The sequence below is a fragment of the Novosphingobium nitrogenifigens DSM 19370 genome, assembly GCF_000192575.1.
GTDB classification, from domain to species: Bacteria; Pseudomonadota; Alphaproteobacteria; order Sphingomonadales; family Sphingomonadaceae; genus Novosphingobium; species Novosphingobium nitrogenifigens.
This window is the reverse complement of record NZ_GL876926.1, coordinates 285056-342726: the sequence shown is the minus strand read 5'-3', so window position 1 is coordinate 342726 and position 57671 is coordinate 285056. Positions and strand designations below refer to the sequence as shown.

Below are 57671 nucleotides of genomic sequence, written 5' to 3'. Positions count from 1 at the left end.
TCGCCGCTCCGGCCAAGTTCGTGCATGATGAGGAAGGACGCCGGGGCATGGCGATTTCCTCGCTCATCAGCCAGGGCTGCATCGTCTCGGGCGCCTTTGCCAAGCGCAGTCTATTGTTCACCGGGGTCAAGATGGGATCCTATTCCCGCGCCGAGGAAACGGTCGTGCTGCCCTATTGCAACATCGGCCGCCACGCCCGTCTCAAGCGGGTCATTCTCGATTCCGGCGTGCGCATTCCCGAAGGCCTTGTCGTGGGCGAAGACCCCGAACTCGACGCCCGCCGGTTCCGGCGCACCGAAAACGGCGTGTGCCTGATTACCAAGCCGATGATCGACCGCGTCATCGAACTGGGGCTCTAGGCCGTCAACAAGAGACACGTTGCTGCTATGACGATCCGCGTTCTTTCCATCGCTTCCGAAGCCGTTCCATTGATCAAGACGGGGGGGCTCGCGGATGTCGTCGGCGCGCTCCCCGATGCACTTGCGCCCCATGGGGTCGAAACCACGACATTCCTGCCCGGCTATCCTTCGGTGATCGGCGCGCTCGGGGGAGCCAGGATGATCCACGAATGGCCCTCGCTGATGGGAGGACCTGCACGCCTGTTGCAGGGAAAGCTCGGGGACCATCCGCTGCTCGTGCTCGACGCGCCATCGCTGTTCCAGCGCGACGGCGGCCCCTATGTCGATGCGGGCGGGCGTGACTGGGACGACAACTGGCGCCGTTTTGCCGCATTCGGACGCGCGGCTGCCGACGTTGCCAGCAGCGGCGTGCCCCATTTGTCCTTCGACATTGCCCATGCCCACGACTGGCAGGCGGCAATGGCCCCGGCTTATCTGCGCTTCGCTCCGGCAGGTCCGCCGCCGCCGTCGATCATGACCATTCACAATATGGCTTTTCAGGGCCACTATCCGGCGTCGATCTTTCCCGCGCTCGGCCTGCCCGACGATGCATGGTCGATCAACGGCGTCGAATATCACGGCGGCGTCGGTTTCCTGAAAGCGGGGCTGGACGCGGCCTGGGCGATTACCACGGTCAGCCCGACTTATGCCCGCGAAATCCGCCAGACCGAATTCGGCATGGGTCTGGAAGGCCTGATCCGCAGTCGCGCGGACCATGTGCGCGGGATCGTCAACGGGATCGATACCACGGCGTGGAACCCCGCCGCCGACCCGGCCCTCGCCAGCCCCTTTACTGTCCGCACGCTCGGCAAGCGGGCGCCCAACAAGACAGCCCTGGAAAACGAATTCCATCTCGATCCGGGCGATGGTCCACTGTTCGTGGTGGTGAGCCGCCTCACCTGGCAAAAGGGCATGGATGTCCTGCTCGGGCTGATCGACCATCTCGTCGCGCTCGGCGCGCGGCTGGCACTGCTCGGCTCGGGCGACAAGGGGCTCGAGGGCGGCTTCCTTGCCGCTGCCCAGCGCCATCCCCGCCGGGTCGGCGTGCGCATCGGCTATGACGAGGCGCTTTCGCACCGGATGCAGGCCGGGGGCGATGCCATCCTGATCCCGAGCCGCTTCGAACCTTGCGGCCTCACTCAGCTTTACGGGCTTGCCTATGGCTGCGTTCCGGTGGTCAGCCGCACCGGCGGCCTCGCCGACACGGTGATCGACGCCAATCTTGCTGCGCTTTCGGCAGGCGTTGCCACCGGCGTCCAGTTCAACGCCGTCACGCACGATGCCCTTGCCGAAGCTCTCGAACGCACGGTCACGCTCCATCGCGACGCCCGCACCTGGCAACAGATCCAGCGCGCGGGAATGAAGACCGACTTTTCCTGGGCCCGCAGCGGCAAGGCCTATGCGGACCTCTACGCCCACCTTCTGGAGGCTCGATGATCGTCACCGTTCCCACCACGCCCTTCGCCGGACAAAAGCCCGGAACTTCGGGTTTGCGCAAGAAGGTCAAGGTTTTCGCGCAGGCCAACTACGCGGAAAACTTCATCCAGTCGGTCTTCGACGTGGTCCGTCCCGAACCCGGCGCCATACTGGTGATCGGGGGCGATGGTCGCTATCACAACCGCACCGTAATCCAGCAGGCGATCCGCATTGCCGCCGCCAACGGCTATGGCCGCGTGCTGGTCGGCAAGGGCGGCATTCTCTCGACCCCGGCGGCCAGCCACGTCATCCGCAAATATGGCGCGAGCGGCGGTCTGGTCCTGTCGGCGAGCCACAATCCGGGCGGCCCGGACGAGGATTTCGGGATCAAGTACAACATCGCCAACGGCGGCCCTGCGCCCGAGGGGATCACCGACGCGATCTATGCCCGGACACAGGGGATCGACCGCTGGCTGACGGTCGAAACGCCCGATGTCGATCTCGACGCGATCGGCGAAACCGCCGTCGGGACGATGACGGTCGCGGTGATCGATCCGGTCGCCGACTATGCCGACCTCATGGAAACGCTGTTCGACTTCGCCGCGATCCGGCAGGCCGTTGCAGATGGCCTCACCGCGACGTTCGACGCGATGAGCGCGGTGACCGGACCCTATGCCATCGAGATCCTTGAAAAGCGGCTCGGCTTTCCGGCGGGAACCGTCCGCAACGGTATCCCGCTCGAGGATTTCGGCGGCCACCATCCCGACCCCAACATGGTCCATGCCAAGGAGCTGTTCGACACCATGTTCGGCCCCGACGCACCCGATTTCGGGGCCGCTTCGGACGGCGACGGCGACCGCAACCTGATCGTTGGCAAGGCGCGCTTCGTGACGCCTTCGGACAGCCTCGCCATGCTCGCGGCCAATGCGCACCTTGCCCCCGGCTATGCCGCAGGCCTCAAGGGCATTGCCCGTTCGATGCCGACCAGCGCCGCCGCCGATCGCGTTGCCCAGGCGCTCGGCATTCCGCTTTACGAAACCCCGACCGGCTGGAAATTCTTCGGCAACCTGCTCGACGCAGGCATGGCGACGATCTGCGGCGAGGAAAGCGCGGGAACGGGATCGGATCACGTCCGGGAAAAGGACGGGCTCTGGGCCGTGCTGCTCTGGCTCAACATCCTTGCCGTCCGCAAGATCAGCGTGGATGCGCTGGCCCGCGAACACTGGGCTCTCTACGGTCGCAACTACTACGCGCGCCACGATTACGAAGCGCTGCCGACCGAGGCGGCCGACGCGCTGATGAGCGAGCTTTCGGCAAGCCTTTCCACGCTGCCCGGCAAGGCATTCGGCCCGTTGACGGTCGCGGTTGCGGACAGCTTTTCCTATCTCGATCCGGTCGATGGTTCGACCAGCGCCAATCAGGGCCTGCGCGTCCTCTTCGAAGGCGGTTCACGCATCGTGTTCCGCCTGTCGGGCACCGGGACAGAAGGGGCGACCCTGCGCGTCTATCTCGAACGCTTCGAACCGGCCGGCGGTGAACTCGACCGCGAAACGCCCGACATGCTGTCCGATCTGATCGCGGCAGCCGATGCCATTGCCGGGATCGTCCGCCACACCGGCCGCAACGAACCCAGCGTGATCACGTGATCGCCCGGGCGGTCCCGGCCTCGACGCAGTTCCGCGTGCGCGCGCCGCGCGCGGAAGGCGTCTGGTTGTGCCTCTTCGACGGAAACATCGAAGAGCGCGTGGACATGGTCCGCGATGGCGATGACTGGGTCGCGGACTTGCCCGTCGACATGGTCGGCATGTCCTATGGCTATCGTGCCCGGGGACCATGGGCACCCGAACAGGGGCTGTGGTTCGATCCGGCCAAATTGCTGGTCGATCCGCGCGCCATCGAACTCGACCGTCCGTTCCGGCAGGACCACCGGCTTGCCGTCCATGGCGCCGATACCGCCGATCTGGTCCCGCGCGCCATCGTTCAGGGCACCTTGCCGGTGGTGCCCCCTGCCCCGCCGCTGTTCGAACGAGGCGGGTTGATCTACGAAGTCAACGTCAAGGCGTTCACACACCTTCACCCCGACATTCCCCCGGCCCGGCGCGGAACCATCGCCGCCCTCGCCCACCCGGCAATACTCGCGCATTTGCGCAAGTTGCGCGTCAATGCGGTGGAACTCATGCCGATCATCGCATGGATCGACGAACGGCACCTGCCCCCGCTCGGCCTTTCCAACGCATGGGGCTACAATCCGGTCGTGCCGATGGCGCTCGACCCGCGCCTGTGCCCGGGCGGCATGGCCGAACTGGCCGGGACCGTGGCGGCTCTGCGGGCCGAAGGGATCGGGGTCATTCTCGATCTCGTGTTCAATCATACCGGCGAAAGCGACGTTCACGGCGGCATGCTGTCGCTGCGCGGGCTCGACAACGGGGCCTATGCCCATGCCCCCGACGGCACGCTGATCAACGACACCGGCTGCGGCAACACGCTCGATTTCGGCAATCGCGCGGTTCGCGAGCTGACTCTCGACACGCTGCGCCACTTCGTCCGTCATGCCGGGGTCGACGGGTTCCGCTTTGACCTCGGCACGGTCATGGCGCGTTCGCCCGGCTTCATGGCCGATGCGCCGATCTTTGCCGAAATCGCGGCCGATCCGCTGCTGCGCGACCGCGTCCTCATCGCCGAACCGTGGGACATCGGCCCCGGCGGCTATCAGCTCGGGAAATTTCCGGAAAACTGGCTGGAATGGAACGACTGCTGGCGTGACGACGTGCGCCGGTTCTGGCGCGGGGACGTGGGTACCGGCATCGGTCCGCTGGCGACACGTATCGCCGGGTCCGCCGACATTTTCGGCCCCTGCACGACGCGTCCGTGCCGTTCGGTCAATTTCCTTGCCGCCCATGACGGCTTCACGCTTGCCGACACGCTCGCCTACGAACGGCGCAACAATTACGCCAATGGCGAAGACAATCGCGACGGCCATGGAGAGAACCACAGCTGGAACAACGGCGTCGAAGGCCCGAGCACGGACCCCATGGTGCACGAGCGACGGAGCGCCTTTGCCCGCGCCATGCTGGGAACGCTGTTCGTCTCGACCGGAACGATCATGCTGACCGCCGGTGACGAATTCGGCCGTAGCCAGCACGGCAACAACAATGCCTATGCGCAGGACAATCCGCTGACCTGGATCGACTGGACCGCGCGCGACATCGATCTGGAAGACCATGTCGCGGACCTGGCGCAATGGCGTGCATCACACCACGGCGCGCGCGCCTGTTTCCCCGAAGACGGCCGCTGGCTGACCATGGACGGAACGCCGATGACAACCGCCGACTGGGATGCACCGGGAGCCTCGATCATTGTCTGGCGTGCGGCCGACGGCACTGGTTTCGCCGTCGATCGCAAAGGCCCCCGGGTGTTCCCGCTCAGGCCGGAGGATACCATCCTTCCGTCGCGATCCCCGAACTAGCCGCCGGCCCATCCGCCACGATCAGGTCGCCGGGCACGGCCGAGGGGACAAGCTGCCGCAGGAGAGCGAGACCGAAAGGCCAGTCGCCAAGGCCCGAATGCGCATTCACATGCCCGACGGCGCCTGCGTCAGCAAACCGGGCACCCCACCGGCGGGCAAGGCGTCGCGCCTGTCCGACCGTGATATAGGGATCGTCCCGGCTCGACACCACGATCGAGGGAAACGGCAGTTCGGACGGTGGCAAAGGTGCAAAACGCGTGAGACGCCGATCGACCGGGCGTTCCTCCACATCGGGCGGCGCGACCAGCAGTGCGCCCAGCACCGGCATGTCTACACCCGCGTCGGCACGCAGGTGGCTGCGGAAGCCTGCCTCGTATTCGGCCCACCATGCGGTGACATGGCAGCCCAGCGAATGGGCGACGATGACCACCGGACGCGATGCGCGACCGATCGCGAGGGCCAGCTTGTTGACCCAGGTATTGCGATGGGGATCGTCCCACAGCCCGAGATCCACGCGACGCGCGCCGGGCAGCCGTTCTTCCCAGATCGTCTGCCAATGGCCGGGCCCGCTGTTGTTGAGGCCCGGCACGATCAGGATATCGACTTCGGGCACGGCTGCCGCCTCTCCGGGGACGGCAGACTGCAATTCGGTTTCATTGCGGTTCATGTCGACCATGGCATTCCTCCACAGCGAGAATGGCTTTCTCGTCGACTCGGGGAATATCCCTCGAATGGACGCAGCTTATCTCAACTTTTAAGATAGACAATAAGGCGAGCGATGATCCGTGCTCGCTGTGCGCCGTCCGGCTGATACGCTTTCACAGATTTTCGTTGCAAAATGACACCGGTTGCGACAGTCCGCCGTCCGGTACATCACGACATGACGAGAACAGCCTCTTCTTCCGTTCCCGACCGGCGCCTGCTGGTGGCGATTCACGACGTATCGCCCCGTTCCGAAGCCGCCGTCGATGCGCTCGCCGCCCGGCTTGAGCGGCACCTGGGCGGTCCCAACTTTGCCATGCTGGTCATTCCCGACCACTGGCGACAGGCCCCCATTGCCGGGAACACCGCTTTTCACGCACGCCTGCGCAACTGGGCCGACATGGGGATCGAAATGTTCCTCCACGGCTGGTGCCATCGCGACGAAACGCCCGCCGCCCACGGCCTTGCCGGGTTCAAGGGCAAGCACATGACGGCCGGTGAAGGCGAATTCCTCAACCTGCCCCATGCGCAAGCGCTTGCCCGCATGCGCGAGGGCAAATCCATGCTCGAGGACATTCTCGGACGCCCCGTCGCAGGCTTCATCGCCCCGGCCTGGCTATACGGCGAAGGTGCCCTCGCCGCGCTCGACGAAGTCGGTTTCGCCCTTGCCGAAGATCACATGAAAGTGTGGCAACCGCGCACGGGTCGGGTTCTTTCGCGCGGGCCGGTCGTCACCTGGGCCAGCCGCAGTCCCGGGCGCATCCGGTCTTCGCTGTGGTTCTCGGCGCTTGCGCGCCATGCCCTGCCGATCCTGCCGACCCTGCGCGTTGCGGTCCATCCCGGCGACACCACTGTTCCCGCGCTGCTGTCCTCGATCGACGCGACGCTTGCGCGCTTTGTCCAAAGCCATCGGCCCTCGCGCTATGCGAGCCTGCTCGCCTGATGCGCGCCCCTTTCGTTCGATACGACACTCGCCCTGTCGCGAGCCGCGCGCGGTGCGCCGCGGGGAATAACTCCGCTCCCGACTGGACCGGCGCCCTCTTCGCCCCTAAGGGCCGCGACGGGGGACCGGCTCGTGCGAACGGACAGCCAGATGGAGCGACAGAAAACACCATGACCAAACCGAGCCCGATCTTGCCGGATCGCGGAGCGACGGCGGTGATCTGTCGCGCCTTTCAGGGAGGACGTCCGCAATGACCGATCCCGACGTTATCCCGGCAGCCCTGCCGCGCGAAGCTCGCGCTGCCGGATTTCGCCGCTGGGGTGCCCTGCTCGGCCCCGCGATCTCGCTCGCCATTTTCGGCGAAGTGCTGTGGCAGGTCCGTGCGCTCGACTGGCACACGCTCGTCGCCTACATTCCAGATTCTCCGTTGGTGTGGGTCATTCTGGTCATCAGCTACCTTTCCGGCCCGGTCGGTGACTGGGTGATTTTCCGCAAGCTGTGGAAGATCCCGGTCGAGGGCCTGTTCCCGCTGATCAAGAAGATGATCGGGAACCAGCTGCTGCTGAGCTATGTCGGCGAAGTCTATTTCTACGACTGGGCCCGCCGCCATGTAAAAATGGAAGGCTCGCCCTTCGGCGCGGTCAAGGACGTCGCGATCCTGTCGGCCATCGCCGGCTATGCCATGACACTCATCATGCTGGTCGTCGCATGGCCCTATGTCGCCCGCTATGGCTTTGGCATCCACGGCGGCATGCTGGTCGGCTCGATCGGCATCATGCTGGCAACCGGCCTTGCAATCACGGTATTCCGCAACCGCCTGCTCAGCCTGCCGCGTGCAGACCTGTTCTATGTCTTCATGGTTCACATGGCCCGCCTGACCGTCAACACGGTGCTGACGGGCGTGCTGTGGAGCCTGATGCTGCCCGGCGTGCCGCTGTCCTCGTGGCTGATCCTGTCGACCGGACGGCTGCTGATCACCCGTCTCCCCCTGATTTCCAACCAGGAAGTCGCCTTTGCCGGTGCGCTCGTCCTTCTGGGCGGGCATGTCGATCAGACCCGCAACATGATCACGGTTATAGCCCTGTTCATCACGGCTATCCATATCGTGCTCTATATTGCGATGTTGCTGCTCGACCTCGTGCAAAGGGAACGGAATGCATGACCAAACTGCTGCTGGCAGTGGCTCTTCCCCTGCTGACAGCCGCATATATCCCGCCGAGCCCGGATCTCGGAAAGGCCGAGGGGCAATGCCGCCCCGACGAGGCCGGGCCCGCGTTCCTGGCCGACGTGATCGGGCTCAAAGACCGGACCGGGCAGCTCAAGCTCGAAGTCTATCCGGCAACCGAGAGCGATTTCCTTGCCGACGACAACGTGCTTGTCATGGCGGGCAAGACCTTTCGCCGGGTCGAAGTGCCGGTCCCTGCCGATCCGGTTCCCCGGCTGTGCATCCGCATCCCCGGCCCCGGGACTTACGCAGTTTCGCTGTTGCACGACCGCGACAATAATCACCGCTTCAACTGGCAACGCGACGGTATCGGCTTCTCGCGCAATCCGAAAATCGGCTGGTCCAAACCAAAGGTCGCGCGCGTCGCGACAGAAGCGGGCGCAGGCCTCACGCAGTTGCAGATTGTCATGAATTACCGTAACGGCCTGTTCTCGGTCGGACCACTAGCGGGGAAACGATGAAACTCGTCGATGTCTGCGCATTTTACGCCCCGAAAGGCGGCGGCGTCCGAACCTATGTTGATCGCAAACTCAAGGCCGGCGCCGCGATGGGCCACGAAGTGGTTATCATCGCCCCCGGCCCGCGGGACGAGATCGAGGAACGCGGCCCCCGGTCGCGGATCATCTGGCTGAAATCGACGGTTTTCCCGCTCGACTTCAACTATCGCTATTTCAGCGACGTGCCCGCGCTCTACGAAACGCTCGATCGCGAAAACCCAGATTTCGTCGAGGCCTCCTCGCCCTGGCGCAGTGCCAGCATCATCGCCGACTGGCCCGGCAAGGCGCCGCGCGCGCTGATCATGCATGCCGATCCCCTGTCGGCCTATGCCTATCGCTGGCTCGATCCGGTGGCGACGCGCGACACCATCGACGGGCTGTTCAACCGCTATTGGGAACACCTGCGTCGGCTCGACAATTCCTACGACATGATCGTCAGCGCCAGCGCGGGACTGTCGGCCCGGCTTGTCGCGGGCGGCCTCAAGCATGTCGTGACCAATCCGATGGGCGTCGACCCGGGAGTCTTTTCCCCGTCGCTGCGCGATCCGGCGCTGCGCAAGGGCCTGCTCGAAATGTGCGAGCTGCCTGAAACGGCAACGCTCCTGCTCGGTGTCGGCCGGTTCGCTCCGGAAAAGCGCTGGCCCATGCTGGTCGATGCGGTCGCCGCGGCAGGCAACCACCATCAGGTCGGCCTTGTCCTCATCGGCCAGGGACGCGACCGCAAGGCGATCGAACGCAGCATCGGCGGCAATCCCCATGTCCGCGTGCTGGCCCCGATCACCAATCGCGGAGAACTCGCCCGCGTCATGGCCAGCGGAGACGCGCTGCTCCACGGGTGCGAGGCGGAAACCTTCTGCATGGTCGCAGCCGAAGCCTGTGCCAGCGGCCTGCCTCTGATCGCGCCCGACGAAGGGGGCGCGGCCGATCAGGCACGCGCGAACGGCGGTTGGACCTACAAGTCGGGCGATCCTGCGGCTGCTGCCGATGCGATCGCCGAATATTGCCTCGGTCGCGAAACCGGCCTTGCAGGGCCCCGTGCAGACATTCCTGCGCCCCGGACCATGGACGACCACTTCCGCGAACTGTTCGGCACCTACGAGCGCCTGATCGCGCCCAAGAGCCGCCGCGCGGCCTGATCTCCCCGGTTCGACAATACCCCGCCTCAAAAAAGATGGCGGCGCAGTCGAAGACTGCACCGCCAAGTGGTTCAGGGTAGAATGGGGACCGGACATCCAGAGGGGCGGATATCCGGAAACGTGAAACGCGAAAAAATCGCGATAATCCGAACTCATCGGCAAAACCGAGGGGTTCGGAATTCCTTTGGACCACCCTCACCCACTCATCCGACCGACCGCCGTTGCGAGACGGCCGAACGAGTGGGGGGCTGCCCGGTGCCGCTTTCAGACCATGCCCCCCGACACGATCGAAAGCGGACTTGCAGGCTTATACGGACCTGCAATGAGAAGACCTCATTGCAGGTCGTTTCGCTCAGGCGGCGCGCGGCCTGATACCGACCTGCGCTGAGCCAAGCTCATCGCAGGCTGGTATTAGAAGCGAACCGTGGCATCGACGCCGAAAGTGCGCGGCGCGTTGAAGTTGCCATAGTCGCCCAGCACGCCCTTGATCGAACCGGTCGTGCCGGTGCCGAAGGCAGGCAGGCTGTTCGAAGGATCGCGACGGTAGACGTAGTCGGTGTTGAGCAGGTTGCGCGCCCAGATGCCGACGGTGAACTTCTGACCGCCGCTGGCAACCGGAATGTCGGCCAGCGAGAGGCGACCGTTGACGACGAACGAGGCGTCGTTGTGAGTCGCGAACTGGTCGAACGTCTGCGTCGACTGCGAATAGTTCGCGTCGAGGTGCAGGCGCACCGCCGTACCCGCCGAACCGATCGGATGTTCGTAATCGGCCGAGGCGCTGGCGGCGTTACGCGGCGTGAAGACCACGTACACGTTCTGGGTGATCCCGGTGAACGGGTTCACCACCGGCGGGATCTTCGTGTAGGTATAGGCGTACGAACCCGTCAGGGTCAGGCCTTCGACCGGCTTCAAGGTCAGGTCCGCTTCGACACCGCGGATCTTGGTGGTCCCGGCAGCGTTGACGGTTTCAAGCACGTTGACGTTCGTGCCCGTATTCGGGTCGGGATAGACCGCGTTGAAGTCGACCTGGCTGTTCTTGCGGTCCATGATGTAACCGGCCAGGTTGAAGCGGGCGCGGTGGTCCCAGAAGTCCGACTTCATGCCGATTTCGAACGAACGCACGCTTTCCGGATCGAAATTGCGATACGTGGGCGAACGCGAGCTGGCACCGCCTGCGCGGTAACCGGTCGAGTACTTGCCGTAGAAGTGCAGGTCGCTGGTCGCATCCCAGGCGATCGTCGCCATCGGGTTGAAGCGATCCCAGCTCTTGTCCAGCGTGTTGCCGTTGAAGGTGTTGCGGAACGTCAGCAGTTCGCCGTGCTTGGTGTCGTGGGTATAACGACCGCCGACGGTGAAGTGCCAGGCCGGAACCGGCGACCAGGTAACCTGGCCATAGCCCGCGTAGCTCTTCGACTTGACCGCCGAAGCGCGGTCGATCGAAGCGAACGGGTTGGTGAAGACCGCCGAGTTGATGGTGTAACCGGTGACGTTGCCGTTGGCGTCCGTCGTCCAGGTGTTCGAGTTCGGCGTCGCGGCGTTATCGCTCGCCGATTCCTCGAAGTAGAAGAAGCCGGCCGCGTAGTCGAAGTTGCTGACCGAACCGACTGCCTGCAGTTCCTGGCTGAACTGGTGCTGGGTCAGGTTGGCAAGGCTGTAACGGCTGAACGCGCCATTGGCCGAGTAGACGGGCACGCGGTGAGCGCCGCCGCTGTTGTCCCACTGAGCCGAGGTCACGCCGCGCCAAGCGGTGATCGCACGCAGTTCCATGAACGGCGCGACTTTCCACTTGAGCGTGTTGGCAAAGCCGAAGGTCTTGTCGACACTGGGCTGCTGCGGCACGCCGATGTCAGCGACGGTCATCCGGGTGCGGCCATTGACGACGACCTGGCTCGGAAGCGAAGCAACGGTACCGCTCAGCGTGGTGAACGCGGTACCCGGGATCGAGCACGAAGCGGTGACGGCACCGGCGACGCAACCGTTGGGGTTGTAGTTCAGCAGCTGGCTGTAGAACGGGGTGTTGGCATCGCGACCGACGTCATAGGTGAAATCGTCGGTAATGTTGCTCGTCGGCTTCCACCGGACGGCCACGCGACCGCCGCGACGGTCATAGTAGTTCCAGCCGTACTGACCCGCGAGCGGGTTCTTGGTGGTGGCATCCTGATACTGCACCACGCCGTCGAGCTTGATGCTGATGTTCTTGTACTCGGGGAGGTCGAGGTGGACTTCGCCGTTGTACGAACCGTAGTTGCCGACGCCGCCGCTGACGCGACCGTCGAACTTGCCGCTCGGAGCCTTGGTGACGATGCTGAGCGCGCCGCCTTCGGTGTTGCGACCGAACAGGGTTCCCTGCGGGCCCTTCAGCACTTCGACGCGTTCGACGTCGAACAGCGCGGCGTTGAGGCCATGCTGGCGACCGAGGTAAACGCCGTCGACATAGATGCCGACGCCCTGTTCGCGGGCGGGCTGGTTGGCGTCGAGCGGAACGATGCCGCGGATGCCGATCGTGAGCGCGGTCTGGCGCGCTTCGAACGTGGCAACGCGCAGCGACGGGATCGCACCATCGGCAAGGTCGAGCAGGCTCTGGACGTGACGGTCCTTCATGACCGCCGCGCTGATCACGTTCATCGAGATCGGCGTCTTCTGCAGGTTGGTTTCCCGCTTGGTGGCCGTGACGACGATTTCAGTCAGGCCGGCACCGGGGGCAGCCGGAGCTTCGGTGGAAGGCGCAGCCGCATCGGCAGGCGCAGCATCGCTTTCCGCGTGAGCCAGCGTCGGCAGGATCACGGACGCAGCAAGGCTGGCCCCGGCCAAAAGGCCGGCGCGGACCATCGTGTGGATTCGCATAAATTCCCTCATTTACCCCGGAGCAGCATTTGCTCCCTGGACGAGCGGCCCACTAGGCAGGGAAGAATACACTTTTGTGACACATCCGATGCAATTGCGCCCAATTGATGCAATGCGTGACCGAATTTTGACGACCGGACGGGCGCCGCGAAACGCCGGAGAAATCCTTTCTTGTCGCATTTCATGGGGTTGGATTGACAGGTTCGGAGCCCCTCGGCAGGTTCCCCGAAAATTTCAGTTTTCGTTTCCCGACACCTCGTTCCGCAGGCCGCTTTTCAAGAGATTCGAATAAGCACGACAGAATTATCCGAGTTCTTGAAGGTCCCGATTGTCGCTATCCAGGCGATCGAGACGCACGAGGGACTCGCCCGCGAGATCGCGGATGGGCCCCCTGCCATGACGATACCGCAAATTTCCCCTCACGGAGTTTCCAGATGACCGAACGCACCGCCGATCCCCGCGTTGTCCCCCTCATCGTCGAGCGCTGGTCGCCGCGTGCCTTCGATGAAAGCGCCCTTCCCGCCGAAGACCTCGCGGTCATTCTCGAAGCAGCCACGCTGGCGCCCTCGGCTTACAACTATCAGCCCTGGCGTTTTCTCCACAGCACCAAGGGCGACGCGAACTGGGACCGCTTCCTCTCGCTGCTGATCCCCTTCAACGCCAGCTGGGCCAAGGACGCAGGCGCTCTGGTCTTCATCGTGTCCGACACGCTGATGCGCTCGCCCGATGCAGCCAACCCCAACCACAGCCACAGCTTCGACGCGGGTGCCGCCTGGGCCCTGCTTGCTCTTCAGGCGACTGCGCTTGGCTACCATGCCCATGGCATGACCGGCCTCGACTTTGCCAAGGCGAAGGAAGAGCTCGGCATTCCCGACGATTTCCGGCTCGAAGCGGCAGTCGCGATCGGTCGCAAGGACAGCCCCGAACGCCTGCCCGAAGGCCTTCGCGGTCGCGAAGTGCCCAGCACCCGCAGCCCGGTCTCGAAAGTCGCGGCTGCCGGTATCTTTGCCGATCTGGCTTGAAACGCCAGACTTTTTCAAGACGGAACAGGGGATGGGCGCGTACCCATCCCCTTTTTTGTTCCCGCGAAGGCAAGACCCGTTTCTTCCATTTGTGCGATGCAAGGCACGTTTCGTCGCATCTGCAGCGAGCCTGACTCGCCCAATGATATCTCGTGATGATATTGCGCCAAGCACAGTGATGCCGCCAACCGGCTCGGCCAGACCGGCCGGACGACGGGAAACGGCAGCACGAATCGATAAATTACGGGGTTTCGCACGATGAATTCCGGCAGGCGCCGGTTCCTCGGCGCCATTGCCGGAACCGCAGCCACCGTACTCCTTCCACGCAGCGCGCAGGCCGCGACCGTGCGTGGTGCCGACACCTGGCTTCCGTGGAGCATGCTTCCACCGGAATCGCTGGCGGTCGGCAATGTTCAGGGGGACGTCGCGCCCAGCCTGTTGTCGCGTGCGCTGTCCGCGCTCGATACCCATTCGGCCCGCATCACCGATCGCAGCGTGATCGGCGTCGTTGATTTCTCGGCCCCGTCACGAACGCAGCGGATGCATATCGTCGATCTGGCGGGTGGACGCATCCTGTCGAGCCACCTCGTCGCCCATGGCCGCGGGTCGGACCCCGCCAACAGCGGTTGGGTCGAGCATCTGTCGAATCGCGTTGGCTCGGAAGCCTCGTGCAGCGGCAGCTTCGTGATCGGGGACACCTATCACGGCAAGCACGGCCTTTCGCGCCGCATCCTCGGCCTCGACCCCGAAAACGACCAGGCCGAAGTGCGCGGCATCGTCATTCACGCGGCCAGCTATGTCGGCTCCGATTTCCTGTCCGAATATGGCCGGATCGGACGCAGCCAGGGCTGCTTTGCCGTAAGCGGCAGTGAAATCGACACCGTCCTTCAACAACTGGGCCCCGGCCGTCTCCTTTTTGCGGCACGTTAAAGCCTGTCTATTCAATAATTTCCAAAATGTAACGCGCATGAAGCCCGGTGCCTGTTATCCAAGTAGGCACTGGACAGCTTTTCATGAGCGATTAACGCGCAAGGCTGTCAGCTACTTCGAGAGCCCGCCTTGCGTTTATCCGTTCTTCCGGCATCCGTCTTTCCGGCCGTGGCACCGCTTGTCTTGGCCCTTGCCGCCCTGTCGGCATGCAACAGCCAGCAATCGCCCCCGCCCGCCCCGATCGTCGTCGGCGTCATCACCGCAAAGGCCGGAGCCGTGCCCTTGATGACCGAACTGACGGGGCGGACCATGGCTTCGGAAGTCGCCGAAGTACGCCCCCAAGTCGCAGGCATCGTGATCGAACGCCTGTTCACCGAAGGCAGCAATGTCCGTCAGGGACAGGCCCTTTACCAGATCGATCCCCGTCCTTACGCGGCCACCCACGATCAGGCACAAGCCGCCCTCGCCAATGCGCAGGCCGTGGTCGAAAGCAACAGGCTCAAGGCTGAACGCTTCCGCGCGCTCGTCGCCTCGGGCGGGATCAGCAAACAGGACGCCGCCGACGCACAGGCGACTTACAACCAGTCGCGTGCGCAAGTCGCGGCAGCCCGGGCAACCTTGGCCGGAGCGGCGGTCAACCTTGGCTATACCCGGATCCTTGCCCCCATCAGCGGGCGGATCGGCAAGACCAGCGTGACCAAGGGCGCCCTTGTCACCACCGACCAGACCGACGCCATGGCCAAGATCCAGCGGCTCGACCCGATCTGGGTCAACATCCAGCAGTCGAGCTCGGATTTCATCGCCCTGCGCAAGGCGCTCGAAAGTGGCAAGCTGTCGAGCCCGGGCTCGGCTCCCGTCCGCATCGTCCTTGCCGACGGCAGCATGTGGCCGATCGAAGGCCATCTCGATTTCGCCGACATCGACGTGAACGAAGAGACCGGCACGGTCACCTTGCGTGCCACCGTTCCCAATCCGAACGGAGACCTGCTCCCCGGCCTGTTCGTCAAGGCCCGGCTGACGCAAGGGATCGTCACCAACGGCATTCTCGTGCCCCAGACTGCCGTCGGGCGGGACCAGCGCGGCAATGCCACGGTCCTGGTCGTCGGCGCCAACGACACCGTCGAACAACGCACCGTTACGGCCAATACCACGTTCGGCCCCGACTGGCTGATCACCGAAGGGCTCCGCCCCGGCGAGCGGGTCATCGTTCAGGGGCAATTGCGCGCACGACCGGGCACGAAAGTGAAAGTCGTCGCCGCCCCCGCGAACGGCGGGTAATCCCCAGATGCTGTCGCGCTATTTCGTCGACCGCCCGATCTTTGCCTGGGTGCTCGCCATTCTCGTCATGATCGGCGGGGCGATCTCGGTCGCAACCATGGGGGTCGAACAGTTCCCCGACATCGCGCCGCCGACAATCTCGGTCAACGCGACCTATCCCGGCGCCGATGCGCAGACGGTCGAGAACACCGTCACCCAGGTTCTCGAGCAACAGCTCAAGGGGATCGACGGGCTCGCCTACTTCACCTCGGCCAGCAACAACGGCTCGGCCAATATCGTCGGGACCTTCAACAAGGGGGTCAATCCCGACATCGCGCAAGTTCAGGTCCAGAACGTCCTGACCAAGGCGATGAGCCGGCTGCCCACACAGGTGCAAACCCAGGGGTTGCAGATCAACAAGGCGCAGTCGGACATGCTTCTGCTCGCCGGACTTTACGATACCAGCAGCAAGAGCAGCGTCGCCGACCTCGCCGACTATCTGGCCGTCCACATCGTCGATCCGGTCTCGCGCATCAACGGGGTCGGTTCAGCCGACATCTACGGCACCCAATATGCCATGCGCATCTGGCTCGATCCGACCCGGCTCGCGGCGGTCAAACTGATGCCCCAGGACGTGATCAGCGCGCTCACGGCACAGAACGCGCAGATTTCGGCAGGCGAAGTCGGCATGACGCCCTCCCCCGCGACACAGCGCCTCAACGCCACGATCACCTCGCGCTCGCGGCTCCAGACCAGCGAGCAATTCGGCAATGTCGTGCTCAAGACCCAGGTGGACGGGTCGCGCGTCCTGCTCAAGGATGTCGCGCGGGTCGAGCTGGGGCAGGAAAACTACGCCTCGATCAGCAAGCTCGACGGCTATCCCGCCGTCGGTCTTGCCATCACGCTGGCCTCGGGCGCGAATGCGATGACCACGGCCGAAGCGGTCAAGACCCGCATTGCCGAACTCTCGCGCGACATGCCGCCCGGCTACCGGATCGTCTATCCCCGCGACAGCAGCGTTTTCGTCAAGATCTCGATCATGGAAGTGGTCAAGACACTGATAGAGGCGATCGTCCTCGTCGTCGTCGTGATGTATGTCTTCCTGCAGAACTGGCGCGCGACGCTGATCCCGGCGATCGCGGTTCCGGTGGTCCTGCTCGGCACATTCGGCATTCTCGCGGCGGTGGGCTATACCGTCAACACGCTCACCATGTTCGGGCTGGTCCTTGCCATCGGTCTTCTGGTCGACGATGCCATCGTGGTCGTCGAAAACGTCGAGCGCGTGATGAGCGAGGACCATCTCCCCCCGCGCGAAGCCACGATCCGGTCGATGACCGAGATCACCCCCGCGCTGATCGGGATCTCGCTGGTTCTGGCCGCCGTCTTCATTCCGATGGCCTTTTTCGGCGGCTCGACCGGAACGATCTATCGCCAGTTCTCGATCACCATCGTTTCGGCAATGGGGCTCTCGGTCCTCGTCGCGCTGATCCTGACACCCGCGCTGGCCGGAACGCTGCTCGCCCATGTCGACGGCCCCTCGGGACGGCTCTTCACCGGCTTCAACCGGCGCTACGACGCCTTGCAGAACCGCTACCAGTCGCGGCTCGAAGGGTTCGTGCGACGCCCCCTGCCCTGGTTCGGCGTGTTCCTTGCCATCTGCGCGACGGCCGGATGGCTCGACATGCGCATGCAGACGAGTTTCCTTCCCGAAGAAGATCAGGCCAATCTCTTCGTGTCGATCATCATGCCCGCAGGCACGACGATGGAAGAGACGCGCAAGTTCTCCGAAAGCGTCATGGCCTATGTCCGCAAGGCAGAAGCAGCGAATATCGAACACGCCTTCATGGTCGTCGGGCGCAACCAGTCGGCCGGGACCGCGCAGAACGTCGCGCAAGGGTTCATAACGCTCAAGAACTGGGACGAGCGCCCCGGCGCCGACCGCACGGCGGCGGCCATTACGCAGCGGCTGAACGCCCATCTCTTCCAGATCTATGAAGGGCAGGCCGTCGCGCTCGCTCCTCCGGCGATCCGGGGGCTTGGCACCTCGGCCGGTTTCGAGATGTGGCTGCAGGACGCCAATGGCCAGGGGAGCCATGCCCTGACCCTGGCAAGGCAGGATCTCATGGCCAAGGCGATGACCGATCCGAAACTGGCGCAGATCCGTTTCGGCGGTCTTGAAGAAACCCCGCAGCTCAAGGTCGACATCGACGATGCTGCGGCGACGGCGGCGCAGATCGCCCCCCAAGACATCAACTCGACGCTATCGACCGCATGGGGCGGCACATACGTCAACGATTTCATCGACCGGGGCCGCGTAAAGCGCGTCTATGTGCAAGGGGACGCGCCCTTCCGCCTGCGCCCCGAAGATATCGGACAATGGTACGTGCGCAGCGCCAATGGCGACATGGCGCCGATGAATACCGTTGCCCATGCCCGCTGGACCACCGGTTCCAATCTCCTGCGCCGGTTCAACGGATTGCCCGCACAACAGATCGTTGGGACCGGCGGTCCGGGCGTCAGCTCCGGCGCCGCGATGCAGGAAATCGCCCGGCTGCAAGACGATCTGGGCGGCGGCTTCACGCTCGCCTGGAGCGGCCTTTCCTATCAGCAACAGGTTGCCGCCAATCAGGCCCCGGCTCTGTTCGCCGCGTCAATCCTGTTCATTTTCCTGTGCCTCGCGGCCTTGTACGAAAGCTGGTCGGTGCCGTTCTCGGTCATGCTGGTCATCCCGCTCGGGATCATCGGCGCGGTCCTTGCCGCGACCCTGCGCGGTCTTTCCAACGACATCTTCTTTCAGGTCGCCTTGCTCACCACCATCGGCCTTTCCGCCAAGAACGCCATTCTCATCATCGAATTCGCCGAAGCGGCGCTCGGTCGCGGCCTTTCCCCGCTCGCCGCCGCGCTCGAAGCCGCCCGTTTGCGCTTTCGCCCGATCGTGATGACCAGCGTCGCCTTCATCGCCGGGGTCGTTCCACTGGTCCTTGCGCGCGGCGCCGGGGCCAACGGGCGTCAGGCCATCGGCACGACCGTCCTGGGCGGCATGATCTCGGCAACAGTGCTGGCGGTATTCTTCGTCCCGCTGTTCTTCATCGTCGTCAAAGGCTGGTTCGCCCGGACGAAAAAAGCCCGGCTGCCCACGGAGAGCGCGGCATGAACCGTTTCCGCGCCCTGACGGTGGGCACCCTCATCGCGCTTGGCGGATGCAACATGGCGCCTGCCTATGTGCGCCCGGCCCCGCCCGTTCCCGCTACCCTCCCGCAAGGGGAAAGCTATCCGGTGCTGCCTCAGGCCGACGGCGCCATCGACGCGATCGACGCGATCGGGTGGAACACCTTTTTCACCGACGCGCGGCTGCGCAAGGTCATTGCCGATGCCCTTGCCAACAATCGCGACTTGCGGGCCTCGATCGCCAATGTCGCAGTTGCCCGCGCGCAGTATCGGGGAACCCATGCCGCCGAACTGCCGACGATCACGGCGGTTCCCTCGGCCAGCCGCTATCGCGGCTCCGTCTCGTCGAGCGGATATGTCAGCGGCGGCGGCGGCAATTCCCCGACGACCAGCGAGGCCTATGGCATTGCCGGGGGCATCGCCTCGTTCGAACTCGATCTCTGGAGCCGCAAGCGCAACCTCACGCGCGCCGCGTTCGAAACCTGGCTGGCCTCGGCTGAAGGCAACAAGGCCGCGACCATTGCGCTCGTCGCTGAAGTCGCCAATGCCTGGCTCACCATCGGGGCCGACAGCGATGCCCTTGCCATCGCCCGCGAAACTCTGGCGAGCCGCGAAGCGACGCTCGCCGTCTCGCGCCAACGTGAAGCACAAGGGATCGGCACCGGTCTCGAAACGGTGCAGGCCGACACCCTCGTGCAAAGTGCCCGCGCGGATGTCGCCGCTTATGTGACCGACCTTGCCCAGGCCAGGAATGCCCTGCAACTCCTTGTCGGGACGACGGTTTCGTCCGACAACCTGCCGACGGGGCTCGGCAGGGAAGACGCGGTTCTCGCCAGCCTTCCGGTCGGGCTCGATTCCGCCGTCCTGCTGCGCCGCCCCGACGTGCTCGCCGCGGAACATCAATTGCGCGCCGCCAATGCCAATATCGGCGCGGCCCGCGCGGCGTTCTTTCCCCAGATCAATCTCACCACACTGGCAGGCCTTGCCAGCGGATCGCTGTCGGGGCTGTTCGATTCCGGCGGCACTTTCCGCTATGGCCTTGCCGCCAGCGCGACCCAGACCCTGTTTGACGGCGGCGCACTTGCCAGCTCCCTCAAGGCCGCCAGGGCCAGCCGCGAAGCTGCCGTCGCGACGTATGAAAAGGCGGTGCAGAACGCCTTTGCCGACGTCGCCAATGCCCTTGCGCGACGGGGTACCATCGACGAACAACTCGCCGCGCAAAGGGCCTATGTCGCCAGCGCCGACAAGGCCGCCACGATTACCCGCTCACGCTACGATACCGGGGTCGACACTTACCTTGCCGCGCTCGATGCCGCCCGTACGGCCTATACCGCGCGGCAGGCGCTGGTCGGCGTGCGGCTGGCGCGCGCAACCAACATGGTCACGCTTTATGAAGTACTGGGTGGCGGCCTGAAGGAGTGAGCGGGGACCGATCGGGTCCAAAACGGGGCCGAAGCGGGTCTATCCCTTCTTGCTGCGCATGCTCACGCAGGCAAAGCTGCCTGCCATGGCAAGTCCGGACGCCCCCCCTCACCGCCTGGCCGTAAATTCGACCATGTCCACTCTGCCAGTTCCGGCGGGGCCCTTTCCGGCAGGCGTGGCTGCATCTGTTCGGTGCGGAGCACGGCTCCGGTGAAAATCGCGCTGCTCAATGTGAAATACAGCCCCAATCTGGGCGACGGCTTGCTGTCCGAATGCCTCGAACGCGAACTCTCCGCTGCGCTTCCGGGCGCACAAGTCGTGTCGATCGACCTTGCCGGGCGCGAGATCTATCGCGATCACGGGGCCAGCCGACGCGGACGCGCCATCGCCGTGCTCGAACACCTGCCGTCCTGGGCGCGCCGTCATGTGGTCCGGCTGGCACTGACCGCGCTCGTCCGCCTGCGTCTGCGGCGCCATTTCCGCGACCGGTTGACCGGCGTCGATGCGGTCGTTCTGGGCGGCGGAAATCTGCTGACCGACAGCGATCTCAATTTCCCGATGAAAATCTCGGGCGCTCTGGCTGAAGCGGCGCGTGCGGGCCTTCCCGTTGCGGTTCATGCCGTCGGCGTCGGGCGCGATTGGTCTGCTGCCGGGCATCGCCTGTTCAGCCGGGCCCTGCGCGGCGTTCCGCTGATTGCCGCCACCGTGCGCGACGACCGCTCCCGGCGCGCCTGGGGAGCGGCACTTGTTCCCGAAGGTCTGCCTCCGGCCGAATTCGCGGGAGATCCCGGCTTTTTGGCCAGCCTCCATTTCGCTTCGCCGCGACCCGACCGTGCGGCATCGGCCGAGGCCCCGGCTCTTGTCGGCCTGTGCGTGACCTCACCCATGGCGATTCACTATCACGCCGACAGTCCGCGCCCCTCGGTCGATTACCTCGCATGGTACGGCAAGAGCGCGGCGGCTCTCGCCAAAGCCGGGTACCGCGTCGCTCTCTTCACCAACGGCAGCCCGGAAGACCGCACCTTTCTCGAACGCAACGCGCCGGACTGGACGCGCGATCAGGCGGACGCGATCACGGTCGTACCACCGTTCGCCACCCCCGACGATCTCGTCCGGTTCATTGCCGGATGCGACCTCGTCGTCGGTCATCGCATGCATGCCTGCATCGCGGCCCATTCGTTCGGCATCCCGACGATCGGGCTGAAATGGGATGTGAAGCTCGAGAGTTTCTTTGCCCTTGCCGGGCGCACGACCTTCATCGCCGACTGCGCGGACCTTGATGCCAATGCGTTGACGACCATGGCCGGGCGCGCCCTTGGCACCCGGATCGACACGGATCGCCTCGATCTGCTGATCGCCGCGACCCGGGCGGATGTCGCCCGCCTCGCCACCCGGATCACCGCCGCCGTAAAGGACAAGAGACCATGATGAGCCCTGGACGCGTGGTCATGATCAACGACCTGTCACATGCCATGGGCGGCGCCAGTGCACTCGCGGTCGAGGCTGCTCTCGGCCTTGCCGCACGCGGCCATGCGGTCTCGTTCCTTTCGGGCGACACACCCCCGCATAACGGGTTCGGGCATCCGGGCATTCTCGCCCGGGGCCTGGGACAAGGCCGCCTGCTCACGCGGGGCAAGCTCGACGCATTCACAACCGGGCTGTGGAACCGGGAAACGATCGGCATGATCCGCGATCACATCGCGACGCATGACCGACCCGACACGATCTACCACTTGCACGGATGGTCGCAGATCCTCTCGCCATCGATCTTTGCCGCCCTTGCCCCAGTGCGCGATCGCCTCGTCATTTCCGCCCATGATTTCTTTCTCGCCTGCCCCAATGGCGCCTTTGCCGACTTGTCGACCGGGGCGCCCTGCACGCGCACGCCGCTGTCGCTGTCGTGCTGGATGGCCGGGTGCGACCGGCGCGGACGGGCGCAGAAACTGTGGCGCATGGTCCGCGGGGCGATCCAGCGCATGGCGCTTGTCCCCGACCGCTGTCCGCCGGTTCTCGCCATCCATGGCGCCATGCGGCCCTTGCTTGCACGCGGCGGCATTCCCGAAACCGCGATCCGGGTCGTGCCCAATCCGGTCGTGCCGTGGAGCGCCACGCGCATCGCCGCCGAAGATAATCGCGAGGCCCTGTTCGTCGGCCGCCTCGAGGCGACCAAGGGCCCCGACCTTGCCCTGGCTGCCGCCCGCGCTGCCGGAATGCCAATCCGGATCGTGGGCGACGGCGCCATGCGCGAAAGCCTGAGCGCGCAATATCCCGAGGCCCGTTTCGAAGGACGCTGCCCGCCGTCCCGGATTGCCGAACTTGCCCGTTCGGCCCGTCTGCTGGTCATGCCCAGCCGCTATCCCGAGCCCTTTGGACTGGTCGCGATGGAGGCGTTGCGCAGCGGCATTCCGGTCGTCCTGCCCCCCAGTGCGCTGCTGGCCGACGACATCGTGCGTCAAGGCGCGGGACAGGCGGTCGAACCACGCGATGAAACCGCCTTTGCCGCGATCCTGCGCGAGCTTGCGGCGGACAATGCCCGTGTCCGGCAGATGAGCGAAGCAGCCTTTACCGCGACCGGCTCCCTGGCTCTCGACAATACCGCGTGGATCGACTGCCTGATCGAGGCCTATCGCGACCGCCTGAATTCATGCCGCGCCGGAATATGGCGGACCGTGGATCAGGAACCGAGCGGCCGCGCCCTGCCTTCGATGTCCGCGAGTGCAGGCGGTGTGTGACCCTCGGGGGCTTCGACGTCATCGCCGCGATGCCCCCAATCCTTGCCCGCTCCCCAGTCCTTGGCCGATTTGCCGGGATCGACGGTCGCGACGAAAGTGGCGCGACGCGAGGGTGCTGCCCGACGCCGGTCGAGGTCCCCGAATGAGCGCCAGGGGTTGGCACGAGCCAGCGCGCGGAAATAGGAAAGCCGGGCCAGCACCAGAATGATCGCCAGCGATGCAAGCGTTTCGCTCCAGCGCCAGAGCGCAAACATTCCGGTTCTGCTCGCAACCAGGAATTCGGCCGTGGTCAGCCAGATCGCCACCGCACCCAGCAGTTCGGAACTGCGTTGCCGCGGCGCCGCCAGCAACAGCGCGACGCCCAGCGCCAGCGCCCCGCGACAGGCATCGGCATCGTTCATCGAACGCGTGAGATAGCCGTCGATCATGACTGCCCCGATCAGCAGGACTGCCGCTTGCGCGACGTGGACGATCGCCCGCGGGGTCCACGCATGGGGCCCGATCCAGCGCCAGAAATGGGGACGGCGGGAACGCTTCATATTTAAGGGCCTGCGCCCTGCCCAGCGAACAAAAACTTGCCCATGCTGGTTAATCGGAACACCAACGTGTTCATCCTGAGGTATTGCTCGGATACGGGCCTAATTGCTCGTACACCATGATCGGAAGGATGATAGCTGAAATGCCTCCTCGACGGGCAAGGTGGGAGGCAATTCGATGCATGGGGTACGCGCAGGCCGCAAGGGCGTTCGTCACGGCGGCTTTCGGCACGGGAAAATTCGGAAACAATGGCTCGGACGACTGCTGACCGGGCTCGTTCCGCTCATCCTTCCCGGCATGGCCATGGCCCAGCAGGCCGTCGATCCCCGCATGGAGGAAGACACCGCCGCCACCCGTCCCCGGCCCGAATATGACCAGCCGGGGCTGCAGGCAGGAAACTTCCTGATCTTTCCCACGCTCGCCGCCGATCTTGCCATCAGCGACAATATCTATGCGCGCCGCGACATCCGCGTGGGGGATGAAGTCTTTTCGGTGCGTCCCACGGTCTGGGCCCGGTCGCGGTGGCAGCGGCACGAATTCAATCTCCATGCCAACGGTCAGGTCGACCGCTATGTCTCGCATGCCGGCGAAAACAATGAAACGTGGGCGACAGGTTTCGATGGCCGGATCGACATCGGCAAGGAAACCGAACTCCACGGCAATCTCAATTTCGCGCACAATATCGAACCGCGCGGGTCGACCGGCGACACCCTGTTCGGCGCGGCCCCGGTCGCCTACGGCCTCTTGACCGCCGATCTTCGCGTGGATCAGGCGTTCTATCACACCCGCGTCACCGTTGCGGGGCATCTCGACCGCTTTCGCTATAGCCCGCGCGTGCTCAACGATACGCCGATCGACCTTTCCTATCGCGACTACGACTATCTCGAAGGCCGCGTCCGGGTGGCCCAAGGCGTTTCGCCGGGCATGGCCGCCTATGCCGAGTTCTCCATCGCGTCGAGCACCTACACCTTCAATCTGCAGGGCAGCGGCCAGCGCGACGCAACCCAGTATTCGGGCCTTGTCGGCGTCGCCTTCGGCCTCAACCGGCTGATCCACGGCGAAGCGGGCATCGGCTATTTCCGCCGCGATTTCAAAGACCCTGCCTATCGCGGCACGCAAGGGCTCAATTACAATGTCTCGCTGGCATGGAGCCCGACCCGCCTTACCACCGTCAACCTCGTCGCGGCGCGCACGTTCCAGCGTGCGCCGATGATGGGCGTGGCGGGGATCGAGGAACAGGGGTTCACGGTGACCGTGGTCCACGAACTGCTGCGCAACCTGCTGCTCAAGCCCGGCGGGGGATATACCCGCGACAGCTATCAGGGCGCCGATCGCCACGACACTTACGCCAATGGCCAGTTCGGCGCGACATGGCTGGTGGACCGCCACTGGCAGGTCGATGCAAACTTCACCTACCGGATCGGACGCAATTCCGATCCCGCCGTTGCCGCACGCCAATTCGATCAAAGCCGGGGCAATGTGACCCTGTCCTACCGGTTCTGAGGACGGACACGATGGATGCCCTTCCCGTACCCCTGCCGTCCGCATCCGAGTTGTCGGAAACACCGGGGGCGGACAGCGCAGGAAAACCCTGGTGGATGCGGGGCCTGCGCTGGACCGACACACGCGACTTGGGCTGGCGCATGGGCATGGCCGCGCTGTTCCTGGTCAGTCTCGCCGGACTTCTGGGCGGATTGAAAATTCCGCAGGCAGCCCCGGTCTTGCGGATGAAGCTGTCGACGGCGGCATCCTCGTCCCCCTCAACGCCGCCTGCCCTGCCGTTCGCCACGGGCTTCATCGCTCTTTCCGCAGACATGGCGCGGGTTTCCAATGCCGCCGTCCCGATCGAGACGGTGACCGAATTCGCGTCGCCCTTCCGGGTTTCGGCCCTGATCGGCCCGGCCCGGCAAAGGGCGGTCGATTGCCTTGCCGCGGCGGGGTGGTACGAGGCCGGAGACGACCCACGCGGCGAACGCGCAGTTGTTCAGGTCGTGCTCAACCGCGTCCGTCACCCCGCCTTCCCCAAGACGGTCTGCGGCGTGGTGTTCCAGGATGCCGCACGGTCCAATGCGTGCCAGTTCACCTTTGCCTGTGACGGATCGCTCGGGACGCGCCTGCCCAATGCCGATGCCTGGGCACGTGCACGGGCAATCGCGCTGGCAGCCCTTGGCGGCGCCGTCGATCGCGAAGTCGGGCTCGCCACCCATTACCACGCCGATTACGTCGTGCCGCGCTGGCGCGACAGCATGGTCAAGATGGCACAAGTCGGCGCCCATCTCTTTTACCGCTGGCCCGGATATTGGGGCGCAGCTCCGGCTTTCGGCGCAACCGAACAAGGTGACGGTGAGCCGCGCATAGTCGATCTCGCGCGTTTGTCCGTCGCGCATGTCGATCCCTTGCCCGAGGACACCGCGCCAAGCCTCCCTGGGCAGAGCGAACCTGTCCCGGCAATTCCCGTCAATGCGGCGCCTTCGCCCCCGACCGTCGCAGCCCGGCAAGCCTTGTCCGAAGCCGTCCATGCGCCCCGCGCGCCATCGGTGCCGAGCCATAACGGGACCGATCGGATCGACATGCTGCTCGATCCCGGCGCCTATTCGGGCAGCTATGCCGTGCGGGCCTATGCCCTGTGCAAGGACAAGCCGCGCTGTGCCGTCTATGGCCGCACCGGAACGGACAGTCCTCTGGGCTTCCTGTTCTTGCGCGACACTCGCAAGGGGATCGAGACCGCCTTGTGGAATTGCGAACAGACGCCCCGCACCGAGCACGCCCAGTGCCTGCCCCAAGGCGCCGCCGTCGAGCGCCTGATCACCGAGTGGTAAGCGGATGCGACCCCACAGCTAAGGCATCAAGCGGTAACGCAGCGCCTTCTTGCCATGGGCCGGTATCGTGGTGATCCAGATACGACGGCCGTCGCGCAGGGCCAGCGGTGCCGTCGCATCCCTGACGGCACCGGGCACGACATTCGCGAAGACACCTTCGAACGATACCGGAACCGGATTGGCATTGCTCACGGTGACGGCCATCTCTCGGGCCCCCTTCCTGCGATGGACGGCAATTTCGTGAGCCGTCACTTGCGGTGAAGTGCCATAGGTGATGTCCGCCCGTTCGTTGACGGCGCGATCGGTGATTTGCCCCTGCCCCAGAAGCAGTTCGGCGCCATTCTGTCGGGCGAAAACCCGAACGGCTCCCTTCGGCAAAGCGAGACCGAGCCCATTCTCTTTGCGATTGCGAAGGCGCACCACCATGCCGACATCGGGCTTGTTGTCGTCATCGTCGCTGCCGAGATCGGCCGTCAACACCTGCTCGACAACAATCCGACGGGGGGCAAACAAGGCAACCTGCTTTTGCCCCCGCGCCGCGACCGTCGTCGGCAGCGGCAGGCGATAGAGTTTGAGATCGCCCAGATCCTCCATCTTGGCCGCGACCACCCGACGCATGGCAGTGACAACGAGGTCAGCCTCCGGTGCCGGAAAAGCCTGCCCGACGATTGGGGGAGGCGGAGCGACAATTGGAGATGGAGGCGCAGAAGCAGGAAAACACCGGAACATGAATGTGCCCCCGTCCTCTTCGTCGCCGTGTGCCCGCTTTTCATCGAAGTCCGGATTGCCCGCCACGACCGAGGTCTGCGCCCCGACAAAGCTGGTCACGTCCCCGCTGGCCAATGTCACCCAGGCATTCAGCATGGCGTGTCGCCGGTCCGCTTCCAGGTCGAGAACGTAATCGGCCCGCCAGTCGAAATTCCACGCCAGATAGGACAACGTGACCCGCGCATGAGCGCCCGATGGTGCATCGGTCGCGACCGAAAGGGTTGGAGAAGATGACAGGCCCTGCGGCACGCCGGGATAGGCAAGGCTGTCCTTGAACGGCCCGCAATTGAGCACTTCGAACCCACTTGCCGTTTCGACGACCGCCGCGCCGCCGGGCGCAGAGCGGACCACGGCCCGTTCCTCGCGCAGACGCCCGGTCTTCGGGTCATGGCGCCGGACCATCACCGGCCGACCATACCAACCGCCGTAAAGACGCCCGGGCGACAGGAGAGCCGCATCAAGGTTTTTCTCCCGCACCCCTACCGGCAATCCGGTCACGACTGCGCTTTCCGCCAGCATCCCGGCCGCGACGCCGGGAAAGCGGATCGTTGCCGATCCAGCGGGCACATCCACTTCGCGTGTTTCACTGATCAGTGCATAGCCATCGAGATTGCTACCGACGGCAAGCGAAGTATCGTCCCCTTTCGCGCGATAGATCGTCACACGCGTTTCAACAGGCGGAGAGGCATCCACCACCGTCCCGGCCGCAGCATCTGCAAGCGGGAAAACCGACAGCAGTGCTGACAGACACCATATGCGTGCCGCCATGGCGAACCTCAATCCCGGGTGTCGAAAATGACTTTCAGAACGGTCTTTCCTCCGGCCGGGACAGGAACTTCCCATACCCGCTCGTCGACCGACCGCTGCACGCCCGCAAGACTTTCACTGGGGACGCGAATGTCGTTCCAGCCGTCGTCCAACCCGGATTGGACCAGTTCCACCGTGACAGGCTGGGGGCGGGCATTGGTCACCGTATATTCCATCCCGGTCTGCCAATGAACGACATCCCGCTCCAGAATTCCTTCCCGTATCGGCGCCCCCGCGACCGTGACGCGCCAGCGCGCCACGCGTTCCCATTCACCCAGATCGATCCGCTCGCGCTTGACCACGGCGGACTGCACCTTGACGTCGAAGGCCTCGCCAGTGGGCAATGCCAGGCTCGACCCCATGGGGGTATGTCCGATCCCCTGCTCGCCGATGAACTGGGGTTGTCCCCGCTCGTCGCGCATATAGACGCGCACGGTTCCGGCAGGCAGCGCATCGCCCAGACCGTCTTTCGCGCTGCTCGAGAATTTCAGAACGGTCTGCGCGCTTTGCGGCGTGTCCTCGCTATGAAGCCAGCCATTTCGATACCGGTAGACCTTGCTGGCTGCGACGCTCTTCACATCAAGGAAAGAAACCTGCTTCTGCTGATGATCGGCAAGTGTCGTGCGACCGGCAATGGGGTAGACGTAATAGTCGCCGAGCCGTTCCCTTTTTGCGGTTTCCATGCCGGGACGCTCGTCGGTGGCGTCCGCCATATCATTGCGAAACCGGGGGTCAAAGCGGGTACCCCGTGGCTGCGTTCCGACTTTCCCGGCCACCAACAGGACTCGCGCGCCCGGAAAAGTGGTCCCGGTTGTGTTGTTGAGCGTGATCCAGCCCTGCACGTCGATCTTGCCCGCATGTTCGTCGAACAGTGCGACATAGTCCGCCTTCCAAGTAAAACCCTCGCTGAGATAGCTGAGCCTGATCGGACGCACGCCTGCACGATCGGACTGGAGCCGAACCGAAAGAGTCGGGCGTTCTTTGAGGCCCGCAGGCAATCCTGAAAAGACAAGCCGCGAATTGGGAATGTCGCGCAGCACTTCGATCCGGTTGCCCACTTGCAGCAAAGTGCCGTTGTTATTGGCGAGCACTCGCGCGGTCTCCCCGCTATCCCCTCCGGTCGTGGGATTGGTGTGCATCAGCGTGACCGTCTGACCGACCGACTTCTCGATCAGGCGCTCCGGGCTCAACAAGTCATAATCGAAATTCTGTTCGAGAATGGTCGCGCCGGGCACCGCGAGCGTCACCGTCTCGGGCTGAATCTGCGCGGAGACATCGGGAAAGGCGAGTTCGACCTGCCCCTTGCCGGGATCGAGCCTCCGCACGTCCTCGATCAGCGCAAGGTTGTTGCCATAAATTGTGACCGAGACATCGCCTTGAGCCGATGCAGGCTTGTCCTGCGCATGGGCGCTATACGGAAAAGTCGCCAAGGCAATCGCAGTCAGCCCCAACAGTCTCATCGATCGGCCCCCAACGCTGTCATCATGACAGCATGGGCCAAGGCTAGTAACGAAATCCCCACGAATCCATTAAATTATACACGCTGACGCGCCACCATTTCCTCCGCCTTGCCGATCATTTGTCGCAAAGGTTCGTAATCGAGCACCAGAAGAACGAGGCCATAACTGATCCCCGCGATCAGGCAGAGACACAGCACACCCAGTTGCAAAAGCCCCGGCCCCGCATCGGCAATCAACGGGCGCAGCATGACAAGTGCGGTCGCCATGACTGCCCCGGCGCAAAGCTGACGCCAGCAATGGCTCCACAAGGCCCAGGGCGAAACCCGTGCGATCACGCCCAGAATCCGAACCGTGAACACGAACACAAGCAGCGCCGCCAGTGCCCGCGCCGCAATCGCCCCGTAAAGCCCCCAGGCCCAGATCAGGATCACTGCGGCCGGCAGCTTGACCACCATCTCGGCAAAATTGATCCACCAGTTGAGGCGGGTGCGGCCCTGCGCCATCAACAATGACGACGTGACCGGCCCGATGAAGACAGGAATGATCAGAAGGACAAGATACCCCAGATAGTCCGCCGACGGAGCCCATTTGGCTCCCAGCGCCACCTGAACCAGCGGCTTTGCCAGCAGCGAGAGGACGAGGCAGACCGGCAGCAGCAGCGCCAGCAGGATCGAACACGTCGCCAGCACTTTGCCGCGCGGATTGTCGCCATTGCGGTGGATCAGTGAAAAGGCCGAAGCAAGCGGCCGCCACATCGGCACCACCAAGACCTGATTGGGCAGATTGGCCAGATCGCTCGCCATGCTGAACCCGCCGAGCGAGGCGGGTGAGACATAGCGGCTGAGGATCAGGCGATCGAATTGCCAGTTCATCGCGCTGATGATCTGCGCCGCCGAAAGCCAGCCCAGAATGCCCATGAATTCGCGCCAGCGGGCAAGGCTCAGCCGGGGAGCCATCGGCGCGATGATATAGGACACGATCATCATGACCAGCGGCCCGGTGACGGTTCCCGCCACGATCGCCCAGTAATTGCGCAGGACGATCGCTGCGGTCACCGCGCTGATCAGCGCGGCAAGCTTACCCGACAGCTCGATCATCACGTCCTGCCGAAAGCTGAGCGCGCGGGAGTAATAGGCGAGCCCCGGGCTCATCATTCCGCGCATGAACGGCGACAGGCTGAGCACACAGATCAACGGCACCAGCGCCGGTTGCCGGAAAAACAGCGCGGCGGGCCATGACAGGGCGCCCAGCACCACCGCAAGAACAAGACCGCGCAGCAGGCTGAGCGTGAATGCGGTATCGAGCATGGCCGGTTCGGGATTGTGCGCCCGCACGACCACTTGGGCCACGGGCAATTCGAACACTGCCTCGACCACTTGCATCAACGACATCGCGATCGCCACCAGGCCGAAATCCTGTGGTGTCAGAAGACGTGCCAGAACCAGCAAGGCGCCGAAATCGAACAGCCGCGAAACCAGCCGTGAAACGACCAGCATCATCGCCCCCTTCGCCGCGCGCGATCCTACCGCAGCGCCATCCTCGGGCTGAGCGCTTTCGGAACGCTTCTCTTCGGAGGATGCGGTTTCGGAAAGTACCGACGACGTCATCGCGTTGCGACCTCTGCCCTGCCCGTTTCAACCACAGTGGGCCGCCGTATCGAGACGAAACACATGGACATATTTGACATCGAGCACCGACGGGTCTGGCGTCTGGTCGATCGGATAGCCAGATCCGAGCGCCAGATTGACGATGGGATACATGTCATAGACATGCTCCTTTGGCGTCGCGGTCTGCCACACCAGGCGTCGATCGAAATAATAGCCGATAGTGCGCGGTGTGATTTTCAAGCCGTAATCGTGAAACTCGCGCACCAGACTTTCGCGCGGAACCGTGATGATCGATCCGGTATGGCTCTCGGTCGCCTTGTTCCCGGTCCAGAGATGATAGGACACGTGATAGCCGTCGGTGAACTTGCCGTAATATTCGATGACGTCGAGTTCGAGCGACGGGCGCTTGTCGCTGGCGGGGCGCTGTGCCCCCAACCAGAAAGCCGGCCATGTCCCCGGTCCGGCGGGCATGCGCATCCGTGCCTCGAAATAGCCATAGCGCACGCCATGCCCCCGGCCCGTACCGTCGGCCGCCGCGATCAGGCCGGACTGCCAGCGTCCGTCGCGCCCCTTGCGGGCCGTGATGTGGAGCGTGCCCCCCGAAACCGAGAACGGACCGCCCGGCCCCGGATCGGCAAAACGCGCGTCCCCGAAATCGCCGTTCCAGGGCGTGTGCGCGGTCCAGTTGACGCCACGCAGATCGCGGGATGCCACCCGGAAATCGGCGAAATCCTCGAAAAACGAAGGCGCCATGCCACACATGTCAAGCGCGGCCGGATCAGGGCGAGCCGATGCCGCAGGAAGAGCCACCACGAACAGACCAGCCACGACCAGCGGGCGCAAGGCGTTCCATTTCACCGACACACAAGCTCCCTGCTGATCCGGACATGATGGGCGATATAGGCCTCGGCCCCCAGTTTCCCGCTGTCGCACAGGCGCGCCTGCGCCGCCGTGGCCCGGGCGAGGGCAGCGTCGGGGTCTTCAGCTATGCTGCGCAGCATTTCCCGCAAGGCTACAGGGTCCCCCGGTGGGACATAGGCAATCTCGTGGGAAGAAAAATAGAGATCGAGACCGCCGACATCCGTCGCGACGACCGGCACTCCGGCAAGAACCGCTTCCTGCACGACCGTCGCGCCGCTGGCGTGGAGATTGGGGCGAAGCGGGACGCAAACGACATCGGCGGCTTCGTATTCGCGGCGCAGTTCCTCGTTGGTGCGCGCCCGGCGAACCCGAATGTTGTCCTGTCCACGTGCGAGCCCGGCGGGGGCCTCCCCCGACAGGATCAAGAGGTCCATGTCCACCTCGCCCGACACCGCTTGCGCCAATGTCTGCCAGTCGCGGTCCCGGTCGTTGCCCAGCGCAAGAACGTGGAGAGGCCCCTTGCCCCTGGTGTGCGGCTGGTGAGCGGTCTCGGTCGGAATGCCGAACGGCACGATCCGTAAGTCCGTTTCGGGAAACAGCACGCGTGCCCGTTCGTAATTGGCACGCGAATGAAAAGTCATGACATCGATCCGCGCAACCAGTCGCCGGAACACCATGCGATGCAATGGCCCGAGATGGGGCCAGCGGTCGATCAACCAGACCACTTGCCCCAATAGCTTTGTCTTCGCGCCGGTCAGCAAAAGGACGGCAGCAACGGCCAATGCCTGGGATTCGGTATGGGTCCAGACGATGTCCGCGCGCGCGATCGCTCGCCGCTGATTCCAGGCATGGAGGAAATCGAACCCCAGCACCACGCGCAAGGCAAGCCGGAGCCCCGCTTTCAAGAGCCCCCTGCCCGCGCTTTCCGAAAAGGCGAGAGCGCACCCCATCTGCTCGGCACGTCCATAGCCATAGGGGGTTTCGTCGTTGACCCCGACAAGCTCGCCCGATTGCCAGGCTCGCCGCCATTCGCCCGCATCCTTGTTCGCGGCAAGATGGACGAAAACGCGGATCGGACCATCGGTGCCGGTGACATCCCTTTCGGCCTCGCGCCATTCGACGGCACGCCGTGGTGAGTGCGGATCGAACGAGGCCGCCTCCCGCCCGTCGCGATGTTGCCTTGCCGTGGGGCACTCGGACAGCGCCGCCGCCATGCCGCCCCCGCTCATTCGGCCGGAAGCGCTGTCAAAGGCAGCGGATCGAACCGCGACGGGACCCGTGTCGACTGCCCGTGAAAGCGGGCACTGCGTCCCCGCAACGCAAGCGCTGCACCACTCAACAAAGCAAAGTCACACCCCGGATCGCAGCTCGGCGCCGTAATCGCACCGATCACGACCGCCATGAACAAGGCCCAAGCGCAGGCGCCCGCCGTTGCGAGCCCGACGTCTGCCATCGGAATGTACGTCGACCAGCGCAGCGGCTTGAACGCGATCATGACGTGGAAGCACAACGCCAAAGACCCGACGACCCCCACACATCCGAGCACGGCGGTCACGAGGCTGGATGACCGGAAACTGCCCGGTCCGACACCGATCCCATATGTCCCGACGAAAGCGTGCAACCCCTGCATGGCCCAGAACTTGCGCTGAATGCCCGAATCCGAGCTCATCTTGTCCATCAGCAAATGCTGACCAAATGCCATGAGCCGATCGGCAACCGAAGGTTGCCACAAGAGGAACAGCGATCCCGCGATCACCCCGGTTAGCCCGAGCACCGCCAGCCACAGACCGCGATCGGCCGGCATCGCTCCCGGAATGATGAGCGAACGGGTGGCGACAAGCAGCCCATAGGCCCCCAGCGCGATATAGGCGGTGGTCGAAGTGCTGGCGAGCAAGGCCGTCCCGAGCACCAGAGCCGCCAGTCCGGTCAGGTACGGCTCGATCCGCCGCAGCCAGCATTCGGCCAGGAAGACGAACCAGATCGAACCATATCCGGCATAGCTCGACGGTTCGGTCGAAATCCCCGACATGCGAACGATCCCGTCGACTTGCTGATTGAGCTGCGCATAGCTGCCGTTGCGGAAAAAGCCGAGTGCATCGTCGATCGGCGTCCCCTTGCCCACCACCGAGAGAAATCCGAACAGGGCGTGGATCATGCCGACCACGGCCATGGTGCGCACCAGTGTCACCCGCCCGGACGGCGCCTTGCACGCGACATGCGCCGCCGTTGCGGCGACCAGTGTCCCGACCAGATAGACCGATGCCGTGAAATTCTGCGCCGAGGGCGCGAACGGGCGCGTCGCCAGAAGATAGCTGATGTGGCTGGTATAGCCGGTCGGACCGGTCGGGCGCAGCGGTGTGAATTCGAACCGGCCTCCGAACAGACGCGGACCGACATAGGCCATCAACACGCCGTAAAGCACGAAGATCGCCAGCCAGGCATTGGCCTGAACCGCGCGGCCGGTCGCCGCCAATTGCCCCGATCCGGGAACCAGCAGGCGCAGCACCATGAACAGCAAGGCGAAATGCAGCGGCGGGATCGACGACCCGGTGCCGAGCGAGCCGAGCACGATTGCCGCCGACCCGCCGAACAGCGTCGCGACCAACAGGAACGCGAACATCGCCTCGACGCTTCCCGCCAGAAACAGGATCAAGCCGATCAGCACCTGAACCGCGCCGATGATCGTCAATTGCATGGCGGAAATCCTTCAACGAAGCGCGCGCAACGCCCATCGGGTCCAATGCGCATCGGGTCGGATGCGGCGGCAAGACGCGCGGCCTGCCGCGATCGACACGGGGTTGGGCGAAGGCCCGAAGGCCTTCGCCCGCATGTCCGCATCAGGAATAGTACTGCCGATAGCTCTGATAGAAGGCGTCTTCGCCGTAGCCGAAACGGGCCTGTTTGCGCATGTCGACGCGCGTCAGGGCAACGCCTGCCAGTTGCACGCGATTGCCGGGCAGGAGCCGCAGGGCCGAACGCAGCGCATTGTCCGGCGTCTTGCGCCAGCGCACGACGAAGACCGACGCATCGGCCTTGCCCAGCACCAGCCGCGTATCCGCGATCGGCAGAACCGGCGCGGTGTCGATGATGATCGCGTCGAAATGCTGGCGCGCATTTTCAAGCAGACGATCCATCTCGTCCCCGGTCAGCAATTCGTGCGCATCCGCCGAATCCGCCGCAACCGGCAGGATCGACAGCCCGGTGGCAGGATCGATGACCAGCGTATCTTCGAGCGAAGCCGTCGAACGCAGGACTTCGAGAAGGCCGGGGCGTCCTTCCTGCGTGGGCAGGAACCGGCTCACCCCCTGTCGCCGCAAGTCGCAGTCGATGAGAAGAACGCGATCCCCCGACGCCGCCATCGAGCGCGCAAGGCAGATCGAGGTCGTCGTCTTGCCTTCATCGGGCAACGCCGAGGTGATCGCGATGACCCGCGCATTGGTGGTGTTCATCGCGATCGAGGCGCGCAAGGAACGGAACGCCTCGGCAAAGGCAGAACGCGGATTGTTGATGAGTTCGGCCGCCGGATTACGATCGCTGTTGCGCGGCATCACTGATTGCAGCGACGGGATCGTGCCGAGATAGCGCACGCCCAGACGCTCTTCGATGTCATCGCCGGTGGTGACGCCGGTATAATTGAGTTCTGCCAGAAACGCCGCCGCAATGCCGACCCCGACGCCCAGCGCAAGCGAAAGGATCAGGTTGATCAGGACATGCGGGCTGTCAGGCAGAATCGGCACCGAAGCGGGATGCAGCATCTGCGCATCGGCCTGCTCGGTCCCTTCTCGGGCGGACAGTTCCTTGTAGCGGTTGAGGTAGCTTTCATAGAGACCGTTCGAGGTTTCCGCCCGCTTTTCAAGGTCCTGCAACCCGGCCTTGGCCGAGTTGCTGACCGCGAGCGCCCCGCGCGATTGGTCGAGCGACCCGGACAGCGAAGCCAGTCGCTGCTGCGAGGCGTGAGCCTTCGCCTCGAGCCCGGCAATGACGCGGTGGGTTTCGGCCGAAACCTGATCGTCGAGCGCTTTCAGCGTTGCGCGCGCCTTGATCACGTCGGGATGAAGGGCGCCATAGCGCGCCTGAAGCGCGGCGAGTTCCCCGGCTGCGGTGGCCTGCTGCCCGCGAAGAGCCGCGATGGCGGGTGACGCGACGGTTTCCCCAACGCTGCCTCCCCCGACGCCGCTTCCATTACCGCTCCCGGCGAGCTGACGACGGGCCGCATCGAGACGGGCCGCATCCTCGGCCGCCTCGGCGCGGGCCTGCGCCAGTTCCTGGTTATAGGACGAGATTTCCTGTTCGGTCAGCGTCCCCTGATTGGTGCTGAGCAGGTTGTGGGCAAAGCGATAGTTGTCGACCGCCGCGCTGTCGGCCAGAGCCTGGCTACGCAACTGATCGAGGCGTCCGGCAATCAGCGCGCTGGTCTGGTGCGCTTCACCCCGCTTGGCGTCGAGCGCACCGCGGGTGAACTGCTCCGCAAAGGCATTGGCGACATTTGCCGCCTCGTTCGCATTGCGGCTTTCGAAGGCGATACCGACACCGAACGTCGAACCGATCCGCTGCACATTGATATGCTTGCGCACATATTCGATCGCGGCAAGGCGGGCCTGCTGCGGCGTGGCTCCGGCGGTGAAGCGCGGATCGCGGGCAAGGCCGAGCCGGTCGATCACGGCGTTCATGTTGTCGGCCGACGTCACCAGCGCGACTTGCGTATCGACATAGCTGTCGTTGGGGAGCGGCTGATCGACAGTCCGGTCGTTGGTGCTGGTCGGCGCGATCGTTTCCACCCGGCTGTTGAGCGTGACATCGGCATGGGCAACATAGGTACGCGGCTGCACCGCCGTGACGAGTGCGCCCAGCGCCACCGAGCCGCACAGCACGCCGGTGAACAGCCCCAGGCGCCGCCGGAAAATGCCCAAGAGGAAACGCAAGTCGATGCGGTCATTGCCGCCACCGCCTGCCGCCCGCGGCTCGGGGAGACGGGCCGGGAGCTCTCCACCCACCCCGCGATAAAAGTCGATGGCGGTGGTGTCCAAACTGTTGAAGGCCGTGCTCACCCTTGTGCTCCTTCGCTGACGATCGGAAGGCCGGACGAACCCGTCCGCGATCTTGCGAAAGTCAGACTATGCAAGGCAGCCGTCCACGAAAGGCGAAGCATATCCGCAGCGGAGGGAAATCAGCCCTCGTCAGGACGCAGGAGCAGAGCGAAAACGCGGCCCGGCCTATGGCAATCGCCGTTGCAGCCGCGAACACGAAACCGGACGTAAAATTGCGCGGCCTTCGGATGACAACAATTCGGGAAAACCGCTAAGGATCAGGCCGCTTTTCGCTAACCATCCATTCCGCCTCACCCTTTGCCGCGAACGACGATTCCCCCCCCGGACAGGCGCGGCCTGATCGGACCGAACCCCTCCGGAATATCTCCATCGCGGATTTTTCGTTACGGCGCGGGCAATTGAGCTTTCCCCACAGGCGCATAGAAACAGGGCTGGCAGTCGCCCTGCCCGAAGAATCCCTTCGAGCGAGGCACGGATCTTTACTTTTACGGTATTTCCGAAATTGATGGGGAAACACATGCGCAAGGTCATGATTTCGGTTGCAGTGGCGGCCCTTGCCGTTTCTGTTCTACCCGCCTGCTCGTCGGGAAAAGTCGCCCCTCTCGCATCCGCGAGCGCCAAGGCAGGGCCTCAGGACTACCGACTCGGCACCGGCGACAAGTTGCGCGTCACGGTCTACAACGAACCTGCCCTGACTGGTGAATATACCGTCACGCCCGCAGGCGAAGTGGCCTTTCCCCTGATCGGGACCGTCAAGGCGGCCGACCTCTCGGTCGGCGATGTCACTGCCGACATCACTCGCCGCCTTTCGGCCGGATATGTCAATGACGCCAAAGTCAGCATCGAGGTCCTGACGTTTCGCCCCTTCTACATTCTGGGCGAAGTCAACAAGCCGGGCGAATATCCCTACGCTTCCGGATTGACCGTCGAGAAAGCCGTCGCCCTCGCCGGTGGCTTCACGTATCGCGCCAACAGCCGCAAGGTCTTCGTACGGCGCGACAATGCTCCGGCAGAAGGCTCGGTGTCGCTGCGCGGTGCCCCAGTCGAGATCCTGCCCGGCGACACCATTCGCGTGGGCGAACGCTATTTCTGACGAGCTGCCGCACCATCCATCCTGCGGCCGATTGCAAAGCGGAAACAGGGCCGGTCGACTCGGCGCTCCCCAGAGGGAAGTGCCGGGTCGCAGCCACCGCGGAGCCCAAAAAATTTGGGCAAAACACCCTGAAACAAGCAAAAATTATCGAAGAATTAGGTATTTTTGACGATCTTGTTTCAATATAGAACGAGTCGCATCATGGTCGCGGAAAACCGCCGAAAACCAGCGATTTTCCCAACCTGAGCGAATGATCGATGCGCAACCGGAAACGGCTGCGCATGGGGTGAAATACGGCACGGTCAAAAGAAACCGCATAAAATGCGGATCTTAAATTGGGAAGTAGGATGAAAAAGCTGATCTGGAGCGTCGACACGCTCGAAAGAACCTATGACATGAAGGATTCCGGTGGCCTTGATGCTGTAAAAGGCATCTTCATAGGCTTGGCCATCAGTCAGGTATTCTGGCTTGCCATCGTCCACTTCATGCTCTGATCCATCAAACGATCTGACACGACGGCATTAAGGGGTAATGCCGACCTGCAACGAGACTACCTCCTTGCAGATCCGCAAGCTGCTCGATGACCGAACCATGCCCGATCGCTCGTCGTCCCTAAAAGAGGTGACTTTGGGATTGATCGTGTGCGCCGTGCTCCGCAACAGCATGTCCTCTGCAAGGCCGTGATCGGCGTTGCAGAGGACACGGCCTGCCCATGACGAAGCCCATGACCAGAAGGCGCGTGAGGAGCACCCCCGTTACCAGGCCCCGCGCCCTGTCAGCACGCAAGGCACCGTTTTCGCGAGGATCAGAAAATAGAGGCGGACCGACCGGCTCCGCGTGAAAGCGACATCGAACGCCACACGCCGCCGATAGGACGTATCGGCCCTTCGTTGCACCTGCCACAGACCGGTCAACCCGGGGCGAACGAGACAATACTCCGAAAAGCGACGACCATACCGCGCGATCTCGGACTCCACGATCGGACGCGGCCCGACCAGACTCATGTCCCCGATCAGCACATTGAAGAGCTGGGGCAATTCATCGAGACTGGTGCGGCGAAGAAATCGCCCGATGGAGGTGATGCGCGGGTCCCGGCGCAGCTTCTGCGTCTTTTGCCATTCCGCACGCGCTCCGGCATCGCGTTCAAGCAGGGCCTTGAGCTGGGCATCCGCGTCGATCGCCATGGTGCGGAACTTGAGACAGAAAAAGCGCTTGCCGTTTCGCCCGACACGCCGGTGCGCGAAAAAGATCGGCCCCGGACTGGTCCAGCGCACCATCACCGCGATCAGCAGCATGGCCGGGCTGGCCAGCGCCAGCAAGAGCAGCGCCCCGACGATGTCGAACATCCGCAAGACTGCCTCGTGAGCCACCCGCCCCGCCTTGATCCGGCGTGCCCGGGCACGATGGGCGCGCGCCCGACGCCCCGTCGCGTGGTGTCGCGCAACCCGATGGCGCGGCAATACGCTGTCTACGGCACCCGCAGGAGCGGCCGCACCGCCCGGCCCGCCGACCGTTTCAAACGCGGCGGCCTGTTGAATGGATGGGTTCCGTACTGCAGGAGGTAGTGACGATTGCGGTTCAAACGCAGCATCTTCCGGCGCTCGCATACGCACAAAGAGTCTCCCTGTTCCAGACGGGTCGTGACGAAGCGACCACAAGTGGAACCATGCAGACATCAGTGCTGTCGGTCAGCGATCGATAGAGCCGCGACGGTTTGATTAACCGCGCGTAAGCCATGACAACGACGGAGTTCAGCGCAACACGCCGAGCCCCCAGAGAATACCGCCCCAAAGTGCGATCGAAGCGATCAGGGGAAACCCGATACGGAACCATCCCGGGTAGTAGGCGATCGGATTTTCGGGCTGATTTTCAGTCAGGGTCCATAGATCCTGCTGCAGCCGATGAACCGGAGAAGCAATGAATTCGTCGTGATCGTCGGCCAGACGCGGCGCGGATTGGGGGCTGTCGTCGATGTCGGGCCGGATGCGGTATTTGTGGAGCGCCATGGGATCACCTCATCCCCCAAGGATAAGGGTTCCGCCTTAAGGGCCCCGGCCAGACCTATCCGCAAAGCTACGTAATATTGCCGTTTGCCGGCAAAATCTTGCCGGTTACTCCCCCCGGGCAGTTCACTTCATTATCGAGCGATTTTGGCCCTACCCCTGGCAGACCGCGCGCCAGCCCTCTCGCGACTGGCAGGCACTACCCACGGGACGCCTGTTCCAGCGGTTCGCCATCGACGGGGTAACCGGCGTCGGAGGGAATGACCAGCCAGGGAACCCCGTTCCGCATTTCCGTCCATGGGGTGACGATGCGTTGCGGCGTGTCGAGCGCGTGACGCCGAACGGCATCGAAATCGTCCCACTGCGCCAGACGCTCGAGATTGCGGCGGGTCGGGAAAATGATCCGGATCCGCCCTGCATCGGCCATGGCCAGGACTTCGGCCGCCCCTGCCCAGAACAGGTTCCGGTTCTCGGTCGCATCGGCGACCAGATCGAGCGCTCCCGTACCGACGTCGGCAAGATAGAAACGCGTATCATAGACCCGGATCTCACGATGCCGGGGCCACCATCGCGCAAAGGGGACAAGGCTCGGAAAATCGATGGCCCATCCGTGATCGCGAAGAATCCCGGCGAAGGCCTCCCCCGCCAGCAATCGCCGACGCGCATCCTCTGCCATTCGTGCGGTGACCACGCCGTTGACACCGATGACGAGTCCGGTTTCCTCGACCGTCTCGCGGATGGCCGCGACCCGGGCTGCGGCGTCATCGGGATCGTGGGGCGCAGCCGAGCGATCGCCCTGCACGACGTCGTGGTCGCCTGGATCGACTTTCCCACCCGGGAAGACGGCGGCGCCACCGGCAAAAGCCATGGCCCCCGATCGCTCGACCATCAGGATCTGCGCCGGACCACCTTCAGGATCGCGCCTGAACACCACCACCGTTGCTGCCGGGCGTGCCGGCGGAGCATCCTCTTGCCCATCAATTCTTGTTGTCATGCCCCGATCATGATCCTCCGTACGGCCCTTGCCAAGAGAGGGATCCACTCCCTCCAAGGGGAGTGTCGGACATCTTTACACTCTCCCGCCGCTGCCACACTTCACTGGAGCCGTGGACCCAGATTTTCCGCCACTTCCACAAACTGGCACGGTACATGCATAAATCATCAAGTCCCTGAGATGCCTATCTCGACGAGGCGGAGCCTGTCCCCAAGCTTCCTGGCTCCGCCTCCCCCCCTTTTCAGCCAAACATGCGGATTTCACGCCCCCGGGCGCGAAAATCCCTGTTCCGAAACGACGAAACGCGGCCCTGCCGGTTGCAGGACCGCGTTCGACTGGCGGCAATATCCTGCCGCCACAATGCCCGATGTCATTCCTGGCTATGAAGTGCCAGGATAACATCAGGCCCGACTTGATCGGAGATCAGGCCGCCGTACCGGACAAACCGGCATCGGTCAGGAGTTGCGTCAACTCACCGGCTTCGTACATCTCCATCATGATGTCCGAACCACCGACGAATTCGCCCTTCACATAGAGTTGGGGGATCGTAGGCCAGTCCGAGAACTCCTTGATCCCCTGACGGATTTCCATGTCCTGCAACACGTCGACCGTCGCATATTCGACGCCCAGACGTTCAAGGATCGCCACGGCGCGGCTGGAAAAACCGCACTGCGGAAACATCGGCGTACCCTTCATGAAAAGGACCACGTCGTTGCCTTCGACGATCTCGGCGATACGGTTGCTGGTGTTGCTGGGTTCGGACATGGATCCTGCTTTGTCTTTTTGTGGGAATCAGGCAGCGGAAGTGGGCACGGCGGTCGTCAATTGCAAGGCATGCAGAACCCCGCCCATGCGACCGCCCAGAGCGGAATAGACCGCCTTGTGCTGCGCAACCCGGCTCATCCCGCGAAAGGCCGCCGAAACGACATGCGCCGCATAATGATCGCCATCTCCGGCAAGATCGGTGATAGTGACTTCTGCGTCAGGCATCGCGGCCTTGATCATGGCGGCGATGTCGTCTGCGGCCATCGCCATCAGGCTTCGCCCATCAACTGGCGACGTGCTTCCACGGCCTTCTCTTCGAGAGCCTTGCGCACTTCGGGTTCACCGACCTTGGTCCCGGCCAGAACCAGATCGCCGAAAACCTTGCGAATCACGTCTTCGTCACCGGCTTCCTCGAATTCGGCCTGAACCACGGCCTTGGCATAGGCTTCGGTTTCGGCGGCATCGAGGCCCATGTGTTCGGCAGCCCAGACAGCGAGCAGCTTGTTGCGGCGTGCCTGGATACGAAACAGCATTTCTTCGTCGTGAGCGAACTTGGCTTCTTCGGCGCGTTCGCGATCGTTGAAAGTCGTCATCGGGACTGCCCCTTGTTGGTCTCCGGACTGCGGATAGTCAGCGGACCGCCTCGCCGCAAGCGAGCAGTTGGCATCATACACGGATGAAAGCGGAAAATCAGGGGGTCAAAGGGCTCAATCCGGTCCACGCGGCCAGAAAGGCGAGCACATCTGCCCCGGTGGCGATCGTCTTGTCGAGCGGCTTGCCCGCACCGTGCCCCGCACCGTCCTCCACCCGCAAGAGATGCGGACGGTCCCCGATCGCACTGCCCTGCAAGGCGGCGACATACTTGAAGCTGTGAGCAGGCACGACACGGTCATCAGTATCGGCCGTTGTGACGAGAATGGCCGGATAGTCGGTCCCGGCGCGAATGTTGTGATAAGGGGAATAGGAGCGCAGCACTCGCCAGTCGGCTTCGCGGGCAGGGTCGCCATAGTCGTCGGTCCATCCCCGTCCTTGCGTGAAACGGTCGAACCGCAACATGTCCATGACGCCGACGTCGGGATTGGCCGCGACGAAGAGATCGGGCCGCTGGTTGATGACGGCTGCGACCATCATGCCCCCGTTCGACGCGCCTTGCGCGGCGAGGCTTCCCTTGCGGGCGATCCCGTTTTTGACGAGATAGTCCCCCGCCGCGATGAAATCGTCGAAGCTGTTCTGCTTTTTCGCGGCGCGCCCGGCCTCGTACCACGACGGACCAAGCTCTCCGCCACCCCGAACCGCCGCGACGGCAAAGACGCCTCCGGCTTCGAGCCAGGCCATACGCTGGGGCGAATAGGCCGGATTGACCGAGATATCGAAACCGCCATAGCCGTAGAGCAATGTCGGCGCCGCAGTCGCGGCATCGGCGAGCGCCTTCTTGCGCACGATCATCAGCGGCACCAGCGCCCCGTCCCGCGAAGGATACTGCCGCTGTTCGACGACATAGTCCGACGGGTCGAACGGCGTACGCGGCAGGGCAAAGGCACTTGCCCGGCCGGTGCGGATATCCATTCGATAAACCGCCGGGGGCTGGTTGTAGCTTGAAAACTGGTAAAAGGTTTCCGGGTCGCCCGGACGCCCTTCGAACCCGCTCGCGGTTCCGGTGGCGTCGATGGTGATGGCCCGTGCCGGATGCCCGTGCATGTCGGTAACGACCGCCAGACGTCGTCCGTCGGCATTGTACGACAGGATCAGGCGATCCCCGACGATCCGCCCGGCCTCCAGAGCCGACCGCTGTTCGCCGATGACGGTCGAAACCCGTGCATGCGTGCCGAGATCGACCCGGACCAGCCGGTAATCGGGCGCGCCGTCATTGGTGATGAACCACAGCCGATTGCCTTCGCCATCGACCAGTTTCCAGTCGAAGGTCAGATCGGAAACGAGCGGCACGACTTGCCAGCGGCCGTCCGCACCGCGCGCGGACAGGTTGACGAGATGGATCGCCCGCATCGGCGCCGTCCCCGCATCGGTGCTGATCACCGCCCAGGCGCCGTCGGACGTCACTTGCGCCTTGTGCCCCCAATCGGGGTGGGCGGGCGTTGCATAGACCTGTTCGTCGGCGTCCTGCGCCGTGCCGACGCGATGGAACCAGATGGCCTTGTTCCTCGCCTGCCCCCGATATTCCTCGCCCGTCGGCGGCGCGGGATAGCGCGAATAGAAAAAACCCTCGTCCCCGGCCCACCCGATCAGGGTGTCGTTCGCCCATTCCAGACGATCGGCCATGACCGTTCCGGTATCGACATCGATCACATGGATCGTGCGCCAGTCGCTGCCCGCCCGGCTCTCGGTAAAGGCAAGATAGCGCCCGTTGCGCGAGGGGGCCCATGCATCGAGCGCAGGCGCACCCTCGCCCGCAGCATTGGGATCGAACAGGAGCCGGTCGCGCCCGGCGAGCCCTTCGCGAACATAGAGCGCGGACTGGTTCATGAGGCCGCTGTTGCGCAGGAGGAAATACCGCTGTCCTGCCTTTTTCGGCAGGCTGATCCGCTCGAAATCGTAAAGCGCCCGCAGCCGCGCGGCAAAGCGGTCCCGCCCCGGAAGCGCCGCGAGATAGGCCCGGGTCAGGGCGTTTTCACGCGCTGCCCAACCCGACACAGCCGGATCGCGTCGAATGTCCCCTTCGAGCCAGCGATAGGGATCGGCAACGCTTTGCCCGAACATCGCTTCGTGCAGGTTGTCCCGGCGGGTTTCGGGATAACGGTCGCGCGGAACGAGCAAGGCCGCCGGTGCCGCACGTCCGACGCCGGATGATGTCGCGGCTGCAGAGACGCCGATAAGGGCAGGACCGGCAAGAGCAGCGGGCGCGACCTGACGATGGGACGTGCCGCTCTCGACACTCTCCATCGCGGCTTCGCCAGTGGCCCCGCCGTTACCCGCCCAAACAGGCGCCCCATAAAGACCAAGCCCGAGCACGCTGCCGAGCAGCACGCTTCTCAAGGCCATCCCATCCCGTTTCATCATCGTTATCGAACGCGAGCCTATCACGCGCCTATGCCTCTCGCGAGACAAATTCCCTTCCGCGTCATTTCATTGCGACGCACAAGGGAGAAGGTTTCAAGTCGCGGGGTGAAGCCCGGTCCAATGGGCGAGGAACGCATAGACGTCGGCAGCCTCGGCTATGACCTTGTCGATGGGCTTGCCCGCCCCATGCCCGGCACGAGTGTCGATGCGGATGAGGTGCGGCTTCGGACCGATCGCGGCGGCCTGCAACGCGGCTGCATATTTGAAGCTGTGCCCGGGAACCACGCGGTCGTCGGTGTCGGCCGTGGTGACGATGATCGCGGGATAAGACGCGCCGTCGTGAACGTTGTGATAAGGCGAATAGGCACGCAAGATGCGCCAGTCGGCCTCGCGATCGGGATAGCCGTAGTCGTCAACCCAATAGCGTCCGGCGGTAAAGCGATCGAACCGCAGCATGTCCATGACCCCGACGCCCGGATTGGCGGCGGCGAACAAGTCGGGACGCTGGTTCACCACCGCGCCGACCAGCAGCCCCCCATTCGAGCGCCCTTCGATCGCCAGCCCGCCCTTGGGCGTCACTCCGTTGGCAATCAGCCATTCGCCCGCCGCAATGAAATCATCGAACACGTTCTGCTTGTTCGCGCGGCGCCCCGCATCGTGCCACGCGTCGCCATATTCGCCCCCGCCCCGCAAGTTCGCAACCGCATAAGCGCCGCCACATTCGAGCCAGGCCATACGCGTCGCGGAGAACCACGGCGTGAGAGAGATGTTGAACCCGCCATAGCCATAGAGGACAGTCGGCACCGGGCCGGTCGCATCCTTGCGCCGAATGACGAACATCGGCACTCGCGTGCCGTCGCACGACGGGACGAAAACCTGATCCACGCGATAGGCACCAGGATCGAACGTCAGCCGGGGACTGCGCCATCCTTGTGTCACACCGCTCTCCGCATCGATCCGCAGGACCGTATCGGGCGCGGTAAAGCTCGAAAACGCGAAATAGCCGAACCGGTCTGACGGCCGCCCACTCACCCCCGCGACCGTTCCCGGGCCCGGCAAGCCGACTTCGCCGACCACCGACCCGTCCGGCTTTGCCAGGACCATGCGCGAGCGTGCGTCGTGGAGATAACCGAGCACGAGGCGCCCGCCGACCATGGCTGCCCATTCCAGCGTGTCCTCGCTCTGGGGAACCACAGTCGCGAAGCGCGGCTCTGGACCGGCAAGATCAACACGCACGATCTTGCGGCGCGGTGCCTCCTCGCCCGACAGGAACCACAGGCTGTCCCCGGCGGCATCAATGAAAGTCCACTGCGCCTTGATCTCGGGAACGAGCGGCCGGATCGTCCCGACTTCGCCCTTGTCGATCCGCGCGACATGAACCGCATTGATCGGATCGGTTCCCTCGCTGCTGGTAACGATCAGCCAGCGCCCGTCGCTGCTGACCTCTGCACCGTGCATCTGCTTGGGGAAATCGGGCGTCGAAAAAATCGCGCGATCCTGCTGTTGCGGAGTGCCGATGCGGTGCAGCCAGACTGCCTGATTGTAATTCAGCGCATGGAACGCGTCGCTCCCTCCCGGTTCGGGGAAACGGGAATAGACCAGCGCGTCGTCCCCTAACCACGACAGTCCGGAAAACTTCACCCATTGCAGCGTGTCGGCCAGAACCGTTCCATCGGCCACGCGCAAAAACCCGACCCGTCGCCAATCCGAGCCGCCGTCCTGAACGCTATAGGCAACCAACGCGCCGTCGTCGCTCGGCGCCCACTGATCGAGTGCGGTGGCGCCGTCATGAGCCCAGCCATTGGGATCGATCAGCACCCGCCCCTTGGCATCCGCCGACGCATCCCCATCGGCAACCAGCAACTGCGACTGGTTCATGAGGCCCGCGTTCCAGCGATAAAACGCCTTGCCCCCGCGCACCACCGGAACGCCGGTGCGCTCGTAATCGACGAGATTGCGCATCTTGCGAGCAAAGGCTTCACGCTCGGGCAAGAGCGAAAGATAGGCTTGGGCAAAGCGGCTCTGCGCCTCCACCCAATCAGCGACTTTCGCATCGTGGCGCACATCGGCTTCCAGCCAACGCCACGGATCGGCAACCGTCTGCCCGAAAACGTGATCCTCGACCGTTTCGCGCGGACTGGCGGGATAAGGCGGCAGGGGCGGGAAAGCGGCAGGGTTCATCGCATCTCTATCCTTGGCAACCTCTGCGGCGACGGCCGCACCGGGAATTTTCAACGCCGCCAGAAGAGCAAGTGTCGAAACGCCTTTCAGAGTGTCCCTACGCCGCAAACCGACCTCCAGCATCGTACCCCGGCGGCAATCGCGATCCGGGACCGATGTCATGGCGCCCCAACGGATTGCGGGCAAGATCGCCAAAACAAAAGGGGCGGAGCCCGAAGGCCCCGCCCCTGTGCGACCCGACGTTTAGATCGGGGAAGTCCGCTATCAGGCGGCTTCGAATTCGTCTTCATCCGCAGTCAGGACCGGACCGGAATCCTGGCCCTTGGCCGCGACGTCGCGATCAACCAGTTCGATCACCGCGATCGGCGCCGCGTCCGAGGCGCGATAGCCGGCCTTGATGATGCGGGTGTAACCGCCCTGACGGTCGGCGTAACGCTCCGCCAGAACTTCGAACAGCTTCTTTTCCTGCGCATCGTCGAGCAGGCGAGCGTGCGCCAGACGACGGTTCGACAGGCCGCCATGCTTGGCGAGCGTGATCAGCTTTTCGATGTAGGGGCGCAGTTCACGCGCCTTGGGCAGCGTCGTGGTGATCTGCTCGTGCTTGATCAGAGCCGCCGACATGTTGCGCAGAAGCGCGCGGCGGTGCGAGGAGGTACGGTTCAGCTTACGCTGGCCGAGCTTGTGACGCATTCTCAGTCTCCGTTCGTTTTGGGTCCGTATCAGGTAACCCAGACCAGGCCGGTTTCGGTTTGCCGGGGTCGGCCATGATCCCCCGGGCTTTGTCCCGCATCAGATGCAGGACGAAATCGGTCGTTCACCCCCTGCCCCGGGAGCAGGTTCACACACTGCGCTTGCAGCATGTCCCTGCCCCCGGACGCGGGATCAGCCGAGAAGTTCCTGTTCGAGCTTCTTGGCCATTTCCTCGATGTTTTCGGGCGGCCAGCCGGGGATATCCATGCCGAGGCGCAGACCCATCGAGGAAAGGACTTCCTTGATTTCGTTGAGCGACTTGCGGCCGAAGTTCGGAGTGCGGAGCATTTCCGCCTCGGTCTTCTGGACGAGGTCGCCGATGTAGATGATGTTGTCGTTCTTGAGGCAATTGGCCGAACGCACCGACAGTTCCAGCTCGTCCACCTTCTTGAGAAGGTAACGGTTGAGCTGGTTGGCGTCGCTTTCTTCCGGCGCATGCGTCGCAAGACCCGAAACCACGGCAACGTGGCCGGTGGGCAGCTGGTCGTCGAAGTGGACGAACAGCGAAAGCTGGTCCTGCAGGATACGCGCTGCATAGGCGACGGCGTCTTCGGGCGTGACCGTACCGTCGGTTTCGACAGTCAGGTTGAGCTTGTCGTAGTCGAGTTCCTGCCCGATGCGGGCATTGTCGACCTTGTAGGAAACCTGACGCACCGGCGAGTAGAGCGAGTCGATCGGAATGAGGCCGATCGGCGCATCAATCGGACGGTTCGACACGGCCGGGACATAGCCCTTGCCGGTGTCGGCGGTCAGTTCCATGTTGAAGGTTGCACCTTCGTCGAGGTGGCAAATCACGAGGTCCTTGTTCATGACCTCGATATCGCCGGTGACGGCGATGTCACCCGCTCGCACTTCGCCCGGGCCGGTGGCCGAGAGCTGAAGACGCTTGGGGCCTTCACCCTGCATCTTGAGCGCGATCTGCTTGACGTTGAGAACGATGTCGGTGACGTCTTCACGGACACCAGCCAGCGACGAGAATTCGTGCAGCACGTTCTCGATGCGGATCGAAGTCACGGCGGCCCCCTGAAGCGAGGACAGCAGCACGCGGCGCAAGGCATTGCCAAGGGTCAGACCGAAGCCGCGCTCAAGCGGTTCGGCAATGAAGGTCGCGCGGCGCTGCGGATCGTTGCCGGGCTTGACCTCGAGGGAGTTGGGCTTCTTCAGTTCCTGCCAGTTCTTGATATTGACAGACATGGAATTCCCCTGGGGTTGATCGAGTGCGCCGGCGTCGGCTGAGGGGCCGCGACCGGTCGAATCTTGGGCGGGCCGGTGCGGTGGTACCGCCGCACCGGTCGCCTATTGGTAGGTCAGACGCGACGACGCTTCGACGGACGCACACCGTTGTGCGGGATCGGCGTCACGTCGCGGATCGCGGTGATGGTGAAACCGACCGCCTGCAGAGCGCGCAGAGCGCTTTCACGGCCCGAACCCGGGCCCTTGACTTCGACTTCGAGCGTACGGACGCCGTGTTCAGCGGCCTTCTTGCCGGCGTCGTCAGCAGCGACCTGCGCGGCGTACGGCGTCGACTTACGGCTGCCCTTGAAGCCCATCATGCCAGCCGAGGACCACGAAATCGCGTTGCCCTGGGCGTCGGTGATGGTGATCATGGTGTTGTTGAAGCTGGCGTTGACGTGCGCGACACCACTAGTGATGTTCTTGCGCTCCCGCCGCTTGATACGCTGAGGTTCGCGTGCCATTTTTCTTAAAATCCTGTCGGAAAACCGTGGGAACCGGCGAGCCTTGAGGCTCGCACCGGCTTACTTCTTCTTGCCGGCGATCGGCTTGGCCTTGCCCTTGCGGGTGCGCGCATTGGTGTGCGTGCGCTGGCCACGAACCGGCAGACCCTTGCGGTGACGCAGGCCGCGATAGCAGGCCAGGTCCATCAGGCGCTTGATGTTCATCGCGGTTTCGCGACGAAGGTCACCTTCAACGGTGTGTTCAGCGTCGATCGCTTCACGGATCTGCAGAACTTCGGCGTCCGAAAGGTCCTGCACGCGACGGCTGTGGTCAATACCCAGCTTGTCGGCAATCTGGCGGGCCTTGAACGGGCCGATACCATGAATGTAGGTCAGCGCGACGATAACGCGCTTGTTGGTGGGGATGTTGACCCCGGCAATACGAGCCACTTGTTTCTCCGTTCAGCTCCACAGAGCCCCAAGTCATGGCCGGAACCGCAAGGCCCGAAATCACCACACCCAGAACTCTATCTCATCGCGAGACACGCAAAAACGAAAGAAGCGAGCCACAACAGAGCCAGCGCCATATCTGCACTGACCTGAGCAAACCCCTCCAGACGGTTTCGAGTGAAGGGCGCGTGTAGGAGGATTCGCAAGGAGCGTCAACCGCAAAGTCGTGCGCACGCCCACAGACACCAGCCCCAAGGCGTGCCTGTCTGTCGCGATGGCCCGATTATATCGAATTCGCGCGCCCGCGTCAAAGCTCCTCGTACGGGCGTTTTCTCAAATCGGTGCAGATGGCGCCAAGACAAACACCCCGAAACCACGCGTCCGTTCAGCTTGTGGACGGGTTTGCCGGCGCAATAAGGCCGGTGGAATTAGGATTGCCAACACGATTGGGGAAAACAACGGCCGGGATCCGAGGGGGCACCCGAACTCCGGCCAGCCCCGCACAACAAGGACACAGGGCGCCGTGCGCAAGTTCTTCACCGGGTTTCCGGCCGCATCCACACTGGCCGCATCCACACTGGTTCGCCTCGCGCTCGCCGGCATTGCCGTCGGCGGCGCCTTGACGGCAATGCCGGTCGAGGCTCAGATCAGCTTCGGGTTCGACATCCGCATCGGCTATGCGCCGCCGCCGCTTCCCGAATACGATCAGCCCCCCCTGCCCGGCCCCGACTATATCTGGGTGCCCGGCTATTGGGCATGGAGCGACTGGATCGACGATTATTACTGGGTGCCCGGATACTGGGAGCTGCCGCCCCGGCCCGGCCTGTTCTGGACCCCGGCATGGTGGGGCTGGGATGATGGCGCCTATGTCTTCCATGACGGCTATTGGGGCCCGGCGATCGGCTATTACGGCGGGATCAACTATGGCCACGGCTATTTCGGGCATGGCTGGGACGGTGGATACTGGCGCGACGGCCATGTCCATTACAACACGGCTGTCACCCGCATCACCAATGTGACCAACATCACCGTCTACAACCGGCCGGTGTTCATCAACGCGCCCAGCCGCGTCAGCTACAACGGCGGCTATGGCGGCATCCGCGCCCGTCCGATGCCCGAGGAACTGCGCGCCGGTTCGAGCCCGCGTTTCGCACCGACCCCAATGCAGCGCCAGCATGTCGATCAGGCCGCGGGCAACCCGCGCTTCACCGCCGCGCGCATGACCCCGTCATGGCGCCCGCCCGCCGTCCATCGCGTGACCGGAGACGGCACGCCGATCTCGCGTGACATGGCGCTGTCCCATGGCGGTATCAGCGCCGGACGGCCCGGCAATGCGCCCTATGGCCAACCAACGCGAGGCCAGTCGCCGCGCAACCAATTTCCACAGGGCCAATTTCCACAGGGCCAATTTCAGCAGGACCAATCTCCGCAGTGGCAACAACGCGGACCGCAGGGCTACACCCAGCAAGGCCGTCCCGACTCCTATCGCTCGAACGGCGAGAACGGATCGGGCGGACGCCCGCCTGCCGGTTCGACAGCAACGCCAACCGTCCCGACGCAAGGCTATGCACCCCATGGCTCGGCCGCCCAGCAGGGCAGCAACCCGCAATCGACGCGATCGCAGATGCCGGGCGGCGTATCCTCGCCAAGACCTTCAACTCAGGCGACACCGAGCAGCACTGGTTGGCGGCCACAATACGGCAACACGCCACCCGCGCAGCGCCCCGAGCAAGGCTATACCCAGCCTGCGCAGAGTCCTTCGCAGACCTATCAGCAACCCGCCCAGCGCCCACAGCAATCCTACCAGCAACCTACCCAGCACCCGCAGCAGTCCTACCAGCAACCTGCCCAGCGCCCGCAGCAGTCCTACCAGCAACCTGCCCAGCGCCCGCAGCAGTCCTACCAGCAACCTGCCCAGCGCCCGCAGCAGACGGTGACGCCACCCGCCCCCCGTCCGCAAACACCGGCGCAACACCCCGCGCCACAACAGCGGCAGGACCATCCACGCCCGGACAATCGCTAATCTGGCGCTAATCTGGCGCCACTTTCGCCACGCCCCATAGCGCAAGTGACTGCCATGTCCCCGAACTTGCGCTATAGAGCGTGACACCATGGAACAGGTCGCTCAGCCCCGGCAGTCAACAACAGGCACTCTGGCCCTGGCGACGCTCGTACTCGGGGCGATCGTCTTCGGGATAGAGGCTCCGCATGTACTGCCGCTTGCCCGGGTGCGTGCGCTTGGGCTGACCGAACCGACGATCGCCTTTGCTCTGTTCGTTCTCGACTGGACGGTGATGTGCGTGGCGATGATGTTGCCCAGCGCGTTTCCGCTGTTACAGCGTGTGGCCGCGATCCCCGACGAGGGCGTCGTCGCGCGCGTCGCATCCTGCACGCTGGGGTTCATCGCGGTCTGGAGCCTTGCGGGCGTGGCCTTGCGGCTTGCCGGATTGCTGGCCCTGCCCCCGGCGGAAACGGCATTCGGCCCCGACCGTGCAACGATCTGGCTGGCCGTTGCTGCTCTGGGCGGGAGCGGTGCCTATCTCCTGTCCCCCTTTGCCCTGACCTGCGCGACGGCGTGCCGGACCCCGATGACATTTATCGACCGCCACTGGGGTCGCCCCCGTCCGGCATGGCAATCCGCGCTCGTCATCGGGATCGATTACGGACGCTCCTGCCTTGGCTGCTGCTGGCCGCTGATGCTGGCGATGAGCCTGTTTGCGCTCCATGGCGCGGGCCCCATGCTGGTGGCGACACTCGCCATGCTCGCGTTGAAGCAGTTCGCCAATCGCCCGCTGCTCAAGGCGCTGGGCGCGGCCCTGGCGCTTGTCGCCTTGCTGGTCGGGACCGGATCGCTTGCCCTGCCGGGACAGGCAGGCGTGCTGTCGCGCGGCGTCGCCTTTTGCCTCGGGCGATAAGCGAACGGACAAAAAACCCCCGATGAGCCGGAGCTCACCGGGGGGCAATCACGGGAATTGCAGCGTCACTTGTTGACGGCAAGCAGGCTCAGCATCGTAAACAGCATCTGCGCCCCTGCATGGGCGGTGTTGTGCGAGGGATCGTATTCGGGCGCCACTTCGACGACATCGCCGCCGATGATGTTCGCCCCGGCAAGGCCGCGCAGGATCTGTTGCGCCTGAAGCGTGGTGAGCCCACCGACTTCGGGCGTGCCGGTGCCGGGTGCGAACGCCGGGTCGAGCCCGTCGACGTCAAAGGTGATGTAGGTCGGACCATCCCCGATCACTTCGCGCATTTTCGCAACCACAGCCGCGATGCCCATGGCATCGACTTCCTCGGCATGGATCACCGTCATGCCCGAGAGATAGGAGAATTCCCACAGGCATTCCGACGCGCCGCGAATGCCGATCTGGATCGACCGGCGCGGATCGAGCACGCCCTCGAGCACGGCTTCGCGGAACGGTGCGCCGTGGTGGAATTTCGAGCCTTCGGTCGTGCCGCCGGTGTCGCAATGGGCGTCGATGTGAACCATGCCGACCGGGCCGTGCTTTTCGGCAAGCCCCTTCATGATCGGCAGTGTGATCGAATGGTCGCCGCCGACCGAAAGCGGGATCGCCTTCGTGCCTGCGATCATGCGGTAACAGGCCTCGATGTCGGCATGGCACGCGGCGAGGTCATAACGGCTGCTCATCGACACGTCGCCGACGTCTGCCACCTTGAGCTTGCCCTTGGGCGCAACACGCAGGACGTGTTCATAAGGACCGACACGCTCGATCGCGCGCAGCGCGCGGGGACCGAAGCGAGCGCCCGGGCGATTGGTCACACCCAGATCCATCGGCACGCCGATCAAGGCGACATCGAGCGTGTCGAGCGCCTCGGGCGTCAATCCGTCGGCCAGGAAAGGCGCGTCGAGCAGGGTCGGGACCCCGGCAAAAGGCCACGTCCGCTTGTCGCCCTTGTACTGCTGCCCGGCCGCTTCGCGGAAATGCGGATCGCGGATGTCGGACCCGCTGGCCCCGGTATAGAGCTGGCGCAGGGTTTCGAGATCGAGCGGCTCATCGGTCATAAATTCGGTATCCTCGGCTTTGGTGGCGCGAAAAGAGCCGCTTCCGCGACGAAATACCAGTACCCGTTTGACGTATGGCGCGCTCTTTTTTCAGATCGCGCACGGTCAGGCCAAAACCGCGAAGAGCAGAATGATGAGCGCGGTCGCCACGGCGTTGAGTGCCATGCCGAGGCTGGCGAAGGCTCCGGCCGTCTCGCTGACCTGAAACGCGCGGGCCGCGCCGAACCCGTGCGCGGACACGCCGACGGCAAAGCCGCGGGCACGCATGTCGCGAACGCCCAGCGCATTGAGCAAGGGCGTCGCCACCATGGCTCCGATCACCCCTGCCCCCAGCACCAGCGCCGCAGCGAGCGACGGGCGTCCGCCCAGTTGCCGCGCCAGTTCCATCGCAACCGGCGTCGTCGTTGCGCGCGGGGCAATCGTTGCGAGAAGGTCGGGCGGGCCGCCGAAAAGCCAGAGTATCCCGACCGCACTGACGATCGCGGTCAACGATCCGGCCAGCAGCGCCAGAAAAAGCGGCAAGGCAAGCCGCCGGATGAGACCCAGCCGCGCATGGATCGGAACGGCAAGCCCCACCACCGCCGGTCCCAGCAGAAAGCCCAGCACCGAAGTCGCCCCCGAATACGTGGCATAAGTCACCCCCGACAAGCGGATCAGCACGATCAGCGCGGGTGTTGCCAGCAGCACCGGGTGGCACAAGGGATGGCGTCGGCTGCGCAAGGACAGCGCATCGGCCCCCGCAAAGACCGTCAGCGTCACCGCCAGCCAGAACAACTGCGTCGAAAGAAGACCGCCAAGAGCATTCATTCGGCCGCCTCCGTCGGCGCAAACCGCGCCAGAGCCCAGCGCATGACCAGCGCCGTCACCACGATCGTCAACAGCGTCGAGACCGTGGTTGCCACCACCAGCGCGGTCCCGAAACGGGCGAAGACCCCGCCTTCCTCCATGATCCCGACCGCGGCGGGCACGAACATCACCGAAAGATGGGCCGTCAGCCAGGACGAGACCGATTCCAGCCGCGCCCGGTCCCCGCGTACCGAGGCAAGCCAGATCACCAGGAGGACCATGCCGATGACCGCGCCGGGCACAGGCAGACCGGACAGGCGGTGCAAGGCTTCACCCGCCAGCAGGAACACGAACAGCTGTGCGATCGCGCCGACCATTCCGATCAATCTCCCGCGCTTTGCCCTGGCGCCATACCCTGGCCTTTTATCTCCGCCACTTATGCGGGTCTTCGTCGCCCCGGCAAGCCCTCTTGACCACGCCCCTTCCCTCGCCGAAACCTGCGCCCCCATTCTCAAGGGAGAACCAGCCGTGTCCGATACCTCCGCCGCATCCCCGCTCATCATTCTCGACGGGGGCACCGGACGCGAACTCAATCGCATCGGCGCGCCTTTCGAACAGCCCGAATGGTCCGCGCTTGCCCTGATCGAGGGCCCCGAATTCGTTTCGCGCGTCCATCAAAGCTATGTCGATGCCGGGGCCGATGTCATCACCACCAACAGCTATGCGGTAGTGCCGTTCCACATCGGCGAGGAACGCTTTGCCGCGCGCGGTCATGAACTCGCCGCCCTTGCGGGCAAGCTGGCGCGGGACGTTGCCGATGCCGCTCCGCGCAAGATTACCGTGGCGGGCTCGCTTCCCCCGATCTGCGGCTCCTATCGCCCCGATCTAGTCGACATCGACCGCGCGCGTCCCATTCTTGCCGTTCTGGTCGAGGCTCTGGCCCCTTATGTCGACCAGTGGCAGGCCGAGACGCTGTCCTCGCTGATCGAAGCAAAGCTGGTTGCCGAACTGGTCAAGCCGACGGGCAAGCCGCTCTGGCTTTCCTTCACGCTCGAAGACGCGCATCCCGATGGCGAGCCCCGCCTGCGCTCGGGGGAAAGCGTGACCGAGGCGGCGAAACTGGCGCAAGATCTCGGAGCGAGCGCGATCCTCTTCAATTGCAGCCAGCCAGAAGTCATGGCCGCTGCCGTCCGGGCCGCACATGCGGCGGCATCACTGCCGGTCGGCGTCTATGCCAATGCCTTTCCGCCGATGGACGAAGAGGCTGAGGCGAATGCAGGCCTGTCCGAAATCCGCGCCGATCTCGATCCGGCAGGCTATGCCGCCTTCGCACGGGGCTGGGCCGGAGAAGGCGCAACAATCCTGGGCGGATGCTGCGGCATCGGGCCGGAACACATCGCGGCCCTGCGCGCCCTGACAGCCTGATTACCTGGTCCCAATTCACGCTGCATGGCCCCATGCGCATTTGCCATGGCGCCATGCATCCGCTTGTCTAGACATATCCACAGGCGACCGATAGGCTTCGGCCATGGCGCAGGGGCAGGCGGGAAATCCGGGGTCGATTTCGGTCGAATGGCCGACACTTGTGCTTGCCGTCGCGATTTACGGCGGCTGGCTGGCGTTGGCTTATGCCCACGCGGCTCTGCCCTGGCCGGTGCTGATGATCGCGGGGGCATGGCTCATCGCCTGGCACGGATCGCTGCAACACGAAGTGATCCATGGACACCCGACCCCGTACCGCTGGATCAACGATGCCATCGGCTTTCCGCCGCTGTCGTTGTGGCTGCCTTATGCGATCTATCGCCGGGATCATATTGCGCATCACCGGACGCCGCACCTGACCGATCCGCTCGACGACAGCGAAAGCAATTACCTGGCCCGTCCCGGCGGACCGGCGCACTTGGTCGCTGCGGCGGAATCGACACTGGCCGGACGCATGGTGCTGGGTCCGCCGATCCGGATCGTGCGGTTCTGGTGGTCCGAACTGCGCCGGGCAGGCACTCACCCGCTGGCCTTCGTCCGCGACTGGGCTCCACACATGATCGGTGTCACGCTGGTTCTGGGCTGGCTTCACCATGTCGGCCTCTCGCCGATGACTTATGTCCTGTGCTTCATCTGGCCCGGCACCGCGCTTTCGCTGATCCGGTCCTATGCCGAACATCGCGCGTCTGCCGATCCGGCGGCGCGGACCGCCATCGTGGCTGACAACGGTCCTTTGGCGCTGCTCTTCCTCAACAACAACCTTCATATCTGGCACCATGCCTATCCGGCCTTGCCGTGGTACGCCCTGCCCGCGGCCTATCGCGCCGATCCCGATGCCTTTCCACAGGCACCACGCTATGCCCACTATGGCGTGATTTTCGCTCGGTTCCTGCTCCGCCCGCACGATCGGCTGGTTCACCCCGCCCCGCTTCCGGGCAAGCGGTGATCGCCTCGCTCGGCATGTACGATCCGCCGTGGCTTCGCGCCGCGAACGACGCTTTGTGGCAGGCCCTTGCCGAACGCCTCGCCCACATGGGGATAAGCGATGTTCCCTCCAGTCTCACGCGCGATCGTCCGCTGCCCGAGATCTGGACCGCGCCTGATCTCCTGCTCGCCCAGACGTGCGGCTATCCGCTGATGACTTCGTTGGGGGAAAGCGTCGTCCCGGTGGCAACTCCGATCCATGACGCACCCGGGTGTGACGGACCCCGGCATGGTTCGATGGTGATCGTACGCCGGGGCGATCCGGCGGGCACGCTTGACGATCTTCGCGGGCGTCGCGCCGCCATCAATTCCCGCGATTCCAATACCGGCATGAATCTCTTCCGCGCCGTCCTCGCCCCCTTCGCGCAAGGTGCCGGCCTGTTCACGCGCGTGCTGGAGACCGGCG

49 protein-coding genes and 1 pseudogene (2 of these 50 running past the window's edge) are annotated in these 57671 nt (G+C 64.2%); 25 read left to right on the top strand and 25 right to left on the bottom strand.

The window, feature by feature from the left end:
- The 4 genes in view from glgC to Y88_RS01895 are tightly spaced (at most 27 nt apart) and all read left to right on the top strand, a layout consistent with a single transcriptional unit that may run on beyond the window.
- A protein-coding gene (gene glgC / locus Y88_RS01910; protein WP_026166772.1) for a glucose-1-phosphate adenylyltransferase crosses the window boundary here: on the top strand, positions 1-359 show its final stretch. Its footprint begins 916 nt before the window's first position; 359 of the gene's 1275 nt are visible here — the last part of the coding sequence; its start codon lies beyond the left edge, outside the window; its stop codon occupies positions 357-359.
- A 27-nt stretch (positions 360-386) separates the two neighbouring features.
- Positions 387-1835 (top strand): glycogen synthase GlgA, encoded by a 1449-nt coding sequence (gene glgA / locus Y88_RS01905; RefSeq protein WP_008065711.1) that lies wholly within the window; start codon positions 387-389, stop codon positions 1833-1835.
- Positions 1832-3460, top strand: a complete 1629-nt coding sequence (locus Y88_RS01900) for an alpha-D-glucose phosphate-specific phosphoglucomutase (RefSeq protein WP_008065710.1) — start codon at positions 1832-1834, stop codon at positions 3458-3460. Before glgA ends, Y88_RS01900 begins: the two co-directional genes overlap by 4 nt.
- Positions 3457-5280, top strand: coding sequence for a glycogen debranching protein (locus Y88_RS01895; RefSeq protein WP_008065709.1), 1824 nt, complete (start codon positions 3457-3459; stop codon positions 5278-5280). The genes Y88_RS01900 and Y88_RS01895 overlap by 4 nt, the downstream gene beginning before the upstream one ends.
- Here the strand turns inward: Y88_RS01895 and Y88_RS01890 are convergent.
- The gene (locus Y88_RS01890) at positions 5237-5947 is read right to left on the bottom strand and encodes an RBBP9/YdeN family alpha/beta hydrolase (protein ID WP_408637177.1); all 711 of its coding nucleotides are present in this window, start codon (positions 5945-5947) and stop codon (positions 5237-5239) included. The genes Y88_RS01895 and Y88_RS01890 overlap by 44 nt on opposite strands.
- 213 nt (positions 5948-6160) lie before the next feature.
- On the opposite strand from Y88_RS01890, the gene Y88_RS01885 reads away from it, so the two are divergent.
- The 4 genes from Y88_RS01885 to Y88_RS01870 all read left to right on the top strand — a co-directional run bounded on the left by Y88_RS01885 (position 6161) and on the right by Y88_RS01870 (position 9783).
- The gene (locus Y88_RS01885) at positions 6161-6925 is read left to right on the top strand and encodes a DUF2334 domain-containing protein (protein WP_036499979.1); all 765 of its coding nucleotides are present in this window, start codon (positions 6161-6163) and stop codon (positions 6923-6925) included.
- A gap of 250 nt (positions 6926-7175) precedes the next feature.
- Entirely contained in the window at positions 7176-8087 is a 912-nt protein-coding gene (locus Y88_RS01880) for a hypothetical protein (RefSeq protein ID WP_008065705.1), read from the top strand.
- A complete protein-coding gene (locus tag Y88_RS01875; RefSeq protein WP_008065704.1) occupies positions 8084-8611 on the top strand; it encodes a DUF2141 domain-containing protein in 528 nt (175 codons plus the stop codon). Before Y88_RS01880 ends, Y88_RS01875 begins: the two co-directional genes overlap by 4 nt.
- Positions 8608-9783: a glycosyltransferase gene (locus Y88_RS01870; RefSeq protein WP_018075255.1), complete on the top strand. Its 1176-nt coding sequence runs from the start codon at positions 8608-8610 to the stop codon at positions 9781-9783. The genes Y88_RS01875 and Y88_RS01870 overlap by 4 nt, the downstream gene beginning before the upstream one ends.
- Positions 9784-10194: 411 nt before the next feature.
- On the opposite strand, the gene Y88_RS01865 is transcribed toward Y88_RS01870, so the two are convergent.
- On the bottom strand, positions 10195-12612 hold the full coding sequence (locus Y88_RS01865; protein ID WP_008065698.1) for a TonB-dependent receptor: 2418 nt from the start codon (positions 12610-12612) through the stop codon (positions 10195-10197).
- A 449-nt stretch (positions 12613-13061) separates the two neighbouring features.
- On the opposite strand from Y88_RS01865, the gene Y88_RS01860 reads away from it, so the two are divergent.
- From Y88_RS01860 to Y88_RS01830, 7 genes are all read left to right on the top strand, one after another.
- On the top strand, positions 13062-13649 hold the full coding sequence (locus Y88_RS01860; RefSeq protein WP_008065694.1) for a nitroreductase family protein: 588 nt from the start codon (positions 13062-13064) through the stop codon (positions 13647-13649).
- Between the two features lie 258 nt (positions 13650-13907).
- Positions 13908-14579: a murein L,D-transpeptidase catalytic domain family protein gene (locus Y88_RS01855; RefSeq protein ID WP_008065693.1), complete on the top strand. Its 672-nt coding sequence runs from the start codon at positions 13908-13910 to the stop codon at positions 14577-14579.
- A 168-nt stretch (positions 14580-14747) separates the two neighbouring features.
- A complete protein-coding gene (locus Y88_RS01850) occupies positions 14748-15857 on the top strand; it encodes an efflux RND transporter periplasmic adaptor subunit (protein WP_018075256.1) in 1110 nt (369 codons plus the stop codon).
- A 7-nt stretch (positions 15858-15864) separates the two neighbouring features.
- Positions 15865-18990: an efflux RND transporter permease subunit gene (locus Y88_RS01845; RefSeq protein ID WP_008065691.1), complete on the top strand. Its 3126-nt coding sequence runs from the start codon at positions 15865-15867 to the stop codon at positions 18988-18990.
- Positions 18987-20426: an efflux transporter outer membrane subunit gene (locus Y88_RS01840; RefSeq protein WP_008065690.1), complete on the top strand. Its 1440-nt coding sequence runs from the start codon at positions 18987-18989 to the stop codon at positions 20424-20426. The genes Y88_RS01845 and Y88_RS01840 overlap by 4 nt, the downstream gene beginning before the upstream one ends.
- Before the next feature lie 210 nt (positions 20427-20636).
- Entirely contained in the window at positions 20637-21854 is a 1218-nt protein-coding gene (locus Y88_RS01835; protein WP_008065689.1) for a polysaccharide pyruvyl transferase family protein, read from the top strand.
- On the top strand, positions 21851-23158 hold the full coding sequence (locus tag Y88_RS01830; protein ID WP_157132566.1) for a glycosyltransferase family 4 protein: 1308 nt from the start codon (positions 21851-21853) through the stop codon (positions 23156-23158). Before Y88_RS01835 ends, Y88_RS01830 begins: the two co-directional genes overlap by 4 nt.
- Here the strand turns inward: Y88_RS01830 and Y88_RS01825 are convergent.
- The gene (locus tag Y88_RS01825) at positions 23101-23697 is read right to left on the bottom strand and encodes a hypothetical protein (RefSeq protein ID WP_018075258.1); all 597 of its coding nucleotides are present in this window, start codon (positions 23695-23697) and stop codon (positions 23101-23103) included. The genes Y88_RS01830 and Y88_RS01825 overlap by 58 nt on opposite strands.
- 175 nt (positions 23698-23872) lie before the next feature.
- On the opposite strand from Y88_RS01825, the gene Y88_RS01820 reads away from it, so the two are divergent.
- Complete coding sequence (locus Y88_RS01820; protein ID WP_008065685.1) at positions 23873-25198, top strand: outer membrane beta-barrel protein; 1326 nt, start codon at positions 23873-23875, stop codon at positions 25196-25198.
- An 11-nt stretch (positions 25199-25209) separates the two neighbouring features.
- Entirely contained in the window at positions 25210-26514 is a 1305-nt protein-coding gene (locus Y88_RS01815; RefSeq protein ID WP_232280885.1) for a cell wall hydrolase, read from the top strand.
- Between the two features lie 18 nt (positions 26515-26532).
- Here the strand turns inward: Y88_RS01815 and Y88_RS01810 are convergent, their stop codons facing one another.
- The 7 genes from Y88_RS01810 to Y88_RS01780 form a co-directional block, all read right to left on the bottom strand.
- Positions 26533-28050, bottom strand: a complete 1518-nt coding sequence (locus Y88_RS01810) for a DUF4139 domain-containing protein (RefSeq protein WP_018075259.1) — start codon at positions 28048-28050, stop codon at positions 26533-26535.
- 8 nt (positions 28051-28058) lie between these two features.
- The gene (locus tag Y88_RS01805) at positions 28059-29549 is read right to left on the bottom strand and encodes a DUF4139 domain-containing protein (RefSeq protein ID WP_018075260.1); all 1491 of its coding nucleotides are present in this window, start codon (positions 29547-29549) and stop codon (positions 28059-28061) included.
- Between the two features lie 74 nt (positions 29550-29623).
- Entirely contained in the window at positions 29624-31156 is a 1533-nt protein-coding gene (locus tag Y88_RS01800; RefSeq protein ID WP_008065678.1) for an oligosaccharide flippase family protein, read from the bottom strand.
- A gap of 27 nt (positions 31157-31183) precedes the next feature.
- The gene (locus Y88_RS01795; RefSeq protein WP_232280884.1) at positions 31184-32014 is read right to left on the bottom strand and encodes a glycoside hydrolase family 16 protein; all 831 of its coding nucleotides are present in this window, start codon (positions 32012-32014) and stop codon (positions 31184-31186) included.
- Complete coding sequence (locus Y88_RS01790; protein WP_008065674.1) at positions 32011-33246, bottom strand: glycosyltransferase; 1236 nt, start codon at positions 33244-33246, stop codon at positions 32011-32013. The genes Y88_RS01795 and Y88_RS01790 overlap by 4 nt, the downstream gene beginning before the upstream one ends.
- The gene (locus tag Y88_RS01785; RefSeq protein WP_008065673.1) at positions 33243-34712 is read right to left on the bottom strand and encodes a hypothetical protein; all 1470 of its coding nucleotides are present in this window, start codon (positions 34710-34712) and stop codon (positions 33243-33245) included. Before Y88_RS01785 ends, Y88_RS01790 begins: the two co-directional genes overlap by 4 nt.
- A gap of 142 nt (positions 34713-34854) precedes the next feature.
- Positions 34855-37065 carry a GumC family protein gene (locus tag Y88_RS01780; protein WP_018075261.1) on the bottom strand — a complete coding sequence of 737 codons (2211 nt, stop codon included), beginning with the start codon at positions 37063-37065 and terminating at the stop codon, positions 34855-34857.
- Between the two features lie 517 nt (positions 37066-37582).
- Between Y88_RS01780 and Y88_RS01775 the strand changes: the two genes are divergently transcribed.
- A complete protein-coding gene (locus Y88_RS01775) occupies positions 37583-38158 on the top strand; it encodes a polysaccharide biosynthesis/export family protein (protein WP_008065671.1) in 576 nt (191 codons plus the stop codon).
- Positions 38159-38505: 347 nt separating this feature from the next.
- Positions 38506-38652 carry a hypothetical protein gene (locus Y88_RS19305; protein ID WP_008065670.1) on the top strand — a complete coding sequence of 49 codons (147 nt, stop codon included), beginning with the start codon at positions 38506-38508 and terminating at the stop codon, positions 38650-38652.
- A 261-nt stretch (positions 38653-38913) separates the two neighbouring features.
- Here the strand turns inward: Y88_RS19305 and Y88_RS01770 are convergent, their stop codons facing one another.
- The 12 genes from Y88_RS01770 to rpsM form a co-directional block, all read right to left on the bottom strand.
- Entirely contained in the window at positions 38914-39504 is a 591-nt protein-coding gene (locus Y88_RS01770) for a sugar transferase (RefSeq protein WP_008065669.1), read from the bottom strand.
- A 405-nt stretch (positions 39505-39909) separates the two neighbouring features.
- On the bottom strand, positions 39910-40164 hold the full coding sequence (locus Y88_RS01765; RefSeq protein ID WP_008065668.1) for a hypothetical protein: 255 nt from the start codon (positions 40162-40164) through the stop codon (positions 39910-39912).
- Between the two features lie 196 nt (positions 40165-40360).
- Complete coding sequence (locus Y88_RS01760; protein WP_232280883.1) at positions 40361-41155, bottom strand: NUDIX hydrolase; 795 nt, start codon at positions 41153-41155, stop codon at positions 40361-40363.
- Positions 41156-41578: 423 nt separating this feature from the next.
- On the bottom strand, positions 41579-41920 hold the full coding sequence (grxD, locus tag Y88_RS01755) for a Grx4 family monothiol glutaredoxin (protein WP_008065664.1): 342 nt from the start codon (positions 41918-41920) through the stop codon (positions 41579-41581).
- Positions 41921-41947: 27 nt separating this feature from the next.
- Positions 41948-42190 carry a BolA/IbaG family iron-sulfur metabolism protein gene (locus tag Y88_RS01750; RefSeq protein ID WP_008065663.1) on the bottom strand — a complete coding sequence of 81 codons (243 nt, stop codon included), beginning with the start codon at positions 42188-42190 and terminating at the stop codon, positions 41948-41950.
- Entirely contained in the window at positions 42190-42513 is a 324-nt protein-coding gene (locus tag Y88_RS01745; protein WP_008065662.1) for a DUF1476 domain-containing protein, read from the bottom strand. The genes Y88_RS01750 and Y88_RS01745 overlap by 1 nt, the downstream gene beginning before the upstream one ends.
- 97 nt (positions 42514-42610) lie before the next feature.
- A complete protein-coding gene (locus tag Y88_RS01740) occupies positions 42611-44818 on the bottom strand; it encodes a prolyl oligopeptidase family serine peptidase (RefSeq protein WP_018075262.1) in 2208 nt (735 codons plus the stop codon).
- A gap of 210 nt (positions 44819-45028) precedes the next feature.
- Positions 45029-47116, bottom strand: coding sequence for a prolyl oligopeptidase family serine peptidase (locus Y88_RS01735; RefSeq protein ID WP_018075263.1), 2088 nt, complete (start codon positions 47114-47116; stop codon positions 45029-45031).
- Between the two features lie 264 nt (positions 47117-47380).
- Positions 47381-47806 carry a 50S ribosomal protein L17 gene (gene rplQ, locus Y88_RS01730; RefSeq protein ID WP_008065649.1) on the bottom strand — a complete coding sequence of 142 codons (426 nt, stop codon included), beginning with the start codon at positions 47804-47806 and terminating at the stop codon, positions 47381-47383.
- 192 nt (positions 47807-47998) lie between these two features.
- Positions 47999-49060: a DNA-directed RNA polymerase subunit alpha gene (locus Y88_RS01725; protein ID WP_008065645.1), complete on the bottom strand. Its 1062-nt coding sequence runs from the start codon at positions 49058-49060 to the stop codon at positions 47999-48001.
- Positions 49061-49173: 113 nt separating this feature from the next.
- Positions 49174-49563, bottom strand: a complete 390-nt coding sequence (gene rpsK, locus Y88_RS01720; protein ID WP_008065643.1) for a 30S ribosomal protein S11 — start codon at positions 49561-49563, stop codon at positions 49174-49176.
- Between the two features lie 60 nt (positions 49564-49623).
- Positions 49624-49992, bottom strand: a complete 369-nt coding sequence (gene rpsM, locus Y88_RS01715) for a 30S ribosomal protein S13 (RefSeq protein WP_008065635.1) — start codon at positions 49990-49992, stop codon at positions 49624-49626.
- A 274-nt stretch (positions 49993-50266) separates the two neighbouring features.
- On the opposite strand from rpsM, the pseudogene Y88_RS19770 reads away from it, so the two are divergent.
- The 3 genes and pseudogenes from Y88_RS19770 to Y88_RS01705 form a co-directional block, all read left to right on the top strand.
- Positions 50267-50785, top strand: a pseudogene (locus Y88_RS19770) (YXWGXW repeat-containing protein); the annotation flags it as partial.
- Positions 50786-51293: 508 nt separating this feature from the next.
- Positions 51294-51929: a pentapeptide repeat-containing protein gene (locus tag Y88_RS19765; protein ID WP_408637187.1), complete on the top strand. Its 636-nt coding sequence runs from the start codon at positions 51294-51296 to the stop codon at positions 51927-51929.
- Between the two features lie 174 nt (positions 51930-52103).
- Positions 52104-52907 (top strand): DUF2182 domain-containing protein, encoded by an 804-nt coding sequence (locus Y88_RS01705; protein WP_008065633.1) that lies wholly within the window; start codon positions 52104-52106, stop codon positions 52905-52907.
- Between the two features lie 65 nt (positions 52908-52972).
- On the opposite strand, the gene speB is transcribed toward Y88_RS01705, so the two are convergent.
- From speB to Y88_RS01690, 3 genes are all read right to left on the bottom strand, one after another.
- Positions 52973-54013, bottom strand: a complete 1041-nt coding sequence (gene speB / locus Y88_RS01700) for an agmatinase (protein WP_008065632.1) — start codon at positions 54011-54013, stop codon at positions 52973-52975.
- 105 nt (positions 54014-54118) lie between these two features.
- A complete protein-coding gene (locus Y88_RS01695) occupies positions 54119-54820 on the bottom strand; it encodes an LrgB family protein (RefSeq protein WP_008065631.1) in 702 nt (233 codons plus the stop codon).
- Complete coding sequence (locus Y88_RS01690) at positions 54817-55176, bottom strand: CidA/LrgA family protein (RefSeq protein WP_008065630.1); 360 nt, start codon at positions 55174-55176, stop codon at positions 54817-54819. Before Y88_RS01690 ends, Y88_RS01695 begins: the two co-directional genes overlap by 4 nt.
- Positions 55177-55327: 151 nt before the next feature.
- Between Y88_RS01690 and Y88_RS01685 the strand changes: the two genes are divergently transcribed.
- From Y88_RS01685 to Y88_RS01675, 3 genes are all read left to right on the top strand, one after another.
- A complete protein-coding gene (locus tag Y88_RS01685; protein ID WP_026166774.1) occupies positions 55328-56224 on the top strand; it encodes a homocysteine S-methyltransferase family protein in 897 nt (298 codons plus the stop codon).
- A gap of 103 nt (positions 56225-56327) precedes the next feature.
- Entirely contained in the window at positions 56328-57227 is a 900-nt protein-coding gene (locus Y88_RS01680) for a fatty acid desaturase (protein ID WP_008065627.1), read from the top strand.
- On the top strand, positions 57224-57671 hold the 5' portion of the coding sequence (locus tag Y88_RS01675) for a phosphate/phosphite/phosphonate ABC transporter substrate-binding protein (RefSeq protein ID WP_008065626.1). The gene runs 356 nt beyond the window's last position; 448 of the gene's 804 nt are visible here — the first part of the coding sequence; the start codon lies at positions 57224-57226; the stop codon falls past the right edge of the window. Before Y88_RS01680 ends, Y88_RS01675 begins: the two co-directional genes overlap by 4 nt.

What these genes read in the sequence shown, in the direction of transcription:
- glgA (WP_008065711.1), top strand. Translation starts at nt 387, where the DNA reads ATGACGATCCGCGTTCTTTCCATCGCTTCCGAAGCCGTTCCATTGATC.
- Y88_RS01900 (WP_008065710.1), top strand. Translation starts at nt 1,832, where the DNA reads ATGATCGTCACCGTTCCCACCACGCCCTTCGCCGGACAAAAGCCCGGA.
- Y88_RS01890 (WP_408637177.1), bottom strand. Translation starts at nt 5,947, where the DNA reads ATGAACCGCAATGAAACCGAATTGCAGTCTGCCGTCCCCGGAGAGGCG.
- Y88_RS01885 (WP_036499979.1), top strand. Translation starts at nt 6,161, where the DNA reads ATGACGAGAACAGCCTCTTCTTCCGTTCCCGACCGGCGCCTGCTGGTG.
- Y88_RS01880 (WP_008065705.1), top strand. Translation starts at nt 7,176, where the DNA reads ATGACCGATCCCGACGTTATCCCGGCAGCCCTGCCGCGCGAAGCTCGC.
- Y88_RS01875 (WP_008065704.1), top strand. Translation starts at nt 8,084, where the DNA reads ATGACCAAACTGCTGCTGGCAGTGGCTCTTCCCCTGCTGACAGCCGCA.
- Y88_RS01870 (WP_018075255.1), top strand. Translation starts at nt 8,608, where the DNA reads ATGAAACTCGTCGATGTCTGCGCATTTTACGCCCCGAAAGGCGGCGGC.
- Y88_RS01865 (WP_008065698.1), bottom strand. Translation starts at nt 12,612, where the DNA reads ATGGTCCGCGCCGGCCTTTTGGCCGGGGCCAGCCTTGCTGCGTCCGTG.
- Y88_RS01860 (WP_008065694.1), top strand. Translation starts at nt 13,062, where the DNA reads ATGACCGAACGCACCGCCGATCCCCGCGTTGTCCCCCTCATCGTCGAG.
- Y88_RS01855 (WP_008065693.1), top strand. Translation starts at nt 13,908, where the DNA reads ATGAATTCCGGCAGGCGCCGGTTCCTCGGCGCCATTGCCGGAACCGCA.
- Y88_RS01845 (WP_008065691.1), top strand. Translation starts at nt 15,865, where the DNA reads ATGCTGTCGCGCTATTTCGTCGACCGCCCGATCTTTGCCTGGGTGCTC.
- Y88_RS01840 (WP_008065690.1), top strand. Translation starts at nt 18,987, where the DNA reads ATGAACCGTTTCCGCGCCCTGACGGTGGGCACCCTCATCGCGCTTGGC.
- Y88_RS01830 (WP_157132566.1), top strand. Translation starts at nt 21,851, where the DNA reads ATGATGAGCCCTGGACGCGTGGTCATGATCAACGACCTGTCACATGCC.
- Y88_RS01825 (WP_018075258.1), bottom strand. Translation starts at nt 23,697, where the DNA reads ATGAAGCGTTCCCGCCGTCCCCATTTCTGGCGCTGGATCGGGCCCCAT.
- Y88_RS01820 (WP_008065685.1), top strand. Translation starts at nt 23,873, where the DNA reads ATGCATGGGGTACGCGCAGGCCGCAAGGGCGTTCGTCACGGCGGCTTT.
- Y88_RS01815 (WP_232280885.1), top strand. Translation starts at nt 25,210, where the DNA reads ATGGATGCCCTTCCCGTACCCCTGCCGTCCGCATCCGAGTTGTCGGAA.
- Y88_RS01810 (WP_018075259.1), bottom strand. Translation starts at nt 28,050, where the DNA reads ATGGCGGCACGCATATGGTGTCTGTCAGCACTGCTGTCGGTTTTCCCG.
- Y88_RS01805 (WP_018075260.1), bottom strand. Translation starts at nt 29,549, where the DNA reads ATGAGACTGTTGGGGCTGACTGCGATTGCCTTGGCGACTTTTCCGTAT.
- Y88_RS01800 (WP_008065678.1), bottom strand. Translation starts at nt 31,156, where the DNA reads ATGACGTCGTCGGTACTTTCCGAAACCGCATCCTCCGAAGAGAAGCGT.
- Y88_RS01790 (WP_008065674.1), bottom strand. Translation starts at nt 33,246, where the DNA reads ATGAGCGGGGGCGGCATGGCGGCGGCGCTGTCCGAGTGCCCCACGGCA.
- Y88_RS01785 (WP_008065673.1), bottom strand. Translation starts at nt 34,712, where the DNA reads ATGCAATTGACGATCATCGGCGCGGTTCAGGTGCTGATCGGCTTGATC.
- Y88_RS01775 (WP_008065671.1), top strand. Translation starts at nt 37,583, where the DNA reads ATGCGCAAGGTCATGATTTCGGTTGCAGTGGCGGCCCTTGCCGTTTCT.
- Y88_RS19305 (WP_008065670.1), top strand. Translation starts at nt 38,506, where the DNA reads ATGAAAAAGCTGATCTGGAGCGTCGACACGCTCGAAAGAACCTATGAC.
- Y88_RS01770 (WP_008065669.1), bottom strand. Translation starts at nt 39,504, where the DNA reads ATGTTCGACATCGTCGGGGCGCTGCTCTTGCTGGCGCTGGCCAGCCCG.
- Y88_RS01765 (WP_008065668.1), bottom strand. Translation starts at nt 40,164, where the DNA reads ATGGCGCTCCACAAATACCGCATCCGGCCCGACATCGACGACAGCCCC.
- Y88_RS01760 (WP_232280883.1), bottom strand. Translation starts at nt 41,155, where the DNA reads ATGACAACAAGAATTGATGGGCAAGAGGATGCTCCGCCGGCACGCCCG.
- grxD (WP_008065664.1), bottom strand. Translation starts at nt 41,920, where the DNA reads ATGTCCGAACCCAGCAACACCAGCAACCGTATCGCCGAGATCGTCGAA.
- Y88_RS01750 (WP_008065663.1), bottom strand. Translation starts at nt 42,190, where the DNA reads ATGGCGATGGCCGCAGACGACATCGCCGCCATGATCAAGGCCGCGATG.
- Y88_RS01745 (WP_008065662.1), bottom strand. Translation starts at nt 42,513, where the DNA reads ATGACGACTTTCAACGATCGCGAACGCGCCGAAGAAGCCAAGTTCGCT.
- Y88_RS01740 (WP_018075262.1), bottom strand. Translation starts at nt 44,818, where the DNA reads ATGGAGAGTGTCGAGAGCGGCACGTCCCATCGTCAGGTCGCGCCCGCT.
- Y88_RS01735 (WP_018075263.1), bottom strand. Translation starts at nt 47,116, where the DNA reads ATGAACCCTGCCGCTTTCCCGCCCCTGCCGCCTTATCCCGCCAGTCCG.
- rplQ (WP_008065649.1), bottom strand. Translation starts at nt 47,806, where the DNA reads ATGCGTCACAAGCTCGGCCAGCGTAAGCTGAACCGTACCTCCTCGCAC.
- Y88_RS01725 (WP_008065645.1), bottom strand. Translation starts at nt 49,060, where the DNA reads ATGTCTGTCAATATCAAGAACTGGCAGGAACTGAAGAAGCCCAACTCC.
- rpsK (WP_008065643.1), bottom strand. Translation starts at nt 49,563, where the DNA reads ATGGCACGCGAACCTCAGCGTATCAAGCGGCGGGAGCGCAAGAACATC.
- Y88_RS19765 (WP_408637187.1), top strand. Translation starts at nt 51,294, where the DNA reads ATGGCGGTATCAGCGCCGGACGGCCCGGCAATGCGCCCTATGGCCAAC.
- Y88_RS01705 (WP_008065633.1), top strand. Translation starts at nt 52,104, where the DNA reads ATGGAACAGGTCGCTCAGCCCCGGCAGTCAACAACAGGCACTCTGGCC.
- speB (WP_008065632.1), bottom strand. Translation starts at nt 54,013, where the DNA reads ATGACCGATGAGCCGCTCGATCTCGAAACCCTGCGCCAGCTCTATACC.
- Y88_RS01695 (WP_008065631.1), bottom strand. Translation starts at nt 54,820, where the DNA reads ATGAATGCTCTTGGCGGTCTTCTTTCGACGCAGTTGTTCTGGCTGGCG.
- Y88_RS01690 (WP_008065630.1), bottom strand. Translation starts at nt 55,176, where the DNA reads ATGGTCGGCGCGATCGCACAGCTGTTCGTGTTCCTGCTGGCGGGTGAA.
- Y88_RS01680 (WP_008065627.1), top strand. Translation starts at nt 56,328, where the DNA reads ATGGCGCAGGGGCAGGCGGGAAATCCGGGGTCGATTTCGGTCGAATGG.